Genomic DNA, 54,933 nt, shown 5'->3' on the forward strand with positions numbered 1-54,933 from the left:
TCGAGGGCGAGACGGTGGCCTGCTGCCACGTCGAACACCGCGGCGACCACGCCTACTTCGGCATGTTCGCGGTCCGCCCGACGGCCCAGGGCGGCGGTCTCGGCAAGGTCGTCATGGCGGAGGCCGAGCGCCTGGCGCGCGCCGAGTGGGACGCGCGCGAGATGCACATGACGGTGATCAGGCAGCGCGACGAGCTGATCGCCTGGTACGAGCGCCGCGGCTACCGGCGCACCGGGCGGATGAGCCCGTTCCCCTACGGTGACGAGCGGTTCGGCATACCGCAGCGCGACGACCTGGAGTTCGAGCTGCTGATCAAGGACCTCGGCCGGGCCTGAGCCGACAAGGCCCCAGGACCGGCCTAGGGGGTGTCCGATGGGTCGGCGCGGGTCCTAGAGCCGTCCCGCCTCGACCAGCCGCCGCAGGAAGCGCCTCGTGCGCTCCTGCCGCGGCTCGCCGAAGACCTCGGCCGGTGTGCCGCGCTCGAGCACCACGCCGCCGTCGAGGAAGCACACCTGGTCGGCCACGTCCCGGGCGAAGCCCATCTCGTGCGTGGCCAGGACCATGGTCATGCCCTCGTCCTTGAGGTCGCGCACGACGCCCAGCACCTCGCCGACCAGTTCCGGGTCCAGTGCCGCGGTGATCTCGTCGAGCAGCAGCAGCCGGGGGCGGGCGGCCAGGGCCCGTACGATCGCGACCCGTTGCTGCTGGCCGCCGCTGAGCCGGTCCGGGTACTCGCCCGCCCTGCCGCCCAGCCCCAGCCGCTCCAGCAGCTCGCGGGCCCGCTCCTCCGCCTCGGCGCGCGGCACGCCGTGGACGCGGCGCGGGGCGAGGGTGATGTTCTCCAGCACGGTCATGTGGGGGAAGAGGTTGTACGCCTGGAAGACCACGCCGATGCGGCGGCGCACGGAGTCCGGGTCGATCCGGGGGTCGGTGATCTCCTCGCCGTCGAGGAAGATCGCGCCGTCGTCGATCTCCTCCAGCAGGTTGGCGCACCGCAGCAGCGTCGACTTGCCCGAACCGGACGCGCCGATCAGGGCGGTGACGGTGTGCGGGGCGACCTCGAGGTCCACGTCGCGCAGGACGACCGTGCCGCCGAAGGTCTTGCGCACCGCTTCCAGGCGCAGCACCGGCTGCGGCTCGCTCATACGATCCCTCCCTGGGCCCGGCGGCGGTCCATCCGTGCGGTGACCGTGTCGGTGAACCGGGTCATGGGGATGGTGAGGGCCACGAAGATCAGCCCGGCGACGACATACGGGGTGTAGTTGAAGCTCTTGCTCGCGGTGATCTGGGCCGCGTACACGGCGTCGACCGCCCCGGCGATGGAGACCAGTCCGGTGTCCTTCTGGAGCGAGACGAGGTCGTTGAGGAGCGGCGGCACCACGCGGCGCACGGCCTGCGGGAGCACGACGAAGCGCAGCGTCTGGCCGCCGCTCAGGCCCAGGGAGCGGGCGGCGGCGCGCTGGCTGGGGTGGACGGACTCGATGCCGGCGCGGAAGACCTCGCCGACGTAGGCGGAGTACGTCAGCACCAGCGCGGTCCCGCCGAGCAGCACCGGGTCGGTCGTCACCCCCTGCAGGCGCAGGGCGGGCACGCCGAAGACGACCATCAGGAGGCAGATGATGAGCGGCAGGCCGCGGAAGAAGTCGGTGTAGGCGGTCGCCAGCGCCCGCAGTGGGAAGAACACCGGGCCGCGCAGGGTGCGGGCGACGGCGAGCAGCATGCCGAGGGCGAGCACCGCGGCGCCGCAGACGACGAGGAGCCGGACGTTGAGCCAGAGGCCGTCGAGGACGTCCGGGAGCGCCTCGCGGGCGTAGCGGGCGCTGAGGAAGGTCTCGCGGGTGCGGGGCCAGCCCGGGGAGTTGACGACGACGAGGACGAGCACCGTGCCGGTGACGAGGGTACTGACGGCCGCGACGGCGGTGGCCCGGCGGGTGCGGGCGCGCTTGAGGCGCTCGCGCTCGAGGCGGCGCGCGGAGGGTACGTAGGTGTCGTGGGGCTGGTCCGGCGTGCCGGCTGTTCCGGGTGTCTTCGGCACGGTGTCCTCGGTGGTCACTTGAGCACCGGTGCGTCGGCGGCCTCGGACAGCCACTTCTTCTCCAGCCGCGCGAGCGTGCCGTCCTTGCGCAGGGAGTCGACCGCGTCGCTCACGCAGCCGGTGATGCGGCTGCCCTTGTCGAGGACGAGCCCGAACTGTTCGGCCTTGCCGGCGGTCGAGTCGAACTGACCTACGATCCTCGCCTCCGGCACCTCGGCCGAGGTGATGTAGAAGGCGGTGGGCAGGTCGACGACGATCGCGTCGACCTGGCCGTTCTTGAGGGCGGTCTTGGCGTGATCGTTCTTCTGGAACACCGACGGCTTCCGGTCGGGCTTGATCACGTCGTTGACGACGTCGAGGCTGGTGGTGCCCACCTGGGCGCCCAGGCGCGCGTGGCGGAGGCCGGCCATGGAGCGGGCCCCGGCGGCCGGGGAGTCCTTGAGCGCGATGACGGCCTGGCGCACGTCGTAGTAGCCGGAGGAGAAGTCGACGGCCCGGCGGCGCTCGTCGCTGATGGAGATCTGGTTGATGTCGAAGTCGAACTTCTTGGCGCCGGGCGCGACGGAGCTGTTGAAGGGCACGGTCTGCCAGGTCACGTCGGACCTGGCGTAGCCGAGGCGGTCGGCGACGGCGTAGGCGACCGCCGACTCGAAGCCCTTGCCGCTCGTGGGGTCGTCGTCCTGGAACCAGGGGGCGTAGGCGGGCTTGTCGGTGCCGACGGTCAGCTTGCCGGGGGCCCGCGTGAGCAGCCGCCCCTTGGCGCAGGCGTGGGCCGCGGCGGCGGGTCCGCCGGTGGGCCGGGCGATGTCGGTGTCGTCCTGCGGGGCGCAGCCGGCGGCCGCGAGGAGTAACACGGCGAGGGCGGCGGTCCGGCGTCTGAGCGGGTTGGCGGCGGGCATGGCGCGAGACTGGCAGCGCCCGCTGTGATCTGTCCAGGTCAGGACCGGCAACCGTCCGAATGGCGGATGATTGTTGCCGGTTCATGAACACCGCGCGCTCGGCGCGGGGTGGCCGGAACTCGATGGTGACACCTGTGGTGCTGCTGTGCTGCCGGCGGCGGATGCTCACTGCTGTCCCCTGGACGGCGGAGTTCGACAGGAAAAACAGCGGCACGACCGGGGGGTCGGCAGAATAATTTGTTGCTCAACCTCTTGAGCCGAAGAACCTCGCATGGATACGGTGTCTTAACGCCAGGTTCTCCCGAGGAGGGGTAGTCGTGACGGAAATTATTGCGTCGACCGCAGCAAAATCCGACATTTTGTCTGTGGATCGCGTAGTGGATCACCCGGCCTGGGCCGAGCTCAAGGCCGCCGTGGAGACTATCCGGCCCTGGCAGTCCGCGGACGGTTCCATCGACCTCGAGGCCGAGGGCGCGCCGCCGGGTGAGGCCGTCCGGGCCGAGTTCGGCACGGTCATAGCCGCGATCGAGCGGCTCTCGCCGCTCCTGCCGCACGACGCCGCGTACCACGGCGCGCTCGTCGCCGACCTGCGCCGCTGGGCCGACACCGGCTTCGGCGTGCCGGACTTCCTCGACTCCCTGCTGGCCTTCCAGCCCGCCGCGCAGCGCGCCGACGGCCTGCAGCACCTGGTCGTCTTCCCGATGTACACGCAGAACGGCAACCCCGACCGCAACCTCGAGGCCGTCGTCCTGCGCGTGGTGTGGCCGGAGTGGCTGGCGGAGCTGGAGCGCACCCGCTACGACAACCCGCTCTTCCTCGGCATCACCTTCGAGGACTTCACGGCCGGCTACGACACCAACTCGGCCGTCCTCTTCCCCGAGACCATCGCGGTCCGCGAGGCCCCCGAGCGCTTCACCTGGGGCGGCATCTTCTGCGACCGCGAGGCCGCCCGCTTCCGCCGCATCACCGAGGCCGCCGTCGAGACGCTGCGCGTGGACCTGCCGGCCGACATCACCGAGATGCTCGGCGACCAGGAGCGCTGCCAGCAGGCCTTCGTCCTGTGGGACATGGTCCACGACCGCACCCACAGCCACGGCGACCTGCCGTTCGACCCGTTCATGATCAAGCAGCGGCAGCCGTTCTGGATGTACGGGCTGGAGGAGCTGCGCTGCGACCTCACGGCCTTCAAGGAGTCCGTCAAGCTCGAGGCCGACGGTTACGCCCAGGCCCGCGACGTCCAGTTCGCCATTCTGTTCGACCGGATGTTCCGCTTCCCCATCACCGGCGAGCGGGTCCGCAACTACGACGGCCTCGGCGGCCAGCTGCTCTTCGCGTACCTGCACAAGCACGACGTCGTACGCTGGACGGACAACACCCTGCACATCGACTGGGAGCGCGCCCCGCAGGTCACCAACCAGCTGTGCGGCGAGATCGAGAAGCTCTACCGCGACGGCATCGACCGCCCCAAGCTCGTCCACTGGTTCGCCGCCTACGACCTCGTCTCGTCCTACCTCTCCCCGCACCCGGGATCCAAGTGGGCCAAGGGCCCCGAGGCCCTCGACCTCTCGTTGCCGCCGCGCAAACTCGTGGATGACGTGCTCGCGGACGAGTTCCCGCTCAGCATGTTCTATGAGGCCCTTGCCAAGAAGCTGCGCGGCGTGATCGTCTCCACCGAGGGGATCACCGCGGCGGACATGGCACAGGTGGCGGCGTGAGCGAGCAGGAGACGGAGGCGACGACCATGAGCACCCCGACGAACGGCAACGGCCAGCTGGAGGGCGCCGTCGTGGCGGTGGCGGGAGCCGCGGGCCCCGCCGGCCGGGCGGCACTGCTGCGGCTGGCGGAGGCCGGGGCGACCGTGGTCGCCTCCGACGCGGACGCGGCACGCCTCGCCGAGGCCGTGGACGCCGCCCGCTACGCCCACGGCGGCGCCACCGTCACCGGCGACACCGTGGACCTGCTGGACCTGGACGCCGCCCGCGCCTGGGCGGACCGTACCGAGAAGGAATTCGGCCGCATCGACGGCCTGGTCCACCTGGTCGGCGGCTGGCGCGGCTCGGCGACCTTCGCCGAGACCGACCTGGCCGACTGGGAGCTGCTGGAGAAGCTGCTCATCCGTACCGTCCAGCACACCTCGCTGGCCTTCGAGGGCCCCCTGGCCCGCAGCGGCAACGGCCGGTACGTGCTGGTCAGCGCCGCCGGCGCCAGCAAGCCCACCGCGGGCAACGCCGCCTACGCCGCCTCCAAGGCCGCCGCCGAGGCGTGGACCCTCGCGCTCGCCGACTCCTTCCGCAAGGCGGGGGGCGAGGACGCCCCGCCGGCCGCCGCCACCATTCTGGTGATCAAGGCGCTGGTGCACGACGCGATGCGCGCCGAACGACCGAACGCGAAGTTCGCGGGCTTCACGGACGCCAAGGACCTGGCCGAGGCCATCGCCGGCGTCTGGGAGAAGCCCGCCCAGGAAGTGAACGGAACCCGTCTGTGGCTCACCCCGCAACCGTGAACGACACCCCGTCGGCGGCGACCGACGCGATACGCCGCCATGACCCGGCGGTGCGCGGCTTCGCCAGCGACAACTACGCGGGGGCGCACCCCGAGATCCTGGCGGCGCTGGCCGTCGCCAACGGCGGCCACCAGGTCGCCTACGGAGAGGACGACTACACCGCCCACCTCCAGGACGTGATGCGCGGCCACTTCGGGCCGACCGCCGAGGCCTTCCCGGTCTTCAACGGCACGGGCGCCAACGTCGTCGCCCTGCAGTCGGCGACCGAACGGTGGGGCGCGGTCATCTGCGCCTCCTCCGCGCACATCAACGTCGACGAGTGCGGGGCGCCCGAGCGCGTCGGCGGCCTGAAGCTGCTGCACGTGCCGACCGAGCACGGCAAGCTCACCCCTGAGCTGATCGACCGCGAGGCGTTCGGCTGGGACGACGAGCACCGCGCACAGCCGCAGGTCGTCTCGATCACGCAGACCACCGAACTGGGCACCTGCTACACGCCCGAGGAGATCCGCGAGATCTGCGACCACGCCCACGAGCGGGGCATGAAGGTCCACCTCGACGGCTCGCGCATCGCCAACGCGGCGGCCACCCTCGGCCTGCCCCTGCGGGCGTTCACCACCGACGCCGGCGTGGACCTGCTCTCCTTCGGCGGCACCAAGAACGGGATGGTCTTCGGCGAGTGCGTCGTCGTCCTCAACCCGGACGCGGTGCGGGCCATGAAGCACCTGCGCAAGATGTCGATGCAGCTCGCCTCGAAGATGCGCTTCGTGTCCGTCCAGTTCGAGGCCCTGCTGTCGGGCGACCTCTGGCTGCGCAGCGCGTCGCACGCCAACGCCATGGCGGCCCGGCTGGCGGAGGGCGTCCGGGGCGTGGAGGGCGTCGAGGTGCTGCACCCGGTGCAGTCCAACGCCGTCTTCGCCCGGCTTCCGCACGATGTGAGCGAGCGCCTGCAGAAGCGCTACCGCTTCTACTTCTGGGACGAGGCGGCCGGCGACGTCCGCTGGATGTGTTCCTTCGACACTACGGAGGACGACGTCGACGCGTTCACCGCGGCGGTCGCCGAGGAGATGGCCAAGCGCTAGCCGACGAAAACGGCCGAGCCCCCTGTCGCACCGCGTGCGGCAGGGGGCTCGGGCGTTCACGCTCGGGCGTCGACGGCCGGACCGCTAGCGGCGGTCCGTGGCCGCTGCCCGGTCCGGGGTGGGCGCCGTGCCGCCGAGGTGGGCGGGGATCCACCAACTGTCGGCCGGGCCCTCGGACCGCACGGGATAGGAGCGCTGCGCCGCCTCGAGCAGGTCCTGCACCCGGGTGCGGACCCGCTCGGTGATGGTGTCGGCCGCCTCGTCCCGGTCGGCCGTGATGGGCTCGCCCACCCGGATCGAGACGGGGATGTGCCGGCGGCCCAGGTTGCGCTTCTGTCCCTTGGTCCACAGCCGCTGCGTCCCCCACAGCGCCATCGGCACCAGCGGGACACCGGCCTCCTGCGCCAGCCGGGCCGCGCCGGACTTGAAGTTCTTCAGCGTGAACGAGGTGGAGATCGTCGCCTCCGGGAAGACGCCGATGACCTCGCCCGAGCGCAGGGCGGACAGCGCGTGCTTGTACGCGTCCAGGCCGGCCGAGCGGTCGACGGGGATGTGCTTCATCGCCCGCATCAGCGGCCCGGAGACCTTGTGGCGGAAGACCGACTCCTTCGCCATGAAGCGCACCAGGCGCTTGGCGGGCCGGGCCGCCAGGCCGCAGAAGACGAAGTCGAGGTAGCCGATGTGGTTGCTCACCAGGACCGCCCCGCCGCGCCGCGGTATGTGCTCGGTCCCTTCGACGTCGAAGCGCAGGCCCTGCGCCTTGAACATGGTGTGGGCGAAACCGATCACCGGCGGGTACACGAGCTCTGCCATGCGGGAAGATCCTTCCGGGCGGGCCTGGGGAGGGTGCTCCCGGCTGCGTCGTCCGGCCCGGTTCGTCCGGGCCGAGGGTGTTCATGAAGCGGAAACGCGTGGGTTACGCGGCCGTAGGGTTCCGGCTTTCGCCAGATCGTGCCTGAATGCCCCGCTCGCGGGCCAGCCAGGACGCCCCGGCGGCCGGGAGATCCTCATCACGTCGGGAAATTTCCCCGCCGCCGCGGGCGCTGCACCCGAAAACCGGACAGGTGCGGAAAGGGACGGGCGTGCTGGGGCAGGACGGGGAAGCGGTGCGGCTGAGCGCCGCCGACATCGGCGCGGAACTGGGGCGGCGCGCCACGCTCGTGCAGTTCTCCAGCGCCTTCTGCCAGCCCTGCCGGGCGACCCGGCGCGTCCTGGCCGAGGTCGCGGCGATGGTCGACGGCGTCGTGCACGTCGAGGTCGACGCGGAGGCGCATCTGGAGCTCGTCCGGGCCCTCGGGGTGAGCGCGACGCCCACCACGCTCGTCCTCGACGCGGCCGGGCGTGTGGTGCGCCGTGCCGCCGGGCAGCCTCGAAGGGCCGATGTGATCGCGGCGCTGGGCGCGGCCGTCTGACGCTCCGCCGCATTCGCGCGCCCGCGTTGGGCAGATCACAGTCGACCGGCCTTGCGCTCGGCGGACACCCCCGATGTACTGGCCAGTAACATCCCGGTCGGGGGCGAAGCCCGCACCCGCCGGGGTCCGCCCCCACAAGGCGCCTATGCTGCCTGCCAAGGCAGCTTTGATAGAGACGATGCAGTAGGAGAGCCGGCGTGAGCTTGAGGATCGTTGTCACTGTGAAGTACGTGCCCGACGCCACCGGCGACCGGCACTTCGCCGAGGACCTGACCGTCGACCGTGACGACGTGGACGGCCTGCTCTCGGAGCTCGACGAGTACGCGGTCGAGCAGGCGCTGCAGATTGCCGAGGAGGCGGACGACGCGGAGATCACCGTGCTGACCGTGGGCCCCGAGGACGCCAAGGACGCCCTGCGCAAGGCGCTGTCCATGGGCGCCGACAAGGCCGTCCACGTCGAGGACGACGACCTGCACGGCACCGACGCGCTGGGCACCTCGCTGGTGCTGGCCAAGGCCCTCGAGCACGTCGGCTACGACCTGGTGATCTCCGGCATGGCCTCCACCGACGGCGGCATGGGCGTCGTCCCGGCGATGCTCGCCGAGCGCCTGGGCGTGCCGCAGGTGACGCTGCTGTCCGAGGTCAAGGTCGAGGACGGCAAGGTGACCGGCCGCCGCGACGGCGACGCCGCCAGCGAGCAGCTGGAGGCCTCCCTCCCGGCCGTCGTCTCCGTCACCGACCAGTCGGGCGAGGCGCGCTACCCGTCCTTCAAGGGCATCATGGCCGCCAAGAAGAAGCCGGTGCAGTCCCTGGACCTGTCCGACCTCGGCATCGAGGCGGAGGAGGTCGGCCTCGACGGCGCCTGGACCACGGTCGACGAGGCCACGGAGCGCCCGGCCCGCACCGCGGGCACGGTCGTCAAGGACGAGGGCGAGGGCGGCAAGCAGCTCGCCGAGTTCCTCGCGGGCCAGAAGTTCATCTGAGCCTCCGCTCGGACCGAACCCCTGACGCCCCAACGCATCTCAACCGCCCTCGCAATTCCCGCAGGAGAGCAGATCCATGGCTGAAGTCCTCGTCTACGTCGACCACGTGGACGGTGCCGTCCGCAAGCCCACCCTCGAGCTGCTGACCCTCGCCCGCCGCATCGGCGAGCCCGTCGCCGTGCACCTGGGTGCCGGCGCGGACACCGCCGCCGCGACGCTGGCCGAGTACGGCGCGGTCAAGGTGCTCACCGCCGACGCCGCCGAGTTCGCCGACTACCTCGTCGTACCGAAGGTGGACGCGCTGGAGGCCGCGTACCACGCCGTCTCCCCGGCCGCCGTGCTCGTCCCCTCCTCCGCGGAGGGCAAGGAGATCGCGGCCCGCCTGGCGGTGCGCATCGGCTCCGGCATCATCACCGACGCCGTCGACCTCGAGGCCGGCGACGAGGGCCCGGTGGCCACGCAGTCCGTCTTCGCGGCCTCGTACTCCACCAAGTCCCGCGTCACCAAGGGCACGCCGGTCATCACCGTCAAGCCCAACTCCGCCGCCCCCGAGGCCGCCCCGGCCGCCGGCGCGGTCGAGCAGCTGGCCGTCTCCTTCGGCGAGAAGTCCACCGGCACCAAGGTCGTCTCGCGCACCGCGCGCGAGTCCACCGGCCGCCCCGAGCTGACCGAGGCCGCGATCGTGGTCTCCGGCGGCCGCGGCGTCAACGGCGCCGAGAACTTCGCGATCGTCGAGGCCCTCGCCGACTCCCTCGGCGCGGCCGTCGGCGCCTCCCGCGCCGCCGTCGACGCCGGCTGGTACCCGCACACCAACCAGGTCGGCCAGACCGGCAAGTCGGTCTCCCCGCAGCTGTACATCGCCGCGGGCATCTCCGGCGCCATCCAGCACCGGGCCGGCATGCAGACGTCGAAGACGATCGTCGCCATCAACAAGGACGCCGAGGCCCCGATCTTCGACCTCGTCGACTACGGCGTCGTCGGCAACCTCTTCGAGGTCGTCCCGCAGCTCACCGAGGAGGTCAAGTCCCGCAAGGGCTGACCCCCGCGCCTTCGGGCACCGCGTCCCCGCCGGCTCCGGCCGGCGGGGACGTTCGCGTATGCGGGCGACGTACGTGCCCTTCGGGTGGCAGAGTGCCCCCATGAGCAAAGGGGTTCTCTTCGACTTCTCCGGAACGCTGTTCCGCACAGAGCCCGCCGGCTCCTGGCTGAGCGCCGCCGCGAGCCGGCTCGGTCTCGTCCTCGGCGAGGACGAGACCGCACGCCTGGCCGGCCTGCTGGAGGACGCCGGTGCCCAGCCCGGCGGGCGCGGCCCCCGGCAGGTCCCGCCGCCTCTGGCGGGCCTGTGGCAGCAGCGCGACCTCAGCCCCGAGGAGCACCGCGCCGCCTACACCGGCCTCAGCCGTCGGGTCGACCTGCCGGATCCCCGCCTCCACGACGCCCTCTACGCGCGCCACATGGAGCCCGCGGCCTGGCGGCCGTACCCCGACGCCCCCGGGGTCCTGAGCGAGCTGCGGCGGCGTGGCGTACGCACCGCCGTGGTGAGCAACATCGGCTGGGACCTGCGTCCGGTCTTCCGTGAGCACGGCCTGTACGAGCTGGTGGACGCCTACGTCCTGTCGTACGAGCACCGGGTGCAGAAGCCGGACCCGCGGCTGTTCCGGACGGCGTGCGAGGCGATCGGGCTGCCGCCGGCGGACGTGCTCATGGTCGGCGACAGCGCACACGCGGACGCGGGTGCCGGCCGGATCGGGTGCGCGGTGCGCCTGGTGGAGCACCTGCCGGTCGAGGAACGGCCGGAGGGTCTGCTTCCGGTGCTCGGAATGGTGGGGTGAACGAACCTACCCCGGCTCCTACCCCGGCTCCTCCTGTCGTCCGCCGGCCGCCCACGCGCGCAGTGCGGCGCGGTCGGCGAAGCGGGCCACGTTGCGGTCCAGGCCCCCGGCCCAGCTGTACTGGTGGAAGGTCCACGGGTGCTGTACGGCCGGCTGCCCGGCGGGGCGCTCGGGGTCGGCGATCCACAGGCCGTCACCGGGGTTGTCCGTCGTGTCCCGGTTGAACCAGAAGTCGCGGTTGCAGTAGAGGATCACCTTATGGCCGGGCGCCTGTGCCTGGACGTGGGCGAGCCAGCGGTCCTTGTCGCGGCCGTAGACGTCGGGGTGCTCCCAGTCGAGGGCGAGGATGTCGCCCTCGCGTAAGGCGATTTTCCCGAGGAAGTAGTTGCCCTGCGCGGACATCGAACCGGGCGTGACGTAGTGGTAGTAGCCGAGGACCAGGCCCGCCCGCCGGGCCCGGTCGCGCTGCACCACCCACTTGGGGTTGGTGTACGACGTCCCCTCCGTCACCTTGACGATGACGAAGTCGAACCCCTCGAGGGGGTAGCTCTCGCTGTTGTGGCTGCTGACATCGATGCCGTGAAGCATGCCGGTGACCTCCGGTACCGCGGACGAACGACGGAGCGTCCGCAGTATCGGTCCGTACCGGCGTGACAGCGAGAGCCGCGGCCCAGTTTTTTCGAACGACCGTGTCGGCGAACATGTCGGCGAACGTGTCAGCGACCGTGTGACGAACCCACCGGCACCCGCGGCCGCCCGCCGCCCGCCGCCGTGCGCAGGGCCAGCGCCGCCAGCGCCTCGGGGGCGCCGGCCTGCCCCCGGATGCCGGGGAAGGCGTTGATGTCGACGATGACGGGCGCACCGCCACCCGCGTCGAGCAGGTCGACCCCGTAGACGTCCAGCGCGAACACCTCCCCCACGCGCCGCACGACCTCCGGCCACCCCGCCGGGAGCTCCTCGGGCGCGAGGGTGCGGGTCCGCTTGTCCGGGCCGCCGACGGCCAGTTCGGAGCGGCGGAGCCCGGCGAAGATCTCGTCACCGATCACCCACAGCTTGTGGTCCCAGCCGCTGTTGGGCGTGAAGGGCTGAACGACCACCGGCTCGTCCGGCCACCGCTCGGCGAGCTCACGCAGCCGCGCGGCGTCGTCGACGCGGGCCACCAGGTCGTGGCGGCGGCTGTGGCGGCTCTTGACCACCACCGGGTGGGCGGGCTCCCCGGCCGCCTCGAGCCGCCGGAGCGAGGGCTCGGTGCGGGTGGGCACGAACGGCAGCCCGGCGCGCAGCGCGACCTCGGCCATGACGGTGCGGTCCTGGCAGAGCCCGGTGGACGCGGCCGAGTTCAGCACGGGCGCGCCGTGCTCCTCGAGGAAGCGGGCGAGGGCCAGGGCGCGCGGGGTGCGGGTCTTGAGCAGATAGACGTCGGCGAGGCCGCCCGGGTCCGGGAAGCCGTCCGTGGCCGCCGGGTCGAGCCATTCGACCTCGTGGCGGGGCGTCAGCAGGGCCGTCGTCGCGGCCAGCAGCGGATGGTCCGGTGTGGGCGTCAGCAGGCAGATCCTCACGGGCGACCACCGGCGCCCGGGGCCCGCGCGGCCAGCATCGCGTGCGGGGCCGGGTCCGTCCGGTCCGCTCCGGCCAGGCGCAGGATCGCCCACGCCACCTTGGCCACCGCGTCGGGCACCTGCCGGAAGCTGGGGAAGTCGTTGACGTCGACGACCACCGGGCCGTCGGGGCCGAAGACGACGTCCACCCCGTACAGGTCGAGGCCGTAGACCGCGCCGACCTCGGCCGCGATGCCCGCGACCTCGGCCGACAGCGGCACATGCCGTTCGCGGACCGGCTGGTCGGGGTGCAGGGGGCTGCGCCGCTCGGTGGCGTACAGCTCACCGTCGACGCAGTACACCTTCAAATCGACGCCCGAGTTGGGTATGTAGGGCTGGGCTATCAGCATGCCGTCGCCCGCGGGCCGCTCCCCGGGGGCCGTCAGCCGCTCCGGGTCCGGTACGAGCCGCACCGCGCGCCCCGAGCTGCCGTCGGCCGGCTTGACGACCAGGGGGAAGGCGCTCGCGGGCAGGGCGGCGAACTCCTCGGCGCGCATGGCCGCGTAGGTGCGGGGCACGGGAAGACCGCGGGATTCGGCGATCACCGCGGCCAGTGCCTTGTCGCGCACGCCGCGTATGGAACGGGCGTCGTTGACCGTGGTCAGCCCCACGGCCGCCGCGCCCTCCAGCAGGGTCAGGCCGGGACCGCCGGAGACCGTCTTGAGCACCCACGCGTCGTGCTGTCCGGCGCGTACCGCCTCGGAGAGCCGCATCAGCCGACCGCCCGGCCGCAGCACGTCCACCCGGTGCCCCCAGGCGGTCAGTTGCCGGATCACGTCCACCGGCATGCCGTCGTACCGGTACTGCTCCTCCACCAGGAAGCAGAGTCTCATCTGCTGCATCATCCTCGAATCCCGGACATCCGCCGATCCCGCCCCGGCAGAACTCTGACGGCTCAGGATGTCATGGGCGCGAGGCCGCCACGTACCGCGGCGTCGGTGACCGGTCAGCTCTGCGCGCGGAAGGCCTCCAGCAGGCGCTCGGCGGCCAGGCTCGCCGTCAGAGTGCCCTCGCGCACCCGCTCTTCGAGGCCGGGGGCCAGTCGGCGCACCTCGGGGTGGCCGCGCAGGTCGGCAAGCAGCTGTTCGCGGACCATGGTCCAGGTCCAGTCGACCTGCTGCTCGCGGCGCCGCGAGGCGAGCTGGCCGGTGGCCTCGAGCACCCGGCGGTGCTGTTCCACGCGCTCCCACAGGACATCGAGCCCGGTGTTCTCGCGGGCGCTGCAGGTCAGGACGGGAGGGTTCCAGGCGGCGTCCGGCGACTGCATCAGGCGCAGCGCGCCCGCCAGTTCGCGGGCGGCCGCCTTGGCGTCGCGTTCGTGGGGTCCGTCCGCCTTGTTCACGGCGACGAGGTCGGCGAGTTCCAGCACGCCCTTCTTGATGCCCTGGAGCTGGTCCCCGGTGCGGGCGAGGGTCAGGAGGAGGAAGGTGTCGACCATGCCGGCGACGGCCGTCTCGGACTGGCCGACGCCGACGGTCTCCACCAGCACCACGTCGTATCCGGCGGCCTCCATCACCACGATGGTCTCGCGGGTGGCCCTGGCCACGCCGCCGAGCGTCCCGGCGGTGGGCGAGGGGCGCACGAAGGCGGCCGGGTCGGTGGCGAGCCGTTCCATGCGGGTCTTGTCGCCCAGGATGCTGCCGCCGGTGCGGCTGGAGGACGGGTCGACGGCGAGGACGGCGACGCGGTGGCCGAGGCCGGTGAGCATCGTGCCGAGGGCGTCGATGAAGGTGGACTTGCCGACGCCGGGCACGCCGGTGATGCCGATCCGGCGGGCGGCGCCGGCGTGCGGCAGCAGCTCGGTCAGCATGCGCTGGGCGAGGGCCCGGTGGTCGGCCCGGGTGGACTCGACGAGGGTGATGGCGCGGGCGACGGCCGCCCGCTTCCCGTCGAGCACGCCCTTGACATACGCGTCGAGATCGATCGGGCGGGCCATCAGCGGGTCGGCCTCACAGCTCGTGGCCGAGGACCCCGGCGAGGGTCTTCAGCAGGTCGTGGGCGGCGTCGGGGATGACCGTGCCCGGCGGGAAGACGGCGGCCGCGCCCATCTCCAGCAGGGTGGGCACGTCCTGCGGCGGGATGACGCCCCCGACGACGATCATGATGTCGTCGCGCCCCTGCTCCTCCAGTTGCTCGCGCAGCGCCGGGACGAGCGTGAGGTGGCCGGCCGCCAGCGAGGAGACGCCGACGATGTGCACGTCCGCCTCGACGGCCTGCCGGGCGACCTCGGCCGGGGTCTGGAAGAGCGGGCCGACGTCGACGTCGAAGCCGAGGTCGGCGAAGGCGGTGGCGATGACCTTCTGGCCGCGGTCGTGGCCGTCCTGGCCCATCTTGGCGACCAGGATGCGCGGCCGGCGGCCGTCCTCCCGCTCGAAGGCCTCGACCAGCGCGCGCGTGCGCTCCACTCCGGACGACGAGCCCGCTTCCTCCCGGTACACACCGGAGATGGTACGGATCTGGCCGGCGTGCCGGCCGTAGACCTTCTCCAGGGCGTCGGAGATCTCGCCGACGGTGGCCTTGGCGCGCGCGGCGTCCACGGCCAGGGCCAGCAGATTGCCCTCGAGGCCCTGGCCGGGGCCGGCCTCGGCGGCCCGGGTGAGGGCGTGCAGCGCGGCCCGGCAGGCCTCCTCGTCGCGCTCGGCGCGCAGCCGGCGCAGCTTGTCGATCTGCTGGGCCCGCACGGAGGAGTTGTCGACCTTGAGGACCTCGATCTGTTCGTCGCTGTCGACCCGGTACTTGTTGACGCCGATCACCGGCTGGCGGCCGGAGTCGATGCGGGCCTGGGTGCGGGCGGCGGCCTCCTCGACGCGCAGCTTGGGGATGCCGGCGTCGATGGCCTGGGCCATGCCGCCGGCCGCCTCGACCTCCTCGATGTGCTGCCAGGCGCGGCGGGCGAGGTCGTGGGTGAGGCGTTCGACGTAGGCGCTGCCGCCCCAGGGGTCGATGACCCGGCAGGTCCCGGACTCCTGCTGGATCAGCAGCTGGGTGTTGCGGGCGATGCGGGCGGAGAAGTCCGTGGGCAGGGCCAGGGCCTCGTCGAGGGCGTTGGTGTGCAGGGACTGGGTGTGTCCCTGGGTGGCGGCCATGGCCTCCACGCAGGTGCGGGCCACGTTGTTGAAGACGTCCTGCGCGGTCAGGGACCAGCCGGAGGTCTGCGAATGGGTGCGCAGCGAGAGCGACTTGGTGTTCTGGGGGTCGAAGCGCTTGACCAGGCGCGCCCACAGCAGGCGGGCCGCCCGCAGTTTGGCGATCTCCATGAAGAAGTTCATGCCGATCGCCCAGAAGAAGGACAGCCGGGGCGCGAAGGCGTCCACGTCCAGTCCGGCGCCGATGCCGGCGCGCAGGTACTCCACTCCGTCGGCGAGCGTGTAGGCCAGCTCCAGGTCGGCGGTGGCCCCGGCCTCCTGGATGTGGTAGCCGGAGATGGAGATGGAGTTGTAGCGCGGCATCCTCTGCGAGGTGTACGCGAAGATGTCGGAGATGATCCGCATCGAGGGCCGGGGCGGATAGATGTAGGTGTTGCGGACCATGAACTCCTTGAGGATGTCGTTCTGGATGGTCCCGGCCAGCTTCTCGGGCGGTACTCCCTGTTCCTCGGCGGCGACGATGTACAGCGCCAGTACGGGCAGCACCGCGCCGTTCATCGTCATCGAGACGGTCATCCGGTCCAGCGGGATGCCGTCGAAGAGCTGGCGCATGTCGTAGATGGAGTCGATGGCGACGCCCGCCATGCCGACGTCACCGGTGACGCGCGGGTGGTCGCTGTCGTAGCCGCGGTGGGTGGGCAGGTCGAAGGCGACGGACAGGCCTTTCTGACCGGCCGCCAGGTTGCGGCGGTAGAAGGCGTTGGACTCCTCGGCCGTGGAGAATCCGGCGTACTGCCGGATGGTCCAGGGCTGGTTGACGTACATCGTGGGGTACGGGCCGCGCAGGTAGGGGGCGATGCCCGGGTAGGTGGCGAGGAAGTCCAGCCCCTCGAGGTCGTCGCCGGTGTAGAGCGGCTTGACGCCGATGCCCTCGGGGGTCTCCCAGAGCAGGTCCTCGACGCTCTTGCCGGTGGACTCCTTCAGGGCCGATCGCCATGCGCCGGCGTCGGCGGGCGCGGCACCGGCCGGGCCCAGCTCGATGTCGGAGAAGTCGGGAATCCGCATCACGCCACTCCCATGCGGTCGAGGACGGAGGAGAGGACGGCGACCGCGTCGCCGCCCGCGAAGACGAACTCGTCGACCCCGGCGCGCAGGTACGCCTCCCGCTGCTCGCCGCGCGGCTTGCCCGCGAGGAGGATCCGCTCGGCGCCGGCGGCCTTGAGGGCGGCGGCGACCGTCTCGGCCTGTTCGGCGTAGAGCGCGTCGCTGGAGCACAGGCAGGCGATGCGGGCGCCGTCGTCGGCGAGGGCCTTCGCCAGGGCTTCCCGATCGTCCGTCACCGCGTGGTGGACGGGCTCGATGCCGCCGGCCTGGAAGAGGTTGCCGGCGAAGGTGGCGCGCGCGGTGTGGGCCGCGGCCGGGCCGAGCGTGGCCAGCAGGACGCGCGGCCGGGCGCCGGTGGCGGCCAGGTGGGCGTCGGAGCGGGCGCGCAGCGTCTCGTACGCCTCGTCGCGGCGGACCCTGGGCAGTCCGCCGGCGGGCGCCGCCGGGGCCGGGTCGCGGTGGACGGGCTGCTCGCCGAGGTGGGGGAACTCGCTGACGCCCGTGATGGGTTCGCGGCGGGTGGCGAGGTCGGCCGAGCGGCGCTCCCAGGTCTCGGCGAGGCGCTCGGCGACCAGTCCGGAGCGCAGTGCGGCCGCCTGGCCGCCGGCGCGCTCGAGTTCCTGGAACCAGGCCCAGGCGGCGTGGGCGAGTTCGTCGGTCAGCCGCTCGACGTACCAGGAGCCGCCGGCCGGGTCGACGACCCTGGCCAGGTGGGACTCCTCCAGCAGGATCGAGGAGGTGTTGCGGGCGATGCGGCGGGCGAAGGCGTCCGGCAGCCCGAGGGCCTGGTCGAAGGGCAGTACGGTCACGGCGTCCGCGCCGCCCACCCCGGCGCCCAGGCAGGCGATGGTGGTGCGCAGCATGTTCACCCACGGGTCGCGACGGGTCATCATCACCGGTGAGGTGACGGCGTGTTGCCGCTGGGCGCCGGCCGCGCCCCGGGCGCCGCTGACCTCGGCGACGCGGGCCCACAGGCGGCGGGCGGCGCGCAGCTTGGCGATGGTCAGGAACTGGTCGGCGGTGGCTGCGTAGCGGAACTCCAGCTGTGCGCAGGCGGCGTCGGCGTCCAGCCCGGCGTCGGTGAGGGTGCGCAGGTAGGCGACGCCGGTGGCCAGGGAGCAGCCCAGTTCCTGGGCGGCCGAGCCGCCGGCCTCGTGGTAGGGCAGGGCGTCGACGGTCAGCGCCCGGATGCCGGGGCGGTCGCGCAGGCACTCGGCGGCGAGGCGGGCGGCGGCGGTCAGCTGTTCGGTGGTGCCGGTGTCGTCGCCGGTGCGGGCCAGGGTGCCGAGCGGGTCGGCGCCGAGGTTGCCCCGGGCCTCGCCGCGGGGCACGCCGCGCTCGTCGTGGAGGTCGAGCAGCCGCCGGGCGGCGGCCTCGAAGCCGGGGCCGGCGTCGAGGACGACGGGCGCCAGGTCGAGGTAGACGCCTTCCAGCGCGGCCGGCAGGTCCTCGACGGGCAGGCCGGCGGGGCCGACGGTGAGCCAGAGGGAGGTGACCCCGTTCTCGAGGTCGGCCAGGACGGCCTGGTTGGTCCGGGCCGGGTCCGCACCGGCGTGGTACTGGCGCACGTCCCAGCCCGTCACGGCGGTTCCGGCCGGCTGCCCGCCGCGCACGAAGGGCGGGAAGCCGGGGTAGCCGGGTGCGGTGCCGCCGTCGTCGGCGGTGTAGAGGGGGCGGGTGGTGAGCCCGTCCTGGAGTGCGGTGGCCAGCGCGTCCTCGGCCGCCGTGCCCTCGGCCGCGGTGCCCGCTTTGCTCAGCACGCCCTGGACAAGGCGCTGCCACTGCTCGCGGGTCGCGTCCGGGAACTCGGCGGCCAGGTGGAAGCCGTCGTCGGGCAGGACCGTCATGGGGGGAAGGCTAGGGGAGCGGGCGCGCCCCGCAGCAGGGGCTACCGCTGTGACCTTGGCCTCTTCCGGGGGGTGCGCCGGCTCAGCGACGGGGCGCGCAGTCGCGGGCGGGCGCGTCGTGGGTGAGGACGCAACCGATGGTCTCCGCACGCTCCTTGCCGTACCGCTCGGCGAGTGCCGCGCGGAAGTCGGTCCACTGGCGGCGGGTGTCCGCGACGGCCGCCCGGACGGCGCGGTCGAAGTTGCCGTCCACCGTGCCGCGGGGGGTGGCGGGGCCGGAGGTGGTGCCGGTTGCGGGGTCGATCAGGCCCTTGTCCTTGTTGAGGCCGGCGTGCTGGACGCGCTGGGAGCAGCCGAGGGGGACGAGGGAGAAGCAGCCGGTGGTCAGCTCGCGGGGCACGGCGTCGGCGGCGGGCGGGCGGCCGGTGGCGAGGGCGAGCAGCGGGGAGGGGGCGGGCAGGTCGAGGCCGGGCGGGTTGTCCTTGCCGGTGGGGCGGTCGGTGGCGGCCCGGTCGGTCCAGTTGCTGTGCGAGTAGAAGTCCTGGACGCCGTGCAGGGCGCGGCCGAGGCCCTCGATGGCCTCGCATTTGTTGCGGCCGGGGACGGCGAGGGTGAAGGTGCAGTCCTTGCCGAGGTCGCTCTCGCGGGGGTCGGGGGTGCCGTCGGCCTTGAGGGTGGCGCCCGCGGCGTCGACGCCTTCCCGGAAGCGGGTCTGCAGCTTGGTGACGCAGGCCTGCAGTGCCTTGGTGGCCTTCTCTCTGCTGTGTCCGTAGCCGGGGGTGGTGAGGAAGTCGGCGTTGTCGCAGTGGGCCTCGGGTCTGATGACCTCGTCGGTGTCGGGTGCGCCGACGGCGCCGAAGGTGCCGTCGTGGCCGGCGATCTGGTCCAGGGAGCGGGGCTCGAAACAGGTGCCGTCGGACGGCGTGCCGGGGGCGCAGGCCAGCGCGGCGCGGGTGATCTGCTCGTGCTCGGCGTGCTGGCCGAGGGTGTTGACGGTGCCGAAGGCGTGAGCGGGGCGGGTGGGTCCGGCGAGCAGGAGGACCGGGGTCAGGGCGGCGACGCCGAGGAGTACGGCGGTGCGACGGGCGGGGGGTGTCCACATGATTTTCGGCCTTTTCGACGATGCGTCAGATGCAAAGTCGCCAGTGGACCCGAAAACCTGCGGAATGCGCAATTCAGCTGGGGAAGGTGCGATTCGGTGGCATGTCAGCCGCGCCGCTCGGCCGTGTCGTCGGCGTGCTGGCGGTCGGGCACGACGAACTCGCACCACACGGACTTCCCGGTGCCGCGCGGCTCCACGCCCCAGACGTCGGTCAGCTCCTCGACCAGCAGCAGCCCCCGGCCCGACACCCCCGCCTCGCCCGGTTCCCGGCGGCGCGGCAGGGCGCTGGACTTGTCCTCGACCTCGACCCGTACGCGGCGCTCCGGGCCGGGGAGCATCCGGATCGTCACCACCGCCGCGCCGTCGGTGTGCAGCAGGGCGTTGGTCACCAACTCGTCGGCGACCAGCTCGATCTCGTCGGAGCGCTCGCGGGCGCCCCAGGCCCGTACCGCCGCGCGGATCATGTGCCGGCCGGCCGACAGGGCCTCGGGGTCGGCGGGGGCGATGTGCTGCTGGAGCCGCCCGCCGCCCCGCACGGCGGGGCCGTGGCGGCGCAGCAGCAGCACGGCCATGTCGTCCTCGCCGGCCCGCTCGCCGATCATGCTGCACAGCAGGTCGGCCAGCTTGGGCAGGTCGTAGGGGCCCTCGCGGACGGCGGCGGAGAGCTTCTGCATGCCCTCGTCGAGGTCGGCGCCCGGCTCCTCGACCAGACCGTCGGTGAACATCAGCAGGGTCTCCCCCGGGTCCAGCTCCACGGTCGTCACGGGGTAGTCGAGGCGGCCGAACTCGGCGGACAGGCCCAGCGGCAGCCCGCCGGAGACCGGCAGGCGCCGGCAGGTGCCGTCGGTGTGCCGCAGCAGCGGGTCTATGTGCCCGGCGCGCACCATCTGGACGACGCCGGTGGTCAGGTCGGCCTCGGCGTAGGTGCAGGTGGCGAAGCGGTCGGTGTCCAGTTCGTGCAGGAAGGACGAGGCGCGGGCCATGACGGTGGCGGGCGCGTGCCCTTCGGTGGCGTAGGCCCGCAGGACGATCCGCAGCTGGCCCATGACGGCCGCGGCGTGGGTGTCATGGCCCTGGACGTCGCCGATGACGGCCCCGACCCGGCCGCCGGGCAGCGGGATCGCGTCGTACCAGTCGCCGCCGATGTCCCGGCCCATGCGGGCGGAGCGGTAGCGGACGGCGATCTGCGCGCCGGGGATGTCGGGGATGCGGCGCGGCAGCATGGCCTGTTGCAGGCCCTCGGCGATGTCGTGTTCCTGGTCGAAGAGCATGGCGCGGGCGATGCTCTGGGCGAGGCTGCTGCTGAGGGCGATGAAGAGGTTGCGCTCGTGCTGGGTGAAGCCGCGGGCCTCGCGGTAGAGGAGGCCGAGGGCGCCGATGGGGCGGGCCTGGGCGATCAGCGGGAGGTAGGCGGCGGAGGCGATGCCGATGTCCTTGATGCGGTCGTACAGCCAGGGGTAGGACGAGGCGAACTCCTCGCGGGACTCGATGAAGCGGGGGGCGAGGGTGCGGATGACGTCGCTCATGGGGAAGTTGTCGTCGATCCGGGTGTAGCGGGTGCCGGGGATGAAGTGCTCGGAGGGGCCCTCGGCGACGAGGTGGATCCGGCCGGCCTCGACGAGGCCGAGGACCAGCAGGTCGGAGCCGAGGTGCTCGACGGCCTGGACGTCCTTGAAGAAGTCGATGACGTCCTGCACGGTCCGGGCGTGGGCGAGGGCGGCGGTGATGGTCTCCACCACGGTGGTCTGGTGGCGGCGCTCCTCGTCGTGCTCCCGGGGCCCGGTCCGGCCGAGCTCCTGGGTGGCGTCGCGCACGACGCCGACGATGCGGTGCGGGCGGCCGTCCTCGTCGCGCCGGATCAGGCCCTGGGTGTACGTCCAGCGCAGGCTGCCGTCCGCGCCGCGTACGCGGTAGTAGGCGCCGTAGCTCTCGCTGCCGTCCTTCAGTGCGCGGGAGACTTGGGCGTCGAGCCGGTCGGCGTCGGTGCGCGGGAGCCGGCCGGCGAGGTCGGCGATGCTGCCGTGGAACGTCCCCGGCGGCACCTCCAGCACCTCCAGGGCCACCTCGTCCAGGTGCAGTCGCCCGCTGAGGAGGTCCCAGTCGAAGCTCCCCGTGCGATTCAGGGCCAGGATCAGCTCCGGGCGGGCGGGCCAGTCGTCCGGCGGCGCCGGTGCGGCGGGCAGCGCTCCCCGATCAACCATAGAGCCACTCTGCCACCTTTTGTCGGTTTCTTCGATGTGACTGCGCGGTCCGCGGGGGCCCGGTGGTACGGATACCGGCATGGAGTGGTTCACGGCATCCGGCTACTGGCTGAGCCGGCTGGTCCTCCAGCGGGCGCTGGCCGGCGTCTACCTGGTGGGCTTCCTCTCGGCCGCCCTGCAGTTCCGCGCGCTCATCGGGGAGCGGGGCATGCTGCCGGTGCCCCGGTTCGTCGCGTACGTACCGCTGCGGAAGTCGCCCAGCGTCTTCCACCTGCACTACTCGGACCGCTTCTTCGCCGCCTGGGCGTGGACCGGGGCGCTGCTGTCGGCCGCCGTGGTGGCGGGGGCGGCGGACGCGGTGCCGCTGTGGGCGTCGATGGTGCTGTGGGCGGTGCTGTGGGTGCTGTACCTGTCGATCGTCAACGTGGGCCAGACCTGGTACGGCTTCGGCTGGGAGTCCCTGCTGCTGGAGGCCGGGTTCCTGGCCGTCTTCCTGGGCAACGCGCGGACGGACCCGCCGGTGCTGGTGCTCTGGCTGATGCGGTGGCTGCTCTTCCGCGTCGAATTCGGTGCCGGACTGATCAAACTGCGCGGTGATCCGTGCTGGCGCGATCTGACCTGCCTGTACTACCACCACGAGACCCAGCCCATGCCGGGCCCGCTGAGCTGGTTCTTCCACCACCTGCCCAGGCCGCTGCACCGGGTGGAGGTGGGCGCGAACCACTTCGCCCAGCTCGTGGTGCCGCTCGGGCTCTTCGCCCCGCAGCCGGTGGCGAGCGTGGCGGCCGGCCTGATCATCTGCACCCAGCTCTGGCTGGTCGCCTCCGGCAACTTCTCCTGGCTCAACTGGCTGACGATCGTCCTCGCCTTCTCCGCCGTCGACGGACAGGCGATGGCGGACCTGTTCTCCCTGCCCCGGCACGCGCCCCTGGCCACTCCCCCGCTCTGGTACGCGGCCCTGGTCCTGGCGGCGACGGCGGGGGTGGCGGTGCTGAGCTGGTGGCCCGTGCGCAACATGGTCTCCCGGCAGCAGCGCATGAACCTCTCCTTCAACGTCTTCCACCTGGTCAACACCTACGGCGCCTTCGGCAGCATCAACCGCACCCGCTACGAGGTGGTCGTCGAGGGCACCGACGAGGAGAGCCCCGGTCACGGGACGGTGTGGAAGGAGTACGGCTTCAAGGGCAAACCGGGCGACGTGCGCCGGCTGCCGCGCCAGTACGCCCCGTACCACCTCCGGCTGGACTGGCTGATGTGGTTCGCCGGGATCTCCCCGGCCTACGCCCGCGAATGGTTCGGCCCGTTCGTCGAACGGCTGCTCACGGGCGACCCCGCGACGCTGCGCCTGCTGCGGCACAACCCCTTCCCCACCGCCCCGCCCACCCATGTGCGCGCCCGCCTGTACCGCTACCGCTTCACCACGTGGCGGGAGCGGCGTGAGACCGGGGCCTGGTGGCACCGCACGCTGCAGCGCGAATTCCTCCCGCCCACCCGGCTGGCGCGGCGCTGAGCCGCGGCCGGCGCCCGGCACCAGGCCGGGGCGGGCGCGGGTGCCGGGGCCCGTGTGCCGGGCGCCGGTCCCGGCGCGTCAGGGCCACGTCGGGGACGGGCGTCAGTGCCGCGCCAGCCCGGCGAGGGCCAGCTCGGCGGCGGTGATCGGCGGCTCCTGCGGGGGCGGGCGGCGCGGACCGCGCGCCACCCGCAGCGCCACGGCGGGCGTGAACAGCTGGGAGACCGGCGCCGACAGCGTCATCACGTCCATCAGCGCCGCGGTCACCGTCCTGTCCACGGTGCCGGTCCGCATCATCCGCTGGATATAGCCCCGCAGCAGCCGCGCGGCGGCGGGCGGCCGCTCGCCGACGGCCCCCGGGTAGTGGATGTCCTCCCCGGCGGCCATCGCCCAGGCCGCGTCGGCCGTACGGGCCACCGCGCGCTGCGCGGCACGGGCCGTCCCCGGCTCCGCGAGCGCCCGCCCGGCCAGGGCACCCCGCAGCGCGAGCGCGCCCAGCGCGGCCACCGACATGCCGTGCCCGTAGATCGGGTTGTACGCCGCGACCGCGTCCCCGGTCACCACGAAGCCGGCCGGCCAGGCGTTCAGGCGCTCGAAGTAGCGGCGCCGGTTGACGGTGGAGCGGTTCAGGTGCACATCGGTCAGCGGCTCGGCGCGGGCGATGATGTCGGCGGCGATCGGATGGCGCAGCGCGCGGGCGAACGGTTCGAACCGCGCCGCGTCACGGGAGGGTTCGCCGCCCCGGGTGCCGGACACCGTCGCCAGCCAGCGACCGCCCTCGATGGGGTGCATCGTGATGCCCTGGCCCGGCACGGCCTGGTTCACCAGCGGCGCCACGCTCACCATGGGGAAGTCCTCGGCGCCCGGCGGCGCCCGGAAGACGCGGCTGGCATAGACCAGGCCCGAGTCGACGGTCTCCTCGCGGACGGCGGGCAGGCCCAGCTCCGCCAGCCACCGCGGGGCCCGCGAACCGCGGCCGGTGGCGTCCACGACGATGTCGGCCCGCAGCGTCCGCGAGTCGCCGTCTCCCGCGTCGCCGATCCGTACGCCGGTGACCCGGCGGGCGTCCCCCGTCAGGCCGCGCGCCTCCACGTCCTCGCGCAGGGTGACGCCGGGCAGGGCCAGGACCTGCCGGCGGACCACCAGGTCGAGCAGGTCACGGCTGCAGGAGATGAGGAACTGCCGCTCGGGCGTCCGGGGGATCCAGCCCTGCGCCGACAGCGACACGATCGCGTTCGGCAGCGGCACCCGCCGCGCCCCCGCCGCCAGCCACCGTTCGGTGACGCCCGGCAGCAGGGCCTCGACGGCGCGCGCTCCGCCGGCGAGCAGCAGATGGGCATGCCGGGCCTGCGGCAGCCCCTTGCGGGGCTCGGCCCGCTCCGGCATCCGGTCCCGTTCGACGACCACCACCTCGTCGGCGTGGTCGACCAGGACCGCCGCGGCCAGCATCCCGGCCATCCCGCCGCCGAGCACGACGGCCCGGCGGGGCCGTGCTGCGGTGTTGTCATCGTTCGTCTCGCTCATCTGCGCGCTTCCTCCTCGGCGGTCGGGCGGCGTGAGGGTGATGTGCCCATCCATGCCGGTCTGTGAACACATGCGAAGGCGGGTTCCGTAGCGCACGGTGGTGGTGTGGAGGCAGAGGCCATGGAGCCCGTCGCGGCGCTGGAACGCATCGCGTTCCTGCTGGAACGCACGCAGGCGCCCACCTATCGGGTGAAGGCGTTCCGTACGGCCGCCGCCGTGATCGCCGCGCTGCCGGAGAAGGAGGTGCGCCGCCGCGCCGACGCCGGCTCCCTGACGGACATGAAGGGCATCGGCCCCAAGACGGCGGCCGTGGTGGCCGAGGCGGTGCGTGGCGAGGTGCCCGGCTATCTCGCGCATCTGGAGTCGGAGGCCGGCGGTCCGCTGACCGAGGGCGGGCTGGAGCTGCGGGCGGCGCTGCGCGGCGACTGCCACATGCACTCGGACTGGTCGGACGGCGGCAGCCCGATCGAGGAGATGGCCCGCGCCGCCCGCGAGCTGGGCCACGAGTGGGCCGTCCTCACCGATCACTCGCCCCGGCTGACGATCGCCCGCGGCCTGTCCCCCGAGCGGCTGCGGGAGCAGCTGAAGGTGGTCGCGGAGGTCGACGACCGGCTCGGCGACGGCTTCCGGCTGCTGACGGGCATCGAGTGCGACATCCTGGCCGACGGCTCGCTCGACCAGGACCCGCAACTGCTGGAGCGGCTGGACGTGGTGGTGGCCTCGGTCCACTCCAAGCTGCGCATGGACGCCGAGAGCATGACCCGCCGCATGGTGTCCGCCGTCGCCAACCCGCTGGTGGACGTCCTGGGGCACTGCACCGGGCGGATCGTGGGGCACCGGCCGGAGTCGGAGTTCGACGCGGCGATGGTCTTCGCGGCGTGCGCCCGCTTCGGCACCGCCGTGGAGATCAACAGCCGGCCCGAACGCCTCGATCCGCCGCGCCGGCTGCTGCGCCAGGCACTGGACGCGGGGGTGCTGTTCTCCATCGACAGCGACGCCCACGCCCCCGGCCAGCTCGACTGGCAGATCCACGGCTGCGCCCGCGCCGAGGAGTGCGGGGTGCCCGCCGAACGGATCGTCACCACCTGGACGGCGCGCGAGCTGCTGGACTGGGCCGGTTCGACGTGACACCGGCCCACCCGCTCCCCGAGATCCGTCCCATGCTGGCCACCCCCGCTCCCCTGCCCGCCGAGGACGACGAGGCCTCCTGGGCCTTCGAGGTCAAGTGGGACGGGGTCCGGTGCGTCGTCGGCGTCCCGGGCGACGGCACCCTGCGGCTGATCACCCGGGCGGGCAACGACGCCACCCGCACCTACCCCGAACTGCAGGGCCTCGGCGAAATGCTGCCCGGCCGGGCGGTGGTGCTCGACGGCGAGATCGTGGTCGTGGACGAGCGGGGCCGGCCCGACTTCGGGCTGCTGCAGCGGCGGATGGGGGTCACCAACCCGCGCCGCGCGGCGCACCTGGCGATGGAGTGCCCCGTCCATCTGATGCTCTTCGACGTCATGTACCTCGACGGCGCGCTGCTGCTGGAACTCCCCTACACCGAACGCCGGGCCCTGCTGTACGGGCTGGGGCTCGGCGGCCCCAACTGGTCGGTGCCCGCGCACCTGGAGGGGCACGGCCGGCAGGCCTGGGACGCCACGCTGCGCAGCGGGTTCGAGGGCGTGCTGGCCAAGCGGCTGTCGTCCGTCTACCTGCCGGGCGTGCGCTCACCCGATTGGCGCAAGACCAAACACGTGATCACTCTCGACGTGGTCATCGGCGGCTGGGCGGAGGGGCGGGGCGCCCTGTCGGGACTCCCCGGCGCCGTGCTGACGGGCCTGCGCGAGCCGTCCGGCCTGCGCTACGTGGGGTCCGTCGGTTCGGGGCTCTCCGAACGCGAACGGCAGGAACTCGCCCGCTATCTGGCGGTCATCCCGCGGACGGACTCCCCCTTCACCGGCCCGGTCGACGTCGCGGGCGCGCACTGGGTCGAACCGCGCCTGGTGGCCGAGGTCGCCTTCAGCGGCTGGACGGCCGGGGACCGGTTGCGGCACCCGACCTGGCACCGGCTGCGGCCCGACCTGACGCAGCTGGGCTGACGCGGCTGGGCCGAGGGCCGCTCTCACCGCGGCGGCCTCTCACCGCAGCGGCGCCCGGTCGCGGTCCGTGGCCAGGGCGGCCAGGACGTCACCGTGCGCGGCGACGCGTTCGAGGACCTCCTCCGGGGTGAAGGCCAGCTGCTCCGGTTCCGTGCAGCCGGCGACCTCCTCCCAGGTGACGGGGGCGGCGACGCCCGGCCGGTCCGGCAGCAGGCGCACCGTGTAGGGGGCGGCGGTGGTCTTCGCGCTGGCGTTCTGCGACCAGTCGATGAGCACCCTGCCCCGGCGCTCGCTCCTGGTCATGGAGACGACCACCAGTCCGGGGTGCTCGTTCATCATGCGGGTGGCCAGGCCCTTGGCGTAGTGGCCGGTGACCCGGCCGGAGGCGGGTTCGACGGGCGCGTACAGGTGCAGCCCCTTGGCGCCGGAGACCACCGGGTACGCGGTGAGCCCGTCGTCGGCGAGCAGCTGGCGCAGCCGCTGGGCGACGCGGCAGCAGACGACGAGATCGGTGCCGGGGCCGGGGTCCAGGTCGAGGACCAGTCGGTCGTGCCCGTCGGGCCCGGCGGCGGCCGTCCACTGGGGTACGTGCACCTCGTACGCGCCGAGGTTGACCATGGCGATCAGGGCGGCCGTGGAGTCGATCATCACCTGCTCGGCCACTCCGTCCTTGTGCCGGACGGGCACCCGGGGCACCCAGCCGGGTGATCCGTTGGGCGGGGTCTTGGCGATCCAGCTCTCCCCGCCGGATCCCTCGGGGGCGCGCACGAAGGAGACGGCGCGCCCCTGGGCGTGCGGCAGCATCACCGCGGCGATCCGTGCGTAGTACTGCAGGATCTGCGCCTTGGTGTGCCCGGACTCCGGGAAGAGCACCCGGTCGAGATGGGACAGGGACAGCCGGCGGCCCTCGATCTCCACCGCCTGCCGACCCTCGGAAACGGACATACAGTAATAATTCCCACGGAGGTGCGAAACCTATGCGGACGATGTGGAAGGGCGCGATCGGGTTCGGGCTGGTCTCCGTGCCCGTGAAGCTCTACTCCGCCATTCAGGAACACGGCATCAGGCTGCACCAGGTCCATGACGCGGACGGCGGCCGGATCCACCTCAAGCGCGTCTGCGACGCATGCGGCAAGGAGATCGACTACGAGCACGTCGCCAGGGGCTTCGAGGACGACGAGGGCAACACCGCCGTCGTCACCCAGACCGACCTGGCCGGCCTGCCCCTGCCGAGCAAGAAGCTCATCGACGTCCTGGCCTTCGTCGACTCCGACCGCATCGACGCCCTGCAACTGGACAACGCCTACTACCTGGCCCCCGACAACGCCGCGGCGAACAAGCCCTACGTCCTGCTGCGCGAGACCCTCAAACAGACCGAGCGGGTGGCCGTCACCAAGATCGCGCTGCGCACTCGGGAGTCGCTGGCCCTGCTGCGCGTCCACGGCGAGCTGCTGACCCTGCACACGATGTACTGGCCCGACGAGATCCGCGACGCCGGCGGCCTGGCCCCGCCCTCGTCCGTCACCGTGCGCCCGCAGGAACTCAAGATGGCCACGAGCCTGATGGACACCCTCTCGGAGGACTTCGACCTCTCCGCGCTGGAGGACGAGTACGAGATCGCGCTCGGCGAACTCATCAGCGCCCACCTCGACCACCGCCCCGCCCCCAAGAAGGCGGTCGCGGCCGCCCCGGACAACGTCATCGACCTGATGGCCGCCCTGCAGGCCTCCATCGACGACGCGGGCAGGAAGGGCGGCGAGGCGAAGGCGGCGCCGAGAGCGAAGAAGGCGGCCGGAGCCGAACAGAAGAAGCGCACGACCGCGAAGAAGGCGACGAGCTCCGCCACGGCGAAGAAGACCGGCACGGCGAAGACGGCGGCGGCGAAGAAGAGCACCGCGACGAAGAGCACCGCGACGAAGAGCACCGCGACGAAGAGCACCGCGTCGAAGTCCGCCCGGAAGCCGGCGGCCGCGAAGAAGACGAGCGGCCGCCGGGCCGGCTGACCCCGGGTCCTACCGACGGACCGGCTCGCCCCCTTCGTCCGCGACAGCGGTGGCCTCGGCCCGCGCCCGCGCGGCGAGCCCGTCGGCCCCGCACTCCTCGGCGAGCAGCAGCCCCTCGCGCAACTGCACGGCCGCCTCGCCGAGCCGCCCGGCACCACGCAGCGCGACCCCGTGGTCCACCAGCGCGGCAGCGCACTCGTACCGGCACGGAGACTTCCGCAGATGCTCGACGGCCTGCGTCAGCCGGGGCAGCACGTCCCCTTCCTCGGCCACCTGAGCGGACCGCCGCAGGGCCTCACCCATCGCGGTATCGGTCCCGAACCGAGCGGCGTTGCGCACCGCCTGATCCGCCAACGCCCGAGCCCGCTCCGGCTCCTCGGTCGCGACGGCAACAGCCAGATCGAGAGCCCAGGGGGCCCAGAGGGTGTTGTTGCGGCCGCGTTCCTCGAGCCGGCGCCCGGCGGCCTCGAGCTCCGCGATGGCCTCCTTCCGTCGGCCGAGCGCGAGCAGCAGCCTGCCCACCACGCTCGGGGCGTCGGGCATGACCATCGCCGGAGGGTAGGGCGGACCGAAGGAGTACTTCTCCGCCACGATCCGGGCGTTGTCGACCTGGCCGCGGGCCAGCAGCGTGTCGATGAGCAGGCAGGTCCCGTCCCACTGGATGGGCAGCCCCGGCCCCAGCCGGTCGGCCAGCCGCAGCCCTTCGCGCAGAAAACCCTCGGCGACGTCGAGATTGCCGCGCCTGAAGTGGACCATGCCGAGGAACTCGTGGGCGAACGCGAGGTGGGCGCCGCGCCAGCCGGAGATCTCGAAGGACCGTATGGCCTCGGTGAAGAGTTCCTCGGCCTGGTCGAGCCGGTCGGTGTAGGCGTAGGTGATGCCGACGACGCTGGGGATCTCGAAGCCCCACTCGGTGTTGGTCCAGGACATGCCCTGGGCCAGGCGCCCGTCCTGGAGCACCCGGTCGTTGAGCTCGGTGACCAGCACCGCGTCCTCGCCGCGGATCATGGCGTCGAAGGAGCGCAGGGCGAGCAGGGCCCGCTCGGAGTTGTCCCGTCCCTTGAGGTGGTCGGCGAGCCGGGCGAGACGCAGGGAGCGCTCGTGCGCCCCCTCCTCCTCGAGCTGGATGCCCTTCCACAGGAAGTGGGCCGCCTGCAGCCGCATGCGCCCCGCCCCCTGCGGAGCCCTCTCCTCGTGCTCGGCCACCACCTGGGCGGCCTCGTTCAGCTGGCCGTTGTGGGCGTAGGCCTGCGAGAGCCGGTAGGTGGCGTCGACGCGCAGGTCCTCGGGCAGGCCCGGCAGGGCGAGGGCCGCGCGCAGGTGGTTGATGGTGGTCGGCGGCGAGGTGAGCAGCGCCGAACAGCCCAGCTCGTACAGCACGGCGGGCCGGTCCTCGGCGGGCGGCGGCTCCGACAGCGCCCGCTCCAGGCAACGGCTGGCGGCCTCGGGCGCACCGACGGCGAGGTGCTCGCGAGCCGCCACGCGCAGTTGCTCCACGAGCTCCGCGTCGCCGTCGGGGTGGACCTCCAGCAGGTGCCGGGAGGCGGCGGCGGCACCGAGCCCCGCGTTGGTGAGCGCCCACGCCGCCAGCCTGTGCATCGCGGTGCGGGTGGCGGGCGGGACGGCCTGGTAGACGGCCGTGGCGATCAGCGGATGGACGAATTCCATCTGCTCGACGCCGGTGAGGATGCGGGCCTCGCGCAGCCGGTCCGCGCACTCGTCGGCCTCGGCGGGGCTCATCCCGGCGAGCATGGCCGCCCGGCGGGGCGCGATCTCGGTGCCGAGCACGGAGGCCGCCCAGGCGAAGCGGGTGGTGGCCGTGCCCAGCCGCTCGAGCCGGGTCACCAGGCCGCTGCCGCGGGAGCTGGCGCCCAGCTCCCGCAGCAGGGCCGCGGACTCCTCGGCCGGCTTGAGGCCCCGGTCGCGCGCCTTGGCGATGAGCTCGGTGGTCTCGTAGGGGTTGCCGCCGGTGACGGCCCAGACCTCGCGGCAGAAGGGGTCGTCGGCCCCGTCGCCCAGGGCGGCCCGCACCAGCCCCGCCACGGCCCGGGGCGTGAGGGAGTGCAGGACGACGGGCCGGTGGCCGCGGCTGGTGACCAGCTCCTGGAAGCCCGGCGAGTGGTCGGGCAGTTCGCCGGGCCGGTAGGCGACGGCCATCAGCAGCGGCAGGTCCTCCAGCCGTACGGCGAACGAGGCGAGCCAGGCGAGGGACTCCGCGTCGCCCCAGTGCGCGTCGTCGATGATGATCAGCAACGGAGCCCGGGTGAGGGCCATTTGCGTGACCAGCCAGTCGATCCCGTCGCGCACGCCCTGGGGGTCGGCGTGCGAGCCCACGGGCGGCGCGATGCCGAGAGCCGGTCCGGCGATGTCGTACCAGGCGCCCAGCAGGTCGTGGCGCTGGTCCTGTGTCATCGAGGCGAGGGCGGGTTGCAGCAACTGCCGGACGATGTTGAAGGGAACGGTCGCCGCGGACGCGCTGCCGCGGGCGTGGAGGACGGTGCAGCCCTCGTGCCCGGCGGCGATCCGGCGCAGCTGGGCCAGCAGCGCCGTCTTGCCCGCACCCGCTTCGCCGCTGTACAGCAGCAGACCGCCGGACACCGGACCCCCGTCGGCGACGCGGGCGCACAAGGCCTCGACGGCCTCTGCCGTAGCGGTGATCTCCTGCTCGCGCTCGAACAGGGCCGGGTACGGGCGCCGTTCGGGCTGTTGCCCCGTCATAACAGTGTCTCCCGTATGAGTGTGGTGTGAGCGAGCCTAGACCTGTCGGCCGGGGTTGGGGGCAGGGTTCCACCGCCGGAACCACCCGGGAGCGTTACCCCGACACCTATTCGAACGCTCTTCCCTTTTTTCAAAGATTCATTCGGCGGTCGCGGTGCGGGGTCATTGTGAACCCTTTCGAATTCGCCTGTCAGCCCATTCTGCGAATATGACAACTTCACGTCGTCACACCGCGCGACAGGCTACGCTCCATGTCGCGCAGCGGGTCGGGGCATCAGCGGCACGTTGCTGTCCGTTGCTGCGCCGCGCGGCCGGAGAAGCCCGCACCGCGCATTTCGCGGCATGGCAGCGCTCCCCTCTTACGCATGCCGTACGCACGTCATTTCCCGAGAAGCTCAAGGACCTCGATGGCTGGTACTGGATCGTCACAGCAAGGCAGGCGGACCGCCTCCTCCCTCATATGGCTGGTACCCCCTGTCGTGCTCGCGGTCTGCACCGCCGCCGCGGCCTTCCTCGCGCCCCTCGGGGCGCGCGTGCCGACGGTCTGGTGCGGCTCGGCGGCGACCGTGGCCGTGGCCTTCACCTCGTCCGAGGCGGCTCGCCGCGGCCGGGCGATCGACGCCCTGCGCCGGCGGTGCGGTGAGCAGGAGGCCGTCCTGCGGCACCGCCTGGACCAACAGGAGGCGGAGACGAAGCGGTTGGCGCGCGATCTCCTGCCGGCGGCCGTCCTCATGCTCCAGCAGGGGGCGACCACCGAGGAGGTGCTGCGCGAGCTCGCGCCACGGGACTCTCTCGAACCGTCGTACATGGGCGCGCACCGGGCGGTCCTCCGCTCGGTACTGGAGGCGGTGCAGGCCGAGGAAGGGCTGCGCGACTCCGCCCACCGCGCGTTCGTCAACATCGCCCGCCGGGTCCAGGCCATCGTGCACCAACAGGCCACCGACCTGAGGGAGATGGAGGACCGCCACGGCAACAACCCCGACGTCTTCGGCGACCTGCTCCACCTGGACCACGAGACGGCGCTGATCGGCCGCCTCGCCGACAGCATCGCGGTGCTCGGCGGTTCCCGTCCCGGCCGTCAGTGGAAGAACCCGGTACCGCTCTACAACGTCCTGCGCGGCGCCATGTCCCGCATCATGGACTACCGCCGGGTCGACCTGCACTCGGTGGCGGACGTCGCCGTGGTCGGCCCAGGGGTGGAACCGCTGATCCACGCGCTGGCCGAGCTGCTGGACAACGCGACCCGCTACTCGCCTCCGCAGACCCGGGTCCATCTGACCGCCGTGGAGGTCCAGTCGGGCGTGGCGGTCGAGATCGAGGACGCCGGAGTCGGCCTCACCGAAGAGGCCCGGCGGCGGGCCGAGGCGGTGCTGGAGGTGGCCGACCGCGGACTCGACCTCAACGACCTCGGCGAGACTCCCCGCCTGGGCCTGGCCGTCGTCAGCCGGCTCGCCAGGACGTACGCGTTCCGCGTCTCCCTGCGCCCCTCCGCCTACGGCGGCGTGCGCGCGGTGCTGATCGTGCCGGAGGACCTGGTCACGGCGAGTGCCACGCCGGGCGGGGAGATCGCCCGCGCGGCCACCCTGCCCCCGCCCAAGGTCCGCAAGAAGCCGGGCCGGCCGCTCCCGGACCTCCCGTTCGACGCCCAGGCCGCCGCCTCGCACAGCTCGGGCGGCCTGCCGCAGCGCCGCCGGCGGGCGCCGGGCCTGGCCGCGCGCGGCGTACGGCCGGCCACGGCGTCGACCGCGGGCGGACCCCGACGTCAACCCCAGGCCGAACCTCCCCCGCAGCCGGGCATGTGGCTGGCCGCCTTCACCAACGCCGTCAACGGCGAGGCGCGGCCCGCCGAGGCCGGGGGACCGAACAGTGATGAATCGTCAGACAAGAAAGAGTAGCCAAGTGACGCAGCCGCGGTTCAACATGGACTGGATGCTCAAGGACCTGGCATCCAGCGTCCCTCAGACGCGCCACGTGATCGTGCTGTCCTCGGACGGCCTGCGCATGGCTCAGCACGGGTCGGACACGGATGCCGCGGACCGCCTGGCAGCCGCCTGCGCCGGACTGCAGAGCCTGTCCACGGCGGTGGCAGCCGAATTCCCCAAGGGCGACGGGCAGATGCGCCTCGTCGTGATCGAGGTGGACGGCGGCTTCTTCTATCTTATGGCGGCCGGCGCGGGAGCGTATCTGGCGGTGCTCGCGGACGACGACGTGGACGCCGGGCTGATGGGACAGCGGATGCGCGACCTCGTGGCCCGCATCGGTGAACATCTCACCAGTCCGCCACGCGTCAGCGGGCCGGTGGCATGAGCAAAGCCGGAAAAGCGTGGGATCCCGGCAACCCGGACCGGCTCTACATCCTCACCAGCGGCCGCAGCCGTACGGGCAGACAGGCCAAGCTCGACCTGGTGACGCTGGTCGTCGCCAGGGCCGACCCCGACCCCGGGCTCCAGCCCGAGCACGCCGCCATTGTGCAGATGTGCGACTACCCGCTGTCCATTGCCGAGATATCCGCGTATCTCACGTTACCTGTCAGCACCGTGACCGTCCTGGTCACCGATCTGCTCAAGGAAGATCAGGTGGAGGCCAGGCCCCCCGTACCGGTCGCCGCACTGCCCAACGTCCAGCTCCTGGAGGCGGTGATGCATGGACTACAAAACCTCTGAGCCGTACGCCGGCCCCAGGCGGGAGGACATCCTCCCGTCCTCGACGTCGGCGGCCGTCAAGGTGGTGATCGTCGGTGGCTTCGGGGTCGGGAAGACGACCCTGGTGGGCACGGTCAGCGAGATCAGACCACTGACCACCGAGGAGACGATGACCCAGGCCGGCGTGGGTGTCGACGACCTCGCCGGCATCGAGCACAAGGTCGAGACCACCGTGGCCATGGACTTCGGCCGGATCAGCATCAACGAGCAGCTGGTGCTGTATCTGTTCGGCACTCCGGGTCAGGAGCGCTTCTGGTTCCTGTGGGACGGTCTCTTCGAAGGCGCCCTGGGCGCGGTGGTGCTGCTCGACACCCGCCGCCTGGAAGTGAGTTACGACGTGGTCGGGATCCTGGAGGAACGCGGCGTCCCCTTCGTGGTGGCCGTCAACACCTTCCCCGGTGCGCCCGTCCATCCCATGGCCGAACTGCGCTCGGCCATGGACCTGCCCGAGTCGGTCCCCATGTTCACCTGTGACGCGCGTGACCGCGCCTCCTGCCGGGACACGCTGATGGCGCTCATGCGCTACCTCTACCACCTCACGAACGAGATCTCGGAGCCACAGTGACCCCACCCGACGAGCACTCCCCGACGGACTCCACCCTCACCGCTCCCCCGGAGTGCCCGGCCCACGCCTACGGCCCGGGAGGCATCGCCCGGCTGTACGGCCCGGCGGCGGAGGACGATCCGATGGGTCTGTACGAGCAGTTGCGCGACCGGCACGGCGCCGTGGCTCCCGTGCTGCTCCACGGCGACCTGCCGGCCTGGCTGGTTCTCGGCTACCGCGAGAACCTCGACGTGACCCGGACCCCGTCGCGCTTCTCGCGGGACTCCCGGACCTGGCGTGACATGCGCGAGGGCAAACTGCCCCCGGACCACCCCCTGGCGCCGATCTCCACCTGGCAGCCCATCTGCGCCTTCGCCGACGGGCAGGTGCACGAGCGGTGGCGCGACGCCATCAACCACTCGCTGGGCCGCTTCGACCGGCGCGGGGTCCGGCGGCACATCACCCGCTTCGCCGACCAGCTCGTCGACGCCTTCTGCCTCAAGGGCAGCGCCGAGCTCGTGCACGAGTTCGCCGAGCACCTGCCCATGCTGGTCATGACGCAACTGCTCGGCATGCCCGAGGAGTACGGCCCCCGGCTGGTCAAGGCCGCCCGGGACATGATCAAGGGCACCGAGACCGCGGTCGCCAGCAACGAGTACGTGCAGGAGGCCCTGCGCAAACTGGTCGCGCGCAAGCGCGCGGACCCCGGCCCCGACTTCACCAGCTGGCTGCTGGAGCACCCCAGCGAGCTCACCGACGACGAGGTGCAGCAGCACCTGCGCCTGGTGCTGATCGCCGCGTTCGAGACCACCGCCAATCTCATCGCGAACACGCTGCGGATGCTGCTGACCGACCCCCGCTGCCGCGCCAACCTGGCGGGTGGGCACATGACGCTGCCCGACGCGGTCGAGCAGGTGCTGTGGGACGAGCCTCCCTTCACCACCATCCTCGGACGCTGGGCGACCCAGGACACCGAGCTCGCCGGACAGAAGATCAAGGCCGGCGACGCCCTCGTCCTCGGGCTCGCCGCGGCCAACGTGGACACGGCGATCCGCCCCGACCCGACCGCCCCGGTGCACGGCAACCGGTCCCACCTCGCCTTCAGCGGAGGCGCGCACGAGTGCCCCGGCCAGGACATCGGCCGGGCCATCGCGGACACCGGCATCGAGGCGCTGCTGAACCGGCTGCCCGACATCCAGCTGGCCGTACCCGAGGACGAGCTGCGCTGGGTCTCCTCCCTGATGTCCCGGCATCTCGTCGAGCTGCCGGTGAAGTTCACCTCACAGCAGCCGTTGCCCGCCGCCCCCGACGAGCCCAAGGCGGTGACCGGCACCGCTCAGGACGCCGACCTGCCCTCCACCACGGACACTCCCGCGGCGATCCCGGCGCCCCCGGTACGCGCGGCCGGCACCCGGAACTCGTGGTGGTCGTCGCTGACCCGGTGGCTGCGGCGGCGTTGAGCCGGCGAGTCGAGCTGATCCCACCACCAGGCCGCGGACGCTATGGGCAGCGGCCCGGTGTCGGGGTCGCTCGGCGTGTCCCGCCACGTCACGCCGTAGGTGGCCCCCGGCACCGGAAGGTCGTACCGGTTGCGGGGGCTGGCGTAGCGGGGCGCCGCGTTCATCCAGCGGATGCAGCCGGAGATGTAGTGCCCCAGCGCCTCGAGGTAGCGCAGCAGCTCCACGTCGGCGTCCCGGGCGATCTGGTCGCGCAGCCGCAGGAACAGCGTCATGGCACGGTCCCTTATGGCCAGGGCGTCCCGCAGGGCCCGCTCCGGGGTGCTGCCGTCGTGGTGGATCAGGATGTTGACGATGTTCTGGTCGGTGGTCTCCTGACTGTCCTCCTTGGCGTAGGAGAAGAGGTCGTTGTCGCAGCTGACGACGAACCCCGCCGCCTCGGTGAGTGCTTGGACGGGAGCGGAGTACAGCTCGCTGTCCGGCACCTCGATGCCGCCGGCGATCTCGCTCCAGGAGAGGGAGAAGCGCGTCCCGTTGATGGACGGCCGAAGGGCGACGTAGTCGGACAGCGTCGGCATGATGCCGCGTTCGATGTTGCTGACCTGCCAGGCGGCACCGAACAGCCAGTCGCGCATTCCTTCGGCCACGCGCCGCAGCTGGACGGGGGTGGCCAGGGCGCGGGTACGGGCCGCGAGGTCCTCGAGGGCCGCGTCGAACGGCGTGGTGCCGAGCATGGCGGATCCGGGGGCCTCGAGGCAGCGTGAGATGCGGGCGTTGAGGTCGACGATGGCGGCGGTGCGGATGTCCGCACTGCCGGTGTCGTGGCAGATGTCGTCCAGGGCGAAGGCCCAGTGGTTCCACTGTATGAAGAGCAGCAGCGGCTCGTCCTGGCCATGGGGGATGATGCGGCAGCTGAAGTCGGCGCTGTGGGTGGCGATGCTCCAGGCGCGGTCGGTCTCGTTCCGGAAGATGCCGGTCGAGTCCAGCCAGGAGATCGCCCGCCGCTCCAGCTCGTCCACGCGCGGATGAACCGCCGATTCGATCGGGCAGTAGAACGCCGGCAGTCGCCAGCCGATCGCCGAGGCGCGTGCCGCGGGGTCGGTCATGTCACCGTCCTTCCAGCCGGAAGAGGAGCTGCCGGGTCTCGACGGCGTGGTCGCGCCAGACGCGGAACAGCTTGCTGTGGGCGAGCGCCGATTCCATCAGGCGGTCGGCGGAGATCGGGGAGGCCGCGCCCGTGCGTTCGACGCGGTCGAGTTCGGCCGTGGTCCAGGCCATGGACTGGACCCAGAATTCGGCCACGCGGTCGGTCAGGTCCTCGTCCTGTTCCAGGGTGAATCCCGCGGCGTCGGCGGCGGCGATGTACTCGGGCAGGGTGCCCAGGCGGGTCTTGTAGTAGCCGTCGATGAAGCTCGTCCACTCGCCGCGGCACAGGAAGTGCTCCTGGATGCCGAACCAGCCGCCCGGCTTGAGGGCCTTGGCCACCACCGAGAAGAGTCGTTCGCGGTCCATGTATCCCGAGCTCTCGATCGCCACGGCCGCGTCGTACGTCTGTTCTTCACGCAGGTCGTGGATGTCGCCGAGGACCGGGGTGACCAGGTCCTCCACTCCGGCCTGCCGGACGAGGTCGGCCATCACGGGGACGTGCTTGGCGGTCACCGTGATGGCGGTGACCGAGCAGCCGTACTCCTGGGCCCAGTAGATGGATCCGCCGCCCAGGCCGCAGCCGATGTCGAAGAGCTGGGACGGTGGGCTGTCCGGTACGCCCCAGGCGTGGGCCGCGTGGGCGAGGGCGGCTTCCTGGGACTCGAAGAGGCGGCGCCTGAGCATGCGTTGGGAGACGGTGGTGTTGGGGGAGGCACCGGCGTCGAACAGTCCGACGTGGAAATGCACCCGCGGCCCTGGGCCGTACTTATGCAGGATGTCCGTGGTCTTGCGCGAGTAGTACGAAGGCACCTGGGTCTCATCACGCACCGCTTCGGCACCTGCGGTCACTTCCGCAACAAGATGGTCCATGGGTTCCCTCCGGGACATCGGCTGTCGGTGGATGGACGGGCTGGGCGGTCGGGGCGGTCGGCTCTGGAGGCGGTCGGCCTCCGCCGACGGAATCGTCATTCGATCACGCGTGCGTGTCACGCCGCCCCCCAGCGACTAACGACCAGCGTTCCTGTCCAGTTTTGCCCGGTACCTGCCCACGCCGGGTCAGCGATAACCCACGTTACGTACCGGCGTGGGCCTTTCTGACGTGCACGTCGACGATCATTCCGTTTCACCTTAGATCAAAATCAGTCATTTTTGCCTTACTTGGCGACCAGAAAGACTGAAACTTGCGCACTGTTGTCGGGGTTTTGGCCTCCCGACAGGCCGGAATCCAGCCGCCCGCTACATGGCCGGATAACGCTGCCGGGCGTGGTGTGCGGACGAGCGAGGGGGCGCCAGGCATGTGCCATTCGCGCCCCTGACGCGCATCACAGCACATCGCAGCGTGTCGCGATGACCTACCCCTGTGTCCGGACGCCCCACTGGCGCACACTGGTGACCGGCCAGGAGCAAGGGAGGCGCGCATGAGGGTGTCGGCCCGGCGACGGGAACGGCCGCGCGCCGCGGCCTGGTGGCGCGGGGTCGCGGCGGTCGTGGCGGGCGCGCTGCCCGCGCTGACCTTTCCCGAGCCCTCGCTGTGGTGGCTGGGATACGTCGCACTCGTCCCCTGGCTGCTTCTGCTGCGTTCGGCCACGACCGGTCGCGGCGCCGCACTGCTGGGCTGGCTGGGCGGTGCGGGGTTCCTGCTGGCGGTGCACCACTGGCTGCTGCCGAGTCTGCATGTCTTCATTCTGGTACTGGCGGCACTGCTGGGGCTGTTGTGGGTGCCGTGGGGGCTGCTGGCGCACCGGCTGCTGGCCGGGTCTCCGGGACCCGGGCGCGTGGTGGCGGCGTTGTTCGTGCTGCCCTCGGGGTGGCTGCTGGCCGAACTCGTGCGGTCCTGGGAGTACTTGGGCGGTCCGTGGGGGCTGCTGGGTGCCGGGCAGTGGCAGGTGGCCCCGGCGCTGCGGCTGGCATCGGTGGGCGGGGTGTGGCTGGTCGGCTTCTGGCTGGTGGCCGTCAACGTGGCGCTGGCCGCGCTGATTTCGGCACCCCGGGCCCGCCGGACCGCCCTGGGGGGCCTGCTCGGCTGCGGAGTGGTGATCGGCTGGGTCTGGGCGTGGGCGCCCGTACCCGGGCCGGCGGGCACGGCGCGCGTCGCGGTCGTCCAGCCGGGCGTGATCGAGGGGCCCGGGAGCCCGCAGCGGCGCTTCGACCGCGAGGAGGAGCTCACCCGGCAGCTGGCCGGGCAGCGGCTGGACCTGGTGGTCTGGGGCGAGAGCAGCGTGGGCCAGGACCTGGAGCACCGGCCCGACCTGCGGGCGCGGCTGGCCACGCTGTCCCGTACGGTCGGCGCGGACCTGCTGGTCAATGTGGACGCCCGCCGGTCGGACCGGCCCGGCATCTTCAAGAGCTCGGTGCTGGTCGGGCCGGGCGGCCCGACCGGCGAACGCTACGACAAGATGCGGCTGGTGCCCTTCGGCGAGTACGTCCCGGCGCGCTCGCTCCTGGGCTGGGTCACCTCCGTGGGCAAGGCGGCGGCCGAGGACCGCAGGCGCGGCGACAGGCCGGTGGTGATGCGGCTGCCGGAGGCGAGCGGCGGGCTGCGGATCGGTCCGCTGGTGTGCTTCGAGTCGGCGTTCCCCGACATGAGCCGGCGACTGGTGCGGGACGGGGCCCAGTTGCTGGTCGCCCAGTCGGCGACGTCGACGTTCCAGCACAGCTGGGCCCCGGAGCAGCACGCCTCGCTGGCCGCGCTGCGGGCGGCCGAGACCTGGCGGCCCATGGTGCACGCCACGCTGACCGGGGTGAGCACCGTCGTGGACGCGCGCGGCCGGACGACCGGCGGGCAGTTGGGCACGGACAGCAGCGCGGCCGCGGTCCACGAGGTCCCGCTGGCGCGCGGCACGAGCCCGTACGTGCGCACCGGCGACTGGGCGCTGTACGCCGCGCCGGCGATCCTGCTGGTCTACTGCTCCGCCGAGGGCCTGCGCGGGATGTGGCGGCGGTCCGCCGGGAAGTCGTCCGTCAAGCAGCCTGCTGCTGAACGAGAGTGACGATCCGTTCGCACAGCTCGTGGGTACGCAGCGCGTCCTCGGCGTCGAGGGTACGGCCCTCCCGGACCGCGTCGAGGAAGGCGGTCGCGACCTGCTCGATGCCCCGCTGACGGGCCACCGGGACCCAGTCGCCGCGGCGGCGGACGGTCGGCTGACCCTTGTGGTCGATCACCTCGGCGAGGTTGAGGACCTGGCGCTTGGTGTCCTGTCCGGAGACCTCGAGGATCTCCTCGGTGGAGCCGCTCATGCGGTTCATGGTGCCGATGGCGGTGAAGCCGTCGCCGGAGAGCTGCAGGACCACGTGGTGGACGAGGCCGTCGCGCACCTTCGCCCGTACGTCGATGTGGTCGGCGGGGCCCGGCGCGAGGAAGCGCAGGGTGTCGACGACGTGGATGAAGTCGTCGAGGACGAGGGTGCGGGCGTCCTCGGCGAGGCCGACGCGGTTCTTCTGCATCAGGATCAGGTCGCGCGGGTGGTCCAGGCACTGGGCGTACCCGGGCGCGTAGCGGCGGTTGAAGCCGACGGCCAGGGACACCTCGCGTTCCCGGGCCAGGCGGACCAGCCGCTCGCTCTCGCTCAGGGTGTAGGCGAGCGGCTTGTCGACGTAGACCGGCACGCCCGCCTCCAGGAGGCGGGTGACGATCGCGGGGTGGGTGTCGGTGGGGGCGTGGACGAACGCCGCGTCGAGCCCGGCCGCGAGCAGGGAGTCGAGGTCGGTGTGGCGCCGGTCGCCGGGCACGTGGTGGGTGTCCGCCACCCGGTGCAGGGTGGCCGGCGTGCGCGTCTGCAGGTGGAGCTCGAGGCCCGGCCGGGCGGTGAGCACGGGCAGGTACGCCTTCTGCGCGATGTCGCCGAGCCCGATGCAACCGACCTTCACTGGTGCCTCCCCTGTCACGCCCGTCGCTGTCTGCCTAGGCAGCATACGTGCGCACGGGTGGCCGCCAGTCGGCGATGCCGTCGAAGCCGCGCAGCATCAGTTGCGGGGCGAGGCGGCTGACGGCGGTCAGCGCGGTGTTGCGCAGGACGGTCGCGGGGGCGCCGGCGAGCATGGCGGCGCGGGCGGCGCCGGCCGAGCGGCGTACGACCGTCATGGTGCGGGGCAGCCGGTCGCGGGTGTAGGCGGCCAGCGCGGGCGCGAGGTCCGTCCGGCCGGGGTCCGCGTGATGGGCGAGGACGATGGCGTCCTCGATGGCCTGGTTGCCGCCCTGCCCGAGGTTGGGGGTCATGGCGTGGGCGGCGTCGCCGATGAGGGCGGTGCGCCCGCGGTGGTAGGCGGGCAGTGGTTCGGCCATGAAGTGGACGTCGTTGCGCAGGACGTCCTCGGGCTCGACGGCGGCGAGGATGCCGGGAACCGGGTGGTGCCAGGTGCCGAAGAGGCGCAGCAGTTCGGCCTTCTCGTCGTCGGGCGCCCGGCTGCCGGCGGGGACAGTGGCCGAGGCGTAGGCGTAGATCCGTCCGTCCTTCATGGGCTGGGTGCCCCACAGCCGGCCGCGGCCCCAGGTCTCGTGCGGTGCGAAGGGGCGCTCGAGGGCGGGGACGACGACCCGCCAGGTGGTGAAGCCGCTGTACACGGGGCCCGGGTGGGCGGGGAAGAGGACGCGACGGGCGGCCGAGTTGATGCCGTCGGCCGCGACGACGAGGTCGGCTTCGATGTCGCCGTCGGGCGTGGTGATCCTGGCGGGACGGCCGGACGCGCCGGGATCGGCCGGCGTGGCGGCGATGCCGGTGCGCACGGCCTGCTCGGGCAGGTGGGACGCGAGGAGAGCGACGAGCGTGGCGCGGTGCAGGAGGACCATGGAGCCGCCGAAGCGCCGGGCCGCCGCTGCGCTGTTGATACGGGTGAGCCAGCGGCCGCTCGGTACCCGCACGCCGGCGTCACCCTGCCAGGCGACCAGCGCGCGGACGTCGTCGCCGAGGCCGATGACGTCGAGGGCGCGCTGGGCGTTGGGGGCGAGGGATATGCCCGCGCCGACGGGTTCGAGGCTCGCCGCGCGCTCGAGCACGGTGACGTGCCAGCCCCTGCGGTGCAGGGCGACCGCGGCGGTGAGCCCTCCGATTCCGGCACCGATCACCACGGCACGGGGCTGTTCCATGACTCCTCCTCGTCACTACAGGCGTAGTGTCAGGCTACTACGGCTGTAGTGGATCGACTAGGTTGGGCCCATGCCCCAGGAACGCCCCGCCCGCACCTCCCGCCCCGAGCTCATCGCCGACACCGCTCTCGCCCTGCTCGCCGAGCGCGGGATGCGGGGGCTGACCCACCGCGCCGTGGACGAGGCCGCGGGGCTGCCGCAGGGCTCGACGTCCAACCACGCACGCACCCGCGCCGCACTCCTCGAGGCGGCGGTACAACGACTGGTGGCGCGCGAGGCGCAGATGCTGGGGCTCCGGAAGATGCCGGACCCGGCAGACGGACTGGACGCCATGACCGGTGCGCTCGCGCTCGCGCTGCACCGCTCGCTGACCGGGCACCGGGACCTCCTGCTGGCCCGCTACGAGCTGGCGCTGGAGGCCACACGGCGGCCCGAACTGCGGGAGATCTACGACGCGGCGGGGCGGGGCTTCCGCGATCCGCTCGTCGCGCTGATGACGGCGGCGGGGTCGGCCGCGCCGCAGCGACACGCACTGTCCCTGATCGCGTGGTACGAGGGGATGATGTTCTCGTGTGCCGCCGGGCAATACCACGCCGAGGTCCCGGACGAGGAAGAACTGCGCGCAGGAGTCGGCGAGTTGTTGCGGAGCATGCTCGGACCGCGCCCAGGGCGCGGATCGGGGGCGACGGCGTGAACGGCAGCGCGCGGCAAGGGGGATGATCCCGCATCACCCCCTCGAGGTGTTCACAACCGGCCGTGTCGGCTACCAGGGTTGGGCGGGTGCACCGAATGCCCGCAGCGGCGGTCCTGGTGGCGGTGGCGATGTCGGCCGCCGTCGGCTGTGTGTCCGTCTCCCCGTCCGCCGACCGTTCCGGCCCGCACCACCTCGCGCGCCCCGCCGCCCCCGAGGCAGGTCCCGGCCCCGCCCGCGAGTCCCTGGTCACCATCGGGGACCACCCGGCGCGCGGCCGGGCCGTGGCCCCGGTGACGCCCTCACCGGCCCTGACCCGGGATCCTTCGACGGATCCGGACCCGATCCGGCCGTGGGATCCCCCCTGGTACCCCGACCGCGACCCGGCCGGGCCCGACGGCAGGACCCCCCTCGAGCCGGGCGAGGTCCCGGAACGCGACGGGCCTGCCCGGCGCCCCGAACGCCCCGGCTCCCCCCGCCAGGCCGCTCCCCCACCCGCCTCGGCCGCCGCCCCCGCTGCCCGGGAGGCGCCGGCGGAGCCCGCGCCGCAGCGCCAGGCGCCGCCGCCCAAGTCCCGGCGCGTCGAACCCCGGCCCGCGCCGGAGGAACGCCGCGAGGCACCGCGCCACGAGGCCCCCCGCCAGGAGGCCTCTCGCCAGGAGGCGCCCGTACCGGCCGCCCCGGCACCGCGCGGCCGCAACGGCCGTAACGTCTGCGCCATGGGCGACACCTATGGCAAGTGGGAGAAGCACGGGGACGCGTCGCGGATCTGCCACCAGGTCTACGACCGCTGAGCGCCGACGACCACTGAACCGCCGATGAGGACCGACCGCCCGCGCGCCCCGCCCCCACCGGAGCACGCGCCGCGGCCGGTCAACCGGCGAGCCGAATCAGATGGCAGTCCAGGTCAGATCGCGACGTCGGCGAGGTCCGGGAGCCGCCAGTCGATCGGCTCGTGACCCTGGCCCGCGACCGCCTCGTTGATCTGCGTGAAGGGGCGGCTGCCGAAGAACCTCTTCGCCGACAGGGGCGACGGGTGGGCACCCTTGACCACGACGTGGCGCTCCTCGTCGATGAGGGGCAGCTTCTTCTGCGCGTAGTTGCCCCAGAGCACGAAGACCGCCGGGTCCGGCCGGGTGGCCACGGCGCGGATGACCGCATCGGTGAACTTCTCCCAGCCCTTGCCCTTGTGGGAGTTGGGCTCGCCGCCGCGGACCGTGAGGACCGCGTTGAGCAGCAGGACGCCCTGCTCGGCCCACGGCATCAGGTAGCCGTTGTCGGGGACGTCGTAGCCGAGCTCCTCGCGCATCTCCTTGTAGATGTTGCGCAGCGAGGGCGGCGTCTTGACGCCGGGGCGGACCGAGAAGCACAGGCCGTGTCCCTGGCCGGCGCCGTGGTACGGGTCCTGGCCGAGGATGAGGACCTTCACCCGCTCGAAGGGGGTGGCCTCCAGGGCCGCGAAGACCTCCCCGCGCGGCGGGTACACCGGCGCCTTCGTCCGCTCGTCCTCGACGAAGTCGGTGAGCTCCTTGAAGTAGGGCTTCTCCAGCTCCTCGCCGAGGACAGCGCGCCAGGACTCGGGCAGCATGTCGGTGACGGTCACGTGGCAACCTCCGGGTTCGTTCCGTTCTCGGGAGGAGAACTTACCGGCGACCACTGACAACGCCCTCGCCCGGTCCTCAGACCCCGGCGTTGAGGAAGATCCCGCCGTCCACGACGAGGGTCTGCCCCGTGATCCACCCGGCGGCGTCGGACAGCAGGAACGCCGCCGCGCCCCCGATGTCCTCCGGCACGCCCAGCCGGCCGAGCGGGTAGGCGGCCGCGGCCTCCTGTTCCCGGCCCTCGTAGATGGCAGCGGCGAACTTGGTCTTCACCACGGCCGGGGCGATCGCGTTGACCCGCACCCCGGGCGCGAACTCGTGGGCGAGCTGGAGGGTGAGGTTGACCATGGCGGCCTTGCTCATGCCGTACGCGCCGATGAAGGGCGAGGCGGTGACCCCGGCGATGGAGGCGATGTTGAGGATCGACCCGCCGTTGTCCTTCTGCCAGGCGTGCCAGGTGCGCTGGGCGAAGCCGAGCGCCGAGACGACGTTGGTCTCGAAGACCTTGCGAGCCACCGCCAGGTCGAGGTCGGCGATGGGGCCGAAGACCGGGTTCGTCCCGGCGTTGTTGACGAGGTGGTCCACGCGGCCGAAGGCCTCCATGGCGCGCTCGACGGCCACGGCCTGATGGGCCTCGTCGTGCGCCTTGCCCGCCACGCCGACCGCCCGGTCGGCACCGAGCCGTTCGACGGCCTCCTTGAGGGCGTCCTCGTTGCGGCCGGTGATGACGACCCGCGCGCCGCGGGCCACCAGGGCCTCGGCGATCCCGTAGCCGATGCCGCGGCTGGCGCCGGTGACGAGGGCGACTCTTCCGGTGAGCTCCTGCTCCTGAGCGTTCATGTGTCCTTGCCCCTTTCCGTCAGTTGAGCGGGCCGCCGGCCACGTACAGGACCTGGCCGGAGACGTAGCCGGCCAGGTCGCCGGTGAAGAAGGCGACGGCGTGGGCGATGTCCTCGGGTTCACCGACGCGCTGGACCGGGATCTGGGTGGCCGCGGCGGCCTTGAACTCCTCGAAGCCCATGCCGACCCGCTCGGCGGTGGCGGCGGTCATCTCGGTGGCGATGAAGCCGGGGGCGACGGAGTTGGCGGTGATGCCGAACTTGCCGAGCTCCTTGGCGAGGGTCTTGGTGAAGCCCTGCAGGCCGGCCTTGGCGGCGGCGTAGTTGGCCTGGCCGCGGTTGCCGAGGGCCGAGCTGCTGGAGAGGTTGACGATGCGGCCGAAGCCGGCGTCCACCATGTGCTTCTGGCAGGCACGGGACGTCAGGAACGAACCGCGCAGGTGGACGTTCATGACGGTGTCCCAGTCGGCGTCGCTCATCTTGAACAGCAGGTTGTCGCGGAGCACGCCCGCGTTGTTGACGAGGATGACCGGCGGGCCCAGCTCGGCCGCGACGCGGGCGACGGCGGCGTCCACCTGGGCGGAGTCGGAGACGTCGCAGCCGACGGCCAGCGCCCGGCCCCCGGCCGCCGTGATCTTCTCGACGGTGTCGGCGCAGGCCGCCTCGTCGAGGTCGAGCACGGCGACCGCGCGGCCCTCCGCGGCCAGGCGCACGGCGGTCGCGGCGCCGATGCCGCGGGCCGCGCCCGTGACAAGGGCCACGCGCTGCTCGGTGGTGGACATGCGGGTTCTCCTCACCTGGAAGGCGGCTCCCCGCCGCGGGGAAGCAGCAGGTGAGCAACCGCTTAGTAGCGTCCGACGATCAGACGCTAGAAGCCGCGCCACCCGCTGTCAACGCCTCCCGCCGCTCACCTCACCAGCAGGTCGAGGAGGCGTTCCGACTCGCCCTCGGGATCGGCGGTCAGCCCGGTGTGCACCGGTCCGGGCTGGACGACCGTGCTGCGCGGCGCGATCAGCCAGCGGAAGCGCCGCCCGGCGTCGTCGCAGGCGGCCTGGCCGGCGCGCTCGCCGCCCGCGCAGACACCCTCGACGGCGTGCAGGGCGGCCCGTACGCCGGCGACGTCCGCCGCCGGGTCGAGGGCCAGCAGCCGGGCCTCGTCCAGGTGGACGCGGGCCGCCACGTAGGACTTCGCCTGGCAGTAGACGACGATCCCGGCGTTGATCTGCTCACCGCGCTCGACGCGGGGGACGACGCGCAGCAGCGCGTACTCGAAGACGTCGCGTCCGTTGTGCCGGGTCACTGCGGGGCCTTTCCGTTCAGCCTGACACGCACCCACTCCGGCGCCTGCGAGGGTTTGTCGGCGGTGCGCTCGCCGACGGTGATGCGGTCGCCGATGACGGCGGCGCGTTCGAGGAGCACCTCGACGTACGCCCGGCGCAGGGCGTCCGGGCTGTCGAAGCCCGGCTCGTCCACGAGCCACTCGTCGGGCACGTCGGCGGCTGCCTCGGCAAGCAGATCCTCGGTGACCTTGGGGGCGAGCTCGGCGGCCGCGCCGGCGATGTCGGGGGCGAAGGTGGCGAGCACATGGTCGGAGGCGTCGTACGGCTTGCCGGCCGCGGCGGCCGCGCTCGGCCAGTTGTGGTGCCAGATCATGGTGGCGCCGTGGTCGATGAGCCACATCCGGCCGTGCCAGACCAGCAGGTTGGGATTGCGCCAGGACCGGTCGACGTTGTTGATCAGGGCGTCGAACCACACCACGCGCCCGGCCTCGGCGGGGTCGGTCTCGAAGGCGAGCGGGTCGAAACCGAGGGCTCCGGGAAGGAAGTCCATGCCGAGGTTGAGCCCGCCGCTGGCCTTGAGCAGCGACTGCACCTCGGGGTCGGGCTCGCCCCGGCCGATGACCGGGTCCAGCTCGAGGGCGGCCAGCTCCGGCACGCGCAGTCCGAGCCGGCGCCCCAGCTGCCCGCAGATCACCTCGGCCACGAGGGTCTTGCGGCCCTGACCGGCGCCGGTGAATTTCATGACGTAGGTGCCCAGATCGTCGGCTTCGACGATGCCGGGAAGCGAGCCGCCCTCACGCAAGGGCGTGACGTAGCGGGTGGCAGTGGCCTCCCTCAGCATGCTCCGACGCTCCCCGGCTCGATTGCGTTGCAATTCATGATCCACTCCAAACAGGGCTCCCCGGGATAGTAACCGAGCGTGACCGTGGGTGAGGAGTTGACCCAGGGGTGACCGATGGGCCGACGAGCACCGAACGTGACACCCCAGGACATGGAGACGCCCTGTGCACTCCCGCGTGCACAGGGCGCTCGTCATGGTGGGCCTCAGGAGCAGCGGCCGCCGGTGTCGGTGGCCCAGATCGGCTGACCGCCGGGGCGGTAGATCACCAGGTTGCCGTCGCTCTGGACCTGGAGGTAGGCACCCGGGTTGCCGGCGGTGCCGGATGCCCAGAGGGCACGGCCACCGGCGTCGTAGACGACGAAGTTCCCGTCGCCCTGCATGGTCGCCCGGTGGCCGTTGGGCCAGGCGTTGGACGCCTGCCACATCGCCGAGCTCCCGCAGTAGAGCACCAGGTTTCCGTCGTCCTGGAGGATGATCTTGGTGTTGTTCGCTCTCATGTAGCCGCCGCGGTAGAGCGACGAATTGGCGGGGAGGGCCATGTCGTCGGCCCTCGGCGGGGCGGCGGTCGTGCGGCTGATCGTCGTCTCCGCCGAGGGCGCGGCGGAAGCGGTGGCTGCCGTGGTGGCGACCGTGGAGCCCGCCAGTGCCAGTGCTGCCAGCGCGAGAACCGCGCGCTGCCTTCCGGTTCGCTTCATGCTGTCCTCCATCGTCCGCACAGGCAGGGCCTGTGGCTGGGGTTCGGGGTGTTGCGTGCGCCGTTGGTGCGATGCCGTGGCACCGGCGCATTCGCAGCGTGCCGGTGGGAGGACAGGGGCCACTACGACAAGTGGCGCGTTCGCGGTCGGGACAGTCGTGACGGCCGGGACGGCCGGAAGGGGCGATGGGGATCGCCGTCGTCGTATGCGGCATCCGTCAGGGCTTCACGCGACAGGACCGTGATGCCGCGGCGCCGGGTGGCCACGGCGCCGTCGGCACGCAGTCGCTCCAGGGCGCGGGCGACGGAACGCAGGGAGGTGCCGAGGTGGTCGGCGAGTTCGGACTGGGAGAGCGGGATCGGACGGACCGGTGAGACCTCGCGGTGATCCGGGCTGAGATCGAGCAGGAGCAGGGCCAGGCGCCGTTGGACGGTGTGGGCGGCCGCGTCCAGTCGGCGGTGGTCGGAGGTACGCAGCCGGTCGGCGACCGTGCCGAGCAGGGCGAGGGCGGCGCCCGGGGTGTCCCGCAGGTAGCACACGAAGTCGTCGGCGGGGATGGACACCGCTCGTACCGCGTCGGCGGCGGTGACGCGGGCCAGGCGGGGACGGCCGTCGATGGCGGCGAGTTCCCCGACGACGCTGCCGGGGCCGCGCAGGGCCAGCAGGATCCTCCGTCCGTTGCCGGCGGAGAGGGTGATCTTCAGGTAGCCCTCGCGGACGAGGAGGACGTGGCGGGAGGTGTCGTCCTCGTGGAGCAACACGTCGCCGGATTCGTAGGTTCTGGCCGTTCCCATCGCGAGCAGTCGCCGACGGGCCTGCTCGTCGAGCCGGTCGACGTAGGCGTGCCGGTCGGTGAAGGTGCGCTCCATCTGTCCCTCCGTTTGCCGTGCTCCCGGTGCGATGCGCGAAGGGACCGGTCCGTTCGGCGGCGGCCGCTCCCCGCCGATCCTCCCCCGGAATCGATCACATATCAGTGGATCGAACACGCCATCCGTCATGGTCTTCGGGGCCTGCCGTCCGGCATCCTGAACCGAACACAAGTACCGAACGCGAGTTCAGCACCAACCGGCCCGCTCCCATGGGCCTTTCACCCTGGCCAAGCACGGCGGCTTTGCGTCACGGAGGTTGTTTGATGATGGGCGTACCGGCCCGGCGGACCATGCTCCTGTTCGACATCGAGGACTCGCAGCGCCATCACGACGCCGGTCAGCAGGCGATCCGGCAGACCTTGTACGAGGTCGTGGGCGCACTGCTCGAGCAGTCGGGCGCCGATGAGGCCGAGTGCCGCACGGAGTACCGGGGTGACGGGCTGTTCGTCCTGGTGGACCCGGCCGTCCGGCTGCCCGCGCTGTTACGGCAGTTACTGATCACGCTGCCCGAGGAGCTGGCCCACCGCCGGCAGAACCACGGCCACGGCGCCCCCGTCCGGCTGCGGACCGTGCTGCACCGGGGCACGGTCGTCGAGGACGAGAACGATGTGGTCGGCTCCGCCCTCAACTCGGCCTTCCGGCTGCTCGACAGCGACCCGCTCAGATCGTCCCTGCGCGGGGCCGGACCGGGGACCGACTTCGTCCTGTGCGTCTCGGAGACCGTGTACGACGACGCGGTGTGGCCGGGGCACAAGGGCATCGACCGGGAGGCGTTCGGACAGGTCGTCGTCCCGGCCAAGAACGGCAGCCGGGTGCTGACCGGCTGGCTCTACGCACCGGAGAGACGGGGGCAGGGGTCCGGACCGTCCGAGGCGGCACCGGATGCGGGCGCCCGGCCCGCGAGAACGTCGCCACGGACGGACCCGGCGGCGCCGGGCGGCGCGGGCGTGGTCAACGTCAAGGGAGCCCAGGTCAGCGGCGGCCACGTCGACACCCTCACCAACAACTTCAACGGCTGAGGAGACAGAGGGTACAGAGGAGACAGAGGCCGCAGGAGACCACAGCATGGACCGACAGCAGAACCCGGGGCGTCGTTCCCTGGCGCAGCGCAGACGGCAGCGGGCCGTGGCCGGCCCCGGAGACCCGTCGCACAAGGTCAAGGGAGCCCAGGTCAGCGGTGGCCATGTCGGCACGCTGACCAACAACTTCCACGCCGCGGCACAGCATCACCACTACTACGCGCCCGCCGGCTCCGCGCTGCCGCAGGCGGGCCGGGTGCCCGTGGACCGGCTGGAGCAGCTGCGGCGCGTGTACGTACCCGGTCCGCACCACGGGACGGCGCTCGAGCAACTGCTCGCGCAGCGTTACGTGGTGCTGCGCGGACAGCCCGGAACCGGCCGCTCCACCGCCGCTGCCAGGATGCTCGCCGAGGTGGCCGGCACCGATGTGTACCGGCTGGCCGAGACGACGGAACCGGAGAGGATCCCCGACCGGCAATCCCGGACGGGCGGCTTCATCCTGCCCGTCGCGTCACAAGGCCGCGTGCTGACCCGTGGCGCTCTGGAGACGACGGCGTCCCGGCTGCTCGAGAACGAGCAGTACCTCGTCCTCGTCGTCGACCACAACGTCCGGCTCGGCGGCGTGGAGCCGGTGGACTGGGAGCCGGCTCCGCCGCGCGACGTGCTCGCCCGGCACCTCGAGTCGCTGCTCGGCGACGACGACTACCGCGCCTTCGGCACGGAGCTGATGGATCTGGAGGCGACCCACCGCTTCCTGGCCTCGCCCCCGGTGCCACGCGAATGCCCCGCGTACGCCCGGCTCCTGGCCGACTACCGGCGTGGCGCGGTGTCGGAGGCGGAGCTGGAGCACTTCGACACCGAGGCCGACCGGCGCCGGGTCGCGTCCGCCCTGGGCGATCCGGATGTCGCGTTGTGGGACAAGGCGTTCCTGATCGCCCTCGCGGTCCTGGGCCCCGCGCCGTATCCGCTGCTGATCCAGTGCGGTGACCGGCTCGCGGAAGGGTTGTACGCCGTCGAGCGACCCGGCGCGCCTGTCGGGCACCCGGTGTTCGACCCCGACCGGATGAGCAGGCTGCTGGGGCTGGCGCATGCCTTCCTGGCGGAGCCCGCCGGGACACGGTTCGACGGCGCCGAGCGGCCGGTGGTCCGCATGCACGACGAGGACGACCGCCTGCACGTGCTGGGGCAGGTCTGGTGGCAGCATCCCGAGACCCGTGGTCCGTTGACCGAGTGGCTGGATTCGCTGGCGCACGACGACGAGGACAGCCCGGTCCCGCCGAGTCTGGTCCTGCCGGCGGGGGACGCCCTGGCGGAGGGGGCGATGCTGCTCGGCCTGGTGGACTTCCCCGGCGTCCCGGACGACCTGCTGGCCGTGTGGGCGATGTCCCCGAACGAGTCGGCCCGCCGCATCGCCGCCACGGCGATGAGCCACCTGGCGGAGTACGGCGCGTCGGCCGACGACGTGCACGAGGTGCTCGCCGACTGGAGCGACGGCCCGGAGCCGGAGCTGTGCTGGACGGCGGTCCACGCCTACAGCACCCGCACCGACACGCTCGGCGCCCGCGCGCCCGTCGAGGCGCTGACCGTCATCGAGAACGCGCTGCGAGCCATGCCGGACCCCACGGCCGGAGCCGAGGACGAGGACGAGGACCAGGACGAGGGCGAGGGCGAGGACGAGGGCGAGGACGACGGGCTGGACCTGCTCGGCGAGTGCGGCGACGCGTTGTGGTGGATCGCCGAGGTCGGTGACGCGACCGCCGTCCGGACGGTGACCCAGCACCTGCACTCCTGGGTGTTCGGCACCGGCGAAGCCGACGAGGAGAGCGAGGAAGGTGGGGAAGACGAGGCACGGTGGCAACGCCTGGGCCTCACGCTGTTCCTGCGTGCCAACCACGCCGCCGACACCGATGCCGACACCGACACCGACAAGGACACGCTGCTGGGCGTCTCCCTCCTCGCCCTCCTGGCCGACGACCGGCCCGGTGTACCGCGACGGACCCGCGACCAGGTCCGCGATCTGTGGGCCGAAGCGCTGAACGCCCCGGACAGTGCCGACGACGTCCGGGAGTTGCTGCACACCTGGCTGGCAAGCGCCAGGACACACGAGCCCTCACGCCGCTACCTGGCGGAGCGGCTGTTGCCCGAGCTCACGGTCGATCACGACGACAGCGAAAGGCTGCGTCTCCTCGTACAGGAGACCGCCGCCGCCTCGGGCCGGCCCGACGACGCCCGTCTCCTCACCCCCTAGGCAGCCCCCATGACAGCAGTCCGCCCCCCGGCGGCCCCGCCCTCCCCGCCGACCGACATCACCACCGACCTCGCACTCCGGCTCCTGGCGGAGACCCGGAAGGAGATCGGCCAGGCCGATACCAAGGCGGCCGCCCTCCTCACCGTGGCGGCCGCGTCCGCCGGCATCACCGTCACCGTGCTCGTCGGCCGCCCCTGGCACCCCGTCGCCCTGTCCGCCCCCGCCCAAGCACTGTGGTGGACCGGGTGCGCGGCCTGGGCCGCCGCCCTGCTCCTCCTGCTCGCCGCCATCATCCCCCGCCGTCTGCGCAGCCCGTGGCGGCAAGGACACCCGCTCGCCTACTTCGCCGACATCCGCCGGGCACCCGACGCCCGCGCGCTGCGCCAGGCACTCGCCGACACCGCCCGGGATCCCCTCACCCCCCTGATCGACGAACTCGGCGCCGTCGCCCGCATCGCCACCGTCAAGCACCGCTGCGTCCACGCGGGCGCGTTGTGCCACATCACCGCGATCCTGCTCATTCCCATGGCCGCCCTGATGGCGGGGTGAACCACCGGATCCGGGGCAGGAGTCGCGCGGCGGTTGAACGCCGAGGGCCGCCGGTCCGTATGAGGTGTCGACCCAGCTGAACCCCACCGGATACAGCAAAGGATCGATCATGACCCGTTCCACAGCCTCCCCGTCGGCCTCCTCTTCGGCCCCCTCCTCCGCCCCCTCCTCGGCCTCTCCGTCCGGCACGACCCGCCGCACCGTCGTCGCGACGGCCGGGGTCGCCGGACTCGCCGCGCTGCTCGCCGCGTGCGGCGGATCCGGTGATTCCAACTCCGGTTCTGGCTCCGGCTCCGGCTCCGGCGAGAAGCCGGAGGGCTCCGCGGGGAAGGAGCCGGCCGGCAAGGACGCCCGGACGGGGGCCGGGGCGGCCCTGGCCAGGACGTCGGACATCCCGGAGGGCGGCGGCAAGGTCTTCGCGGAGCAGAAGGTGGTGGTCACCCAGCCGTCGAAGGGTGAGTTCAAGGCGTTCTCGGCGGTGTGCACGCACCAGGGCTGCCTGGTGAAGGAGGTGTCGGACGGGACCATCAACTGTCTGTGCCACAAGAGCCGGTTCTCCGTGGCCGACGGCAGCGTACGTGGCGGCCCGGCCCAGAAGCCGCTCGCGGCGCGGCAGGTGTCGGTGAACGGGGACTCGCTCACCCTGGGCTGATCCCGGGCGCCAGGTCCGCCGCGCCCTGCCTGCCTGCCCGGCCGACCGTGCCGGGCCCTCAGCCCTCCCGCCGCGGCCGCCTCCGCCCGCGCCAGGCGCGCAGCAGGGAGTCGGTCGTGGTGAGGGTGGCCACGAGGGAGAGGGTGTGGCGGACCATGGCCGCCGTGTAGTCGGCGGGCACTCCGGCGATGGCGTCGGAGGGGACGACGGCCGTGTAGCCGAGGTTGACGGCGTCGAAGACCGTGTTCGGGATCGCCACGTTGGCCGAGACGCCGGTGACGACCAGGGTGCGGCAACCGAGGTTGCGCAGCAGGGCGTCCACCCCGGTGCCGGCCAGCGGTGAGAGGCCGTGCAGCCGCCGTACGACCAGGTCGCCGTCCCCGACCGGGATGGGGTCGGCGACCCGCACGGCCAGGGTGCCGGTCAGCTGCTGGACGGGCAGGCGTTCGGCGGCGCGGAAGAGGTGGGCGTTGCGGCCCGCGCCGCGGCCGTCGGGGCGGCGCTCGGCGATGGCGTGCATGACCTGGACGCCGGCTTGGTGGGCCCCGGCGACGAGCCGTGCGACGTTGACGAGGGCGCCGGAGGCGCGGGCGACGGCGGCGAGCTCGGGCAGGGCGCTGTCGGGGCCGACGACGCCGCGCTGGCACTCGACGGTCAGCAGCACGGTGGTCGCCGGGTCGAACTCCTCGGCCGGCTGGTCCTGCGGCGCCATGGTGGGCGTGAGGCTAGCTGGCATTGCGCGGCGGGGGAAGAGGGCCCATGCTTTCTGACGCCTAGTCAGCTACATCGGTCGGCTACAGCGGGAGGGGTGCGCCATGACCGGCACGCAGCGGCGGGGTCGCCGCATCATGATGACGCCGCGGGAACTGGACGCCTTCCTCGCCGGGCAGCGCGTCTGCCGGGTGGCGACGACCGGCCCCGGCGGGCGCCCGCACGCCGGCCCGTTGTGGTTCGTGTGGGACGGAACGGCACTGTGGATGTACTCCCTCGTCCGCAGCCGGCGGTGGAGCGACCTGCGGCGCGACCCGCGTGCGGCGGTCGTGATCGACGACGGTCACGTGTACGGGGAGTTGCGCGGGGCCGAGCTGTCGGGCCCGGCCGTGCCGGTCGGCGAGGCGCCGCGCGTGGGTGGGGCGTGCCCGGAGCTCGAGGCGGTGGAGCGGCTGTTCGCCGCCAAGTACTTCGCCCTGGAGAGCA

Annotated in this window: 51 protein-coding genes and 1 pseudogene (2 of these 52 cut by a window edge); 25 read left to right on the forward strand and 27 right to left on the reverse strand. The window is 72.5% G+C overall.

Annotation, left to right across the window (positions count from 1 at the left end; genetic code table 11):
• Positions 1–335, forward strand: the 3' portion of a protein-coding gene (locus ACIG36_RS13535) for a GNAT family N-acetyltransferase (RefSeq protein WP_399926298.1). The gene continues 220 nt to the left of window position 1, outside the view; 335 of the gene's 555 nt are visible here — the last part of the coding sequence; its start codon lies off the left edge, out of view; its stop codon occupies positions 333–335.
• Between the two features lie 54 nt (positions 336–389).
• Here the strand turns inward: ACIG36_RS13535 and ACIG36_RS13540 are convergent, their stop codons facing one another.
• The 3 genes from ACIG36_RS13540 to ACIG36_RS13550 are packed head-to-tail and all read right to left on the reverse strand — an operon-like array spanning position 390 to position 2,934.
• On the reverse strand, positions 390–1,145 hold the full coding sequence (locus ACIG36_RS13540) for an amino acid ABC transporter ATP-binding protein (protein WP_399926300.1): 756 nt from the start codon (positions 1,143–1,145) through the stop codon (positions 390–392).
• Positions 1,142–2,035 (reverse strand): amino acid ABC transporter permease, encoded by an 894-nt coding sequence (locus ACIG36_RS13545; protein WP_399926468.1) that lies wholly within the window; start codon positions 2,033–2,035, stop codon positions 1,142–1,144. The genes ACIG36_RS13540 and ACIG36_RS13545 overlap by 4 nt, the downstream gene beginning before the upstream one ends.
• A 14-nt stretch (positions 2,036–2,049) precedes the next feature.
• A complete protein-coding gene (locus ACIG36_RS13550) occupies positions 2,050–2,934 on the reverse strand; it encodes an ABC transporter substrate-binding protein (RefSeq protein WP_399926302.1) in 885 nt (294 codons plus the stop codon).
• Positions 2,935–3,251: 317 nt separating this feature from the next.
• On the opposite strand from ACIG36_RS13550, the gene ACIG36_RS13555 reads away from it, so the two are divergent.
• The 3 genes from ACIG36_RS13555 to ACIG36_RS13565 are packed head-to-tail and all read left to right on the forward strand — an operon-like array spanning position 3,252 to position 6,516.
• Positions 3,252–4,649: a DUF6421 family protein gene (locus tag ACIG36_RS13555; RefSeq protein ID WP_399926305.1), complete on the forward strand. Its 1,398-nt coding sequence runs from the start codon at positions 3,252–3,254 to the stop codon at positions 4,647–4,649.
• A 26-nt stretch (positions 4,650–4,675) separates the two neighbouring features.
• Positions 4,676–5,437, forward strand: a complete 762-nt coding sequence (locus tag ACIG36_RS13560) for an SDR family NAD(P)-dependent oxidoreductase (RefSeq protein WP_399926470.1) — start codon at positions 4,676–4,678, stop codon at positions 5,435–5,437.
• Entirely contained in the window at positions 5,416–6,516 is a 1,101-nt protein-coding gene (locus ACIG36_RS13565) for a threonine aldolase family protein (RefSeq protein ID WP_399926307.1), read from the forward strand. Before ACIG36_RS13560 ends, ACIG36_RS13565 begins: the two co-directional genes overlap by 22 nt.
• Before the next feature lie 84 nt (positions 6,517–6,600).
• Here ACIG36_RS13565 and ACIG36_RS13570 read toward each other — a convergent pair whose 3' ends face one another.
• A complete protein-coding gene (locus ACIG36_RS13570) occupies positions 6,601–7,329 on the reverse strand; it encodes a lysophospholipid acyltransferase family protein (RefSeq protein ID WP_399926309.1) in 729 nt (242 codons plus the stop codon).
• Positions 7,330–7,601: 272 nt separating this feature from the next.
• Here ACIG36_RS13570 and ACIG36_RS13575 point away from each other — a divergent pair, with 272 nt between their 5' ends.
• The 4 genes from ACIG36_RS13575 to ACIG36_RS13590 all read left to right on the forward strand — a co-directional run bounded on the left by ACIG36_RS13575 (position 7,602) and on the right by ACIG36_RS13590 (position 10,743).
• Positions 7,602–7,928: a TlpA family protein disulfide reductase gene (locus ACIG36_RS13575; RefSeq protein WP_399926472.1), complete on the forward strand. Its 327-nt coding sequence runs from the start codon at positions 7,602–7,604 to the stop codon at positions 7,926–7,928.
• Positions 7,929–8,125: 197 nt separating this feature from the next.
• Positions 8,126–8,911, forward strand: coding sequence for an electron transfer flavoprotein subunit beta/FixA family protein (locus ACIG36_RS13580; protein WP_399926311.1), 786 nt, complete (start codon positions 8,126–8,128; stop codon positions 8,909–8,911).
• A 76-nt stretch (positions 8,912–8,987) separates the two neighbouring features.
• A complete protein-coding gene (locus tag ACIG36_RS13585) occupies positions 8,988–9,950 on the forward strand; it encodes an electron transfer flavoprotein subunit alpha/FixB family protein (protein ID WP_399926313.1) in 963 nt (320 codons plus the stop codon).
• A 100-nt stretch (positions 9,951–10,050) separates the two neighbouring features.
• The gene (locus ACIG36_RS13590) at positions 10,051–10,743 is read left to right on the forward strand and encodes an HAD family hydrolase (protein WP_399926315.1); all 693 of its coding nucleotides are present in this window, start codon (positions 10,051–10,053) and stop codon (positions 10,741–10,743) included.
• Positions 10,744–10,761: 18 nt separating this feature from the next.
• Here the strand turns inward: ACIG36_RS13590 and ACIG36_RS13595 are convergent, their stop codons facing one another.
• The 8 genes from ACIG36_RS13595 to ACIG36_RS13630 form a co-directional block, all read right to left on the reverse strand.
• Positions 10,762–11,331, reverse strand: coding sequence for a glycoside hydrolase family 25 protein (locus ACIG36_RS13595; protein WP_399926317.1), 570 nt, complete (start codon positions 11,329–11,331; stop codon positions 10,762–10,764).
• Positions 11,332–11,459: 128 nt separating this feature from the next.
• Entirely contained in the window at positions 11,460–12,302 is an 843-nt protein-coding gene (locus ACIG36_RS13600) for a RimK family alpha-L-glutamate ligase (RefSeq protein WP_399926319.1), read from the reverse strand.
• The gene (locus ACIG36_RS13605; RefSeq protein ID WP_399926321.1) at positions 12,299–13,174 is read right to left on the reverse strand and encodes a RimK family alpha-L-glutamate ligase; all 876 of its coding nucleotides are present in this window, start codon (positions 13,172–13,174) and stop codon (positions 12,299–12,301) included. Before ACIG36_RS13605 ends, ACIG36_RS13600 begins: the two co-directional genes overlap by 4 nt.
• 113 nt (positions 13,175–13,287) lie before the next feature.
• Positions 13,288–14,277 (reverse strand): methylmalonyl Co-A mutase-associated GTPase MeaB, encoded by a 990-nt coding sequence (meaB, locus tag ACIG36_RS13610; RefSeq protein WP_399926323.1) that lies wholly within the window; start codon positions 14,275–14,277, stop codon positions 13,288–13,290.
• A 13-nt stretch (positions 14,278–14,290) separates the two neighbouring features.
• Positions 14,291–16,492 carry a methylmalonyl-CoA mutase gene (gene scpA, locus ACIG36_RS13615; protein WP_399926324.1) on the reverse strand — a complete coding sequence of 734 codons (2,202 nt, stop codon included), beginning with the start codon at positions 16,490–16,492 and terminating at the stop codon, positions 14,291–14,293.
• On the reverse strand, positions 16,492–18,378 hold the full coding sequence (gene mutA, locus ACIG36_RS13620; protein WP_399926326.1) for a methylmalonyl-CoA mutase small subunit: 1,887 nt from the start codon (positions 18,376–18,378) through the stop codon (positions 16,492–16,494). The genes scpA and mutA overlap by 1 nt, the downstream gene beginning before the upstream one ends.
• An 82-nt stretch (positions 18,379–18,460) precedes the next feature.
• Complete coding sequence (locus ACIG36_RS13625; protein WP_399926328.1) at positions 18,461–19,480, reverse strand: CinY protein; 1,020 nt, start codon at positions 19,478–19,480, stop codon at positions 18,461–18,463.
• Positions 19,481–19,584: 104 nt separating this feature from the next.
• Positions 19,585–21,681: a SpoIIE family protein phosphatase gene (locus ACIG36_RS13630; protein ID WP_399926330.1), complete on the reverse strand. Its 2,097-nt coding sequence runs from the start codon at positions 21,679–21,681 to the stop codon at positions 19,585–19,587.
• Between the two features lie 79 nt (positions 21,682–21,760).
• On the opposite strand from ACIG36_RS13630, the gene ACIG36_RS13635 reads away from it, so the two are divergent.
• Positions 21,761–23,191, forward strand: coding sequence for a lipase maturation factor family protein (locus tag ACIG36_RS13635; RefSeq protein WP_399926332.1), 1,431 nt, complete (start codon positions 21,761–21,763; stop codon positions 23,189–23,191).
• Positions 23,192–23,293: 102 nt separating this feature from the next.
• Here the strand turns inward: ACIG36_RS13635 and ACIG36_RS13640 are convergent, their stop codons facing one another.
• Positions 23,294–24,715 carry an NAD(P)/FAD-dependent oxidoreductase gene (locus tag ACIG36_RS13640; RefSeq protein ID WP_399926334.1) on the reverse strand — a complete coding sequence of 474 codons (1,422 nt, stop codon included), beginning with the start codon at positions 24,713–24,715 and terminating at the stop codon, positions 23,294–23,296.
• Between the two features lie 120 nt (positions 24,716–24,835).
• Between ACIG36_RS13640 and ACIG36_RS13645 the strand changes: the two genes are divergently transcribed.
• On the forward strand, positions 24,836–25,843 hold the full coding sequence (locus tag ACIG36_RS13645; protein ID WP_399926474.1) for a PHP domain-containing protein: 1,008 nt from the start codon (positions 24,836–24,838) through the stop codon (positions 25,841–25,843).
• A 32-nt stretch (positions 25,844–25,875) separates the two neighbouring features.
• Positions 25,876–26,799 carry a non-homologous end-joining DNA ligase gene (gene ligD, locus ACIG36_RS13650; protein ID WP_399926336.1) on the forward strand — a complete coding sequence of 308 codons (924 nt, stop codon included), beginning with the start codon at positions 25,876–25,878 and terminating at the stop codon, positions 26,797–26,799.
• A gap of 39 nt (positions 26,800–26,838) precedes the next feature.
• Here the strand turns inward: ligD (ACIG36_RS13650) and ligD (ACIG36_RS13655) are convergent, their stop codons facing one another.
• Positions 26,839–27,744, reverse strand: a complete 906-nt coding sequence (ligD, locus tag ACIG36_RS13655) for a non-homologous end-joining DNA ligase (protein WP_399926338.1) — start codon at positions 27,742–27,744, stop codon at positions 26,839–26,841.
• A gap of 32 nt (positions 27,745–27,776) precedes the next feature.
• Here ligD (ACIG36_RS13655) and ACIG36_RS13660 point away from each other — a divergent pair, with 32 nt between their 5' ends.
• Positions 27,777–28,802 (forward strand): Ku protein, encoded by a 1,026-nt coding sequence (locus ACIG36_RS13660; RefSeq protein ID WP_399926340.1) that lies wholly within the window; start codon positions 27,777–27,779, stop codon positions 28,800–28,802.
• Between the two features lie 9 nt (positions 28,803–28,811).
• On the opposite strand, the gene ACIG36_RS13665 is transcribed toward ACIG36_RS13660, so the two are convergent.
• Positions 28,812–31,520, reverse strand: coding sequence for an ATP-binding protein (locus ACIG36_RS13665; RefSeq protein WP_399926342.1), 2,709 nt, complete (start codon positions 31,518–31,520; stop codon positions 28,812–28,814).
• Between the two features lie 407 nt (positions 31,521–31,927).
• On the opposite strand from ACIG36_RS13665, the gene ACIG36_RS13670 reads away from it, so the two are divergent.
• From ACIG36_RS13670 to ACIG36_RS13690, 5 genes are read left to right on the forward strand one after another with little or no spacing between them, the layout of a single operon-like run.
• Positions 31,928–33,415 carry a sensor histidine kinase gene (locus tag ACIG36_RS13670; protein ID WP_399926344.1) on the forward strand — a complete coding sequence of 496 codons (1,488 nt, stop codon included), beginning with the start codon at positions 31,928–31,930 and terminating at the stop codon, positions 33,413–33,415.
• 25 nt (positions 33,416–33,440) lie between these two features.
• Positions 33,441–33,827, forward strand: a complete 387-nt coding sequence (locus tag ACIG36_RS13675; protein ID WP_399926476.1) for a roadblock/LC7 domain-containing protein — start codon at positions 33,441–33,443, stop codon at positions 33,825–33,827.
• On the forward strand, positions 33,824–34,183 hold the full coding sequence (locus ACIG36_RS13680; protein WP_399926346.1) for a DUF742 domain-containing protein: 360 nt from the start codon (positions 33,824–33,826) through the stop codon (positions 34,181–34,183). The genes ACIG36_RS13675 and ACIG36_RS13680 overlap by 4 nt, the downstream gene beginning before the upstream one ends.
• Positions 34,164–34,787 carry a GTP-binding protein gene (locus ACIG36_RS13685; protein ID WP_399926348.1) on the forward strand — a complete coding sequence of 208 codons (624 nt, stop codon included), beginning with the start codon at positions 34,164–34,166 and terminating at the stop codon, positions 34,785–34,787. The genes ACIG36_RS13680 and ACIG36_RS13685 overlap by 20 nt, the downstream gene beginning before the upstream one ends.
• Positions 34,784–36,226, forward strand: coding sequence for a cytochrome P450 (locus tag ACIG36_RS13690; protein ID WP_399926350.1), 1,443 nt, complete (start codon positions 34,784–34,786; stop codon positions 36,224–36,226). The genes ACIG36_RS13685 and ACIG36_RS13690 overlap by 4 nt, the downstream gene beginning before the upstream one ends.
• A gap of 284 nt (positions 36,227–36,510) precedes the next feature.
• Here the strand turns inward: ACIG36_RS13690 and ACIG36_RS13695 are convergent.
• Positions 36,511–37,329: pseudogene (locus ACIG36_RS13695) on the reverse strand (hypothetical protein); the annotation flags it as partial.
• A gap of 1 nt (position 37,330) precedes the next feature.
• The gene (locus ACIG36_RS13700) at positions 37,331–38,197 is read right to left on the reverse strand and encodes a methyltransferase domain-containing protein (protein ID WP_399926352.1); all 867 of its coding nucleotides are present in this window, start codon (positions 38,195–38,197) and stop codon (positions 37,331–37,333) included.
• 590 nt (positions 38,198–38,787) lie between these two features.
• On the opposite strand from ACIG36_RS13700, the gene lnt reads away from it, so the two are divergent.
• Positions 38,788–40,359: an apolipoprotein N-acyltransferase gene (gene lnt / locus ACIG36_RS13705; protein WP_399926354.1), complete on the forward strand. Its 1,572-nt coding sequence runs from the start codon at positions 38,788–38,790 to the stop codon at positions 40,357–40,359.
• Here lnt and ACIG36_RS13710 read toward each other — a convergent pair.
• The gene (locus ACIG36_RS13710) at positions 40,331–41,236 is read right to left on the reverse strand and encodes a Gfo/Idh/MocA family protein (RefSeq protein WP_399926356.1); all 906 of its coding nucleotides are present in this window, start codon (positions 41,234–41,236) and stop codon (positions 40,331–40,333) included. The genes lnt and ACIG36_RS13710 overlap by 29 nt on opposite strands.
• A 34-nt stretch (positions 41,237–41,270) precedes the next feature.
• Positions 41,271–42,452, reverse strand: coding sequence for an FAD-dependent monooxygenase (locus ACIG36_RS13715; protein ID WP_399926358.1), 1,182 nt, complete (start codon positions 42,450–42,452; stop codon positions 41,271–41,273).
• Positions 42,453–42,522: 70 nt separating this feature from the next.
• Here ACIG36_RS13715 and ACIG36_RS13720 point away from each other — a divergent pair, with 70 nt between their 5' ends.
• Positions 42,523–43,146: a TetR/AcrR family transcriptional regulator gene (locus tag ACIG36_RS13720; RefSeq protein WP_399926360.1), complete on the forward strand. Its 624-nt coding sequence runs from the start codon at positions 42,523–42,525 to the stop codon at positions 43,144–43,146.
• A 95-nt stretch (positions 43,147–43,241) separates the two neighbouring features.
• The gene (locus ACIG36_RS13725; protein ID WP_399926362.1) at positions 43,242–43,937 is read left to right on the forward strand and encodes a hypothetical protein; all 696 of its coding nucleotides are present in this window, start codon (positions 43,242–43,244) and stop codon (positions 43,935–43,937) included.
• Positions 43,938–44,050: 113 nt separating this feature from the next.
• On the opposite strand, the gene ACIG36_RS13730 is transcribed toward ACIG36_RS13725, so the two are convergent.
• The 7 genes from ACIG36_RS13730 to ACIG36_RS13760 all read right to left on the reverse strand — a co-directional run bounded on the left by ACIG36_RS13730 (position 44,051) and on the right by ACIG36_RS13760 (position 49,268).
• Complete coding sequence (locus ACIG36_RS13730) at positions 44,051–44,746, reverse strand: uracil-DNA glycosylase (RefSeq protein ID WP_399926364.1); 696 nt, start codon at positions 44,744–44,746, stop codon at positions 44,051–44,053.
• Between the two features lie 76 nt (positions 44,747–44,822).
• Complete coding sequence (locus ACIG36_RS13735) at positions 44,823–45,584, reverse strand: SDR family oxidoreductase (protein ID WP_399926366.1); 762 nt, start codon at positions 45,582–45,584, stop codon at positions 44,823–44,825.
• Between the two features lie 19 nt (positions 45,585–45,603).
• The gene (gene fabG / locus ACIG36_RS13740; protein WP_399926368.1) at positions 45,604–46,365 is read right to left on the reverse strand and encodes a 3-oxoacyl-ACP reductase FabG; all 762 of its coding nucleotides are present in this window, start codon (positions 46,363–46,365) and stop codon (positions 45,604–45,606) included.
• A gap of 125 nt (positions 46,366–46,490) precedes the next feature.
• Entirely contained in the window at positions 46,491–46,883 is a 393-nt protein-coding gene (locus ACIG36_RS13745; protein ID WP_399926370.1) for a DUF3037 domain-containing protein, read from the reverse strand.
• A complete protein-coding gene (locus ACIG36_RS13750; RefSeq protein ID WP_399926372.1) occupies positions 46,880–47,704 on the reverse strand; it encodes a HipA family kinase in 825 nt (274 codons plus the stop codon). Before ACIG36_RS13750 ends, ACIG36_RS13745 begins: the two co-directional genes overlap by 4 nt.
• 203 nt (positions 47,705–47,907) lie before the next feature.
• Positions 47,908–48,399, reverse strand: coding sequence for a hypothetical protein (locus tag ACIG36_RS13755; protein WP_399926374.1), 492 nt, complete (start codon positions 48,397–48,399; stop codon positions 47,908–47,910).
• Positions 48,400–48,521: 122 nt separating this feature from the next.
• On the reverse strand, positions 48,522–49,268 hold the full coding sequence (locus tag ACIG36_RS13760; protein ID WP_399926376.1) for a Crp/Fnr family transcriptional regulator: 747 nt from the start codon (positions 49,266–49,268) through the stop codon (positions 48,522–48,524).
• 263 nt (positions 49,269–49,531) lie between these two features.
• Here ACIG36_RS13760 and ACIG36_RS13765 point away from each other — a divergent pair, with 263 nt between their 5' ends.
• The 4 genes from ACIG36_RS13765 (at position 49,532) to ACIG36_RS13780 (ending at position 53,736) form a co-directional block, all read left to right on the forward strand.
• Positions 49,532–50,287 (forward strand): hypothetical protein, encoded by a 756-nt coding sequence (locus tag ACIG36_RS13765; protein WP_399926378.1) that lies wholly within the window; start codon positions 49,532–49,534, stop codon positions 50,285–50,287.
• 46 nt (positions 50,288–50,333) lie between these two features.
• Complete coding sequence (locus tag ACIG36_RS13770; RefSeq protein ID WP_399926380.1) at positions 50,334–52,535, forward strand: hypothetical protein; 2,202 nt, start codon at positions 50,334–50,336, stop codon at positions 52,533–52,535.
• A 9-nt stretch (positions 52,536–52,544) separates the two neighbouring features.
• The gene (locus ACIG36_RS13775) at positions 52,545–53,084 is read left to right on the forward strand and encodes a Pycsar system effector family protein (RefSeq protein WP_399926383.1); all 540 of its coding nucleotides are present in this window, start codon (positions 52,545–52,547) and stop codon (positions 53,082–53,084) included.
• 109 nt (positions 53,085–53,193) lie between these two features.
• A complete protein-coding gene (locus ACIG36_RS13780; protein ID WP_399926386.1) occupies positions 53,194–53,736 on the forward strand; it encodes a Rieske (2Fe-2S) protein in 543 nt (180 codons plus the stop codon).
• Positions 53,737–53,794: 58 nt separating this feature from the next.
• On the opposite strand, the gene ACIG36_RS13785 is transcribed toward ACIG36_RS13780, so the two are convergent.
• Positions 53,795–54,448 carry a cysteine hydrolase gene (locus tag ACIG36_RS13785; RefSeq protein ID WP_399926388.1) on the reverse strand — a complete coding sequence of 218 codons (654 nt, stop codon included), beginning with the start codon at positions 54,446–54,448 and terminating at the stop codon, positions 53,795–53,797.
• A 103-nt stretch (positions 54,449–54,551) separates the two neighbouring features.
• On the opposite strand from ACIG36_RS13785, the gene ACIG36_RS13790 reads away from it, so the two are divergent.
• Positions 54,552–54,933: the 5' portion of a pyridoxamine 5'-phosphate oxidase family protein gene (locus ACIG36_RS13790; RefSeq protein WP_399926390.1), read on the forward strand. Its footprint extends 128 nt past the window's final position; the window shows 382 of its 510 coding nt (coding positions 1–382); its start codon is at positions 54,552–54,554; the stop codon falls past the right edge of the window.

This window comes from Streptomyces sp. NPDC053048 (assembly GCF_044547045.1).
GTDB lineage: Bacteria > Actinomycetota > Actinomycetes > Streptomycetales > Streptomycetaceae > Streptomyces.

Excerpts from the sequence above, each read along its gene's own strand:
- ACIG36_RS13645 (WP_399926474.1), top strand. The coding sequence starts at position 24,836 with ATGGAGCCCGTCGCGGCGCTGGAACGCATCGCGTTCCTGCTGGAACGC.
- lnt (WP_399926354.1), top strand. The coding sequence starts at position 38,788 with ATGAGGGTGTCGGCCCGGCGACGGGAACGGCCGCGCGCCGCGGCCTGG.
- meaB (WP_399926323.1), bottom strand. The coding sequence starts at position 14,277 with ATGGCCCGCCCGATCGATCTCGACGCGTATGTCAAGGGCGTGCTCGAC.
- ACIG36_RS13785 (WP_399926388.1), bottom strand. The coding sequence starts at position 54,448 with ATGGCGCCGCAGGACCAGCCGGCCGAGGAGTTCGACCCGGCGACCACC.
- ACIG36_RS13635 (WP_399926332.1), top strand. The coding sequence starts at position 21,761 with ATGGAGTGGTTCACGGCATCCGGCTACTGGCTGAGCCGGCTGGTCCTC.
- ligD (WP_399926336.1), top strand. The coding sequence starts at position 25,876 with ATGCTGGCCACCCCCGCTCCCCTGCCCGCCGAGGACGACGAGGCCTCC.
- ACIG36_RS13560 (WP_399926470.1), top strand. The coding sequence starts at position 4,676 with ATGAGCACCCCGACGAACGGCAACGGCCAGCTGGAGGGCGCCGTCGTG.
- ACIG36_RS13735 (WP_399926366.1), bottom strand. The coding sequence starts at position 45,584 with ATGAACGCTCAGGAGCAGGAGCTCACCGGAAGAGTCGCCCTCGTCACC.
- ACIG36_RS13550 (WP_399926302.1), bottom strand. The coding sequence starts at position 2,934 with ATGCCCGCCGCCAACCCGCTCAGACGCCGGACCGCCGCCCTCGCCGTG.
- ACIG36_RS13750 (WP_399926372.1), bottom strand. The coding sequence starts at position 47,704 with ATGCTGAGGGAGGCCACTGCCACCCGCTACGTCACGCCCTTGCGTGAG.
- ACIG36_RS13680 (WP_399926346.1), top strand. The coding sequence starts at position 33,824 with ATGAGCAAAGCCGGAAAAGCGTGGGATCCCGGCAACCCGGACCGGCTC.
- ligD (WP_399926338.1), bottom strand. The coding sequence starts at position 27,744 with ATGTCCGTTTCCGAGGGTCGGCAGGCGGTGGAGATCGAGGGCCGCCGG.
- ACIG36_RS13595 (WP_399926317.1), bottom strand. The coding sequence starts at position 11,331 with ATGCTTCACGGCATCGATGTCAGCAGCCACAACAGCGAGAGCTACCCC.
- ACIG36_RS13780 (WP_399926386.1), top strand. The coding sequence starts at position 53,194 with ATGACCCGTTCCACAGCCTCCCCGTCGGCCTCCTCTTCGGCCCCCTCC.
- ACIG36_RS13665 (WP_399926342.1), bottom strand. The coding sequence starts at position 31,520 with ATGACGGGGCAACAGCCCGAACGGCGCCCGTACCCGGCCCTGTTCGAG.
- ACIG36_RS13630 (WP_399926330.1), bottom strand. The coding sequence starts at position 21,681 with ATGGTTGATCGGGGAGCGCTGCCCGCCGCACCGGCGCCGCCGGACGAC.
- ACIG36_RS13660 (WP_399926340.1), top strand. The coding sequence starts at position 27,777 with ATGCGGACGATGTGGAAGGGCGCGATCGGGTTCGGGCTGGTCTCCGTG.
- ACIG36_RS13640 (WP_399926334.1), bottom strand. The coding sequence starts at position 24,715 with ATGAGCGAGACGAACGATGACAACACCGCAGCACGGCCCCGCCGGGCC.
- ACIG36_RS13765 (WP_399926378.1), top strand. The coding sequence starts at position 49,532 with ATGATGGGCGTACCGGCCCGGCGGACCATGCTCCTGTTCGACATCGAG.
- ACIG36_RS13540 (WP_399926300.1), bottom strand. The coding sequence starts at position 1,145 with ATGAGCGAGCCGCAGCCGGTGCTGCGCCTGGAAGCGGTGCGCAAGACC.
- ACIG36_RS13775 (WP_399926383.1), top strand. The coding sequence starts at position 52,545 with ATGACAGCAGTCCGCCCCCCGGCGGCCCCGCCCTCCCCGCCGACCGAC.
- ACIG36_RS13720 (WP_399926360.1), top strand. The coding sequence starts at position 42,523 with ATGCCCCAGGAACGCCCCGCCCGCACCTCCCGCCCCGAGCTCATCGCC.
- ACIG36_RS13755 (WP_399926374.1), bottom strand. The coding sequence starts at position 48,399 with ATGAAGCGAACCGGAAGGCAGCGCGCGGTTCTCGCGCTGGCAGCACTG.
- ACIG36_RS13725 (WP_399926362.1), top strand. The coding sequence starts at position 43,242 with ATGCCCGCAGCGGCGGTCCTGGTGGCGGTGGCGATGTCGGCCGCCGTC.
- ACIG36_RS13605 (WP_399926321.1), bottom strand. The coding sequence starts at position 13,174 with ATGAGACTCTGCTTCCTGGTGGAGGAGCAGTACCGGTACGACGGCATG.
- ACIG36_RS13715 (WP_399926358.1), bottom strand. The coding sequence starts at position 42,452 with ATGGAACAGCCCCGTGCCGTGGTGATCGGTGCCGGAATCGGAGGGCTC.
- scpA (WP_399926324.1), bottom strand. The coding sequence starts at position 16,492 with ATGCGGATTCCCGACTTCTCCGACATCGAGCTGGGCCCGGCCGGTGCC.
- ACIG36_RS13670 (WP_399926344.1), top strand. The coding sequence starts at position 31,928 with ATGGCTGGTACTGGATCGTCACAGCAAGGCAGGCGGACCGCCTCCTCC.
- ACIG36_RS13770 (WP_399926380.1), top strand. The coding sequence starts at position 50,334 with ATGGACCGACAGCAGAACCCGGGGCGTCGTTCCCTGGCGCAGCGCAGA.
- ACIG36_RS13685 (WP_399926348.1), top strand. The coding sequence starts at position 34,164 with ATGGACTACAAAACCTCTGAGCCGTACGCCGGCCCCAGGCGGGAGGAC.
- ACIG36_RS13675 (WP_399926476.1), top strand. The coding sequence starts at position 33,441 with ATGGACTGGATGCTCAAGGACCTGGCATCCAGCGTCCCTCAGACGCGC.
- mutA (WP_399926326.1), bottom strand. The coding sequence starts at position 18,378 with ATGACGGTCCTGCCCGACGACGGCTTCCACCTGGCCGCCGAGTTCCCG.
- ACIG36_RS13625 (WP_399926328.1), bottom strand. The coding sequence starts at position 19,480 with ATGTGGACACCCCCCGCCCGTCGCACCGCCGTACTCCTCGGCGTCGCC.
- ACIG36_RS13585 (WP_399926313.1), top strand. The coding sequence starts at position 8,988 with ATGGCTGAAGTCCTCGTCTACGTCGACCACGTGGACGGTGCCGTCCGC.
- ACIG36_RS13570 (WP_399926309.1), bottom strand. The coding sequence starts at position 7,329 with ATGGCAGAGCTCGTGTACCCGCCGGTGATCGGTTTCGCCCACACCATG.
- ACIG36_RS13590 (WP_399926315.1), top strand. The coding sequence starts at position 10,051 with ATGAGCAAAGGGGTTCTCTTCGACTTCTCCGGAACGCTGTTCCGCACA.
- ACIG36_RS13760 (WP_399926376.1), bottom strand. The coding sequence starts at position 49,268 with ATGGAGCGCACCTTCACCGACCGGCACGCCTACGTCGACCGGCTCGAC.
- fabG (WP_399926368.1), bottom strand. The coding sequence starts at position 46,365 with ATGTCCACCACCGAGCAGCGCGTGGCCCTTGTCACGGGCGCGGCCCGC.